The organism is Kitasatospora sp. NPDC057738 (assembly GCF_042798815.1).
Classification (GTDB): Bacteria; Actinomycetota; Actinomycetes; order Streptomycetales; family Streptomycetaceae; genus Kitasatospora; species Kitasatospora lactacystinica.
In genome coordinates, this window is record NZ_JBHVJT010000001.1 from 24,298 (window position 1) to 80,854 (window position 56,557).

Annotated in this window: 50 protein-coding genes (1 of these 50 cut by a window edge); 18 read left to right on the forward strand and 32 right to left on the reverse strand. The window is 75.2% G+C overall.

The window, feature by feature from the left end:
* Positions 1–122 precede the first annotated feature (122 nt).
* From ACFVGO_RS00050 to ACFVGO_RS00060, 3 genes are read right to left on the reverse strand one after another with little or no spacing between them, the layout of a single operon-like run.
* The gene (locus ACFVGO_RS00050) at positions 123–992 is read right to left on the reverse strand and encodes an NAD-dependent protein deacetylase (protein ID WP_380354774.1); all 870 of its coding nucleotides are present in this window, start codon (positions 990–992) and stop codon (positions 123–125) included.
* Positions 993–1,002: 10 nt separating this feature from the next.
* Complete coding sequence (locus ACFVGO_RS00055; protein ID WP_380630407.1) at positions 1,003–1,647, reverse strand: AAA family ATPase; 645 nt, start codon at positions 1,645–1,647, stop codon at positions 1,003–1,005.
* The gene (locus tag ACFVGO_RS00060) at positions 1,644–2,447 is read right to left on the reverse strand and encodes a methyltransferase domain-containing protein (protein WP_359898524.1); all 804 of its coding nucleotides are present in this window, start codon (positions 2,445–2,447) and stop codon (positions 1,644–1,646) included. Before ACFVGO_RS00060 ends, ACFVGO_RS00055 begins: the two co-directional genes overlap by 4 nt.
* 271 nt (positions 2,448–2,718) lie before the next feature.
* Here ACFVGO_RS00060 and ACFVGO_RS00065 point away from each other — a divergent pair, with 271 nt between their 5' ends.
* Positions 2,719–3,405: a Tat pathway signal sequence domain protein gene (locus ACFVGO_RS00065; protein ID WP_380630408.1), complete on the forward strand. Its 687-nt coding sequence runs from the start codon at positions 2,719–2,721 to the stop codon at positions 3,403–3,405.
* Between the two features lie 87 nt (positions 3,406–3,492).
* Here ACFVGO_RS00065 and ACFVGO_RS00070 read toward each other — a convergent pair whose 3' ends face one another.
* The 7 genes from ACFVGO_RS00070 to ACFVGO_RS00100 are packed head-to-tail and all read right to left on the reverse strand — an operon-like array spanning position 3,493 to position 13,163.
* Positions 3,493–4,266 (reverse strand): class I SAM-dependent methyltransferase, encoded by a 774-nt coding sequence (locus tag ACFVGO_RS00070; RefSeq protein ID WP_380630409.1) that lies wholly within the window; start codon positions 4,264–4,266, stop codon positions 3,493–3,495.
* 3 nt (positions 4,267–4,269) lie between these two features.
* Positions 4,270–5,055 (reverse strand): SDR family oxidoreductase, encoded by a 786-nt coding sequence (locus tag ACFVGO_RS00075; protein ID WP_359898521.1) that lies wholly within the window; start codon positions 5,053–5,055, stop codon positions 4,270–4,272.
* On the reverse strand, positions 5,052–5,915 hold the full coding sequence (locus ACFVGO_RS00080; protein ID WP_359898520.1) for a TauD/TfdA family dioxygenase: 864 nt from the start codon (positions 5,913–5,915) through the stop codon (positions 5,052–5,054). The genes ACFVGO_RS00075 and ACFVGO_RS00080 overlap by 4 nt, the downstream gene beginning before the upstream one ends.
* Positions 5,916–5,927: 12 nt before the next feature.
* Positions 5,928–7,202, reverse strand: a complete 1,275-nt coding sequence (locus ACFVGO_RS00085; protein ID WP_359898538.1) for an aminotransferase class III-fold pyridoxal phosphate-dependent enzyme — start codon at positions 7,200–7,202, stop codon at positions 5,928–5,930.
* Positions 7,203–7,213: 11 nt separating this feature from the next.
* Entirely contained in the window at positions 7,214–11,758 is a 4,545-nt protein-coding gene (locus tag ACFVGO_RS00090) for an AMP-binding protein (protein ID WP_380630410.1), read from the reverse strand.
* Positions 11,755–12,324 carry a DUF6309 family protein gene (locus tag ACFVGO_RS00095; protein ID WP_359898518.1) on the reverse strand — a complete coding sequence of 190 codons (570 nt, stop codon included), beginning with the start codon at positions 12,322–12,324 and terminating at the stop codon, positions 11,755–11,757. The genes ACFVGO_RS00090 and ACFVGO_RS00095 overlap by 4 nt, the downstream gene beginning before the upstream one ends.
* An 11-nt stretch (positions 12,325–12,335) precedes the next feature.
* Positions 12,336–13,163: a phytanoyl-CoA dioxygenase family protein gene (locus ACFVGO_RS00100; protein WP_380348925.1), complete on the reverse strand. Its 828-nt coding sequence runs from the start codon at positions 13,161–13,163 to the stop codon at positions 12,336–12,338.
* 375 nt (positions 13,164–13,538) lie between these two features.
* On the opposite strand from ACFVGO_RS00100, the gene ACFVGO_RS00105 reads away from it, so the two are divergent.
* From ACFVGO_RS00105 to ACFVGO_RS00115, 3 genes are all read left to right on the forward strand, one after another.
* The gene (locus tag ACFVGO_RS00105) at positions 13,539–14,201 is read left to right on the forward strand and encodes a TetR/AcrR family transcriptional regulator (protein WP_359898516.1); all 663 of its coding nucleotides are present in this window, start codon (positions 13,539–13,541) and stop codon (positions 14,199–14,201) included.
* Positions 14,202–14,328: 127 nt separating this feature from the next.
* Positions 14,329–14,523: a DUF1918 domain-containing protein gene (locus ACFVGO_RS00110; protein ID WP_359898515.1), complete on the forward strand. Its 195-nt coding sequence runs from the start codon at positions 14,329–14,331 to the stop codon at positions 14,521–14,523.
* A 44-nt stretch (positions 14,524–14,567) separates the two neighbouring features.
* Positions 14,568–15,272, forward strand: coding sequence for a DedA family protein (locus ACFVGO_RS00115; protein ID WP_380630411.1), 705 nt, complete (start codon positions 14,568–14,570; stop codon positions 15,270–15,272).
* A gap of 7 nt (positions 15,273–15,279) precedes the next feature.
* Here the strand turns inward: ACFVGO_RS00115 and ACFVGO_RS00120 are convergent, their stop codons facing one another.
* From ACFVGO_RS00120 to ACFVGO_RS00145, 6 genes are all read right to left on the reverse strand, one after another.
* The gene (locus ACFVGO_RS00120; RefSeq protein WP_359898513.1) at positions 15,280–16,020 is read right to left on the reverse strand and encodes a PIG-L deacetylase family protein; all 741 of its coding nucleotides are present in this window, start codon (positions 16,018–16,020) and stop codon (positions 15,280–15,282) included.
* A gap of 179 nt (positions 16,021–16,199) precedes the next feature.
* A complete protein-coding gene (locus ACFVGO_RS00125) occupies positions 16,200–17,405 on the reverse strand; it encodes an MFS transporter (protein WP_359898512.1) in 1,206 nt (401 codons plus the stop codon).
* 5 nt (positions 17,406–17,410) lie between these two features.
* Positions 17,411–17,983, reverse strand: a complete 573-nt coding sequence (locus tag ACFVGO_RS00130) for a GNAT family N-acetyltransferase (protein WP_359898511.1) — start codon at positions 17,981–17,983, stop codon at positions 17,411–17,413.
* A complete protein-coding gene (locus ACFVGO_RS00135; protein WP_380630507.1) occupies positions 17,980–19,149 on the reverse strand; it encodes a type III PLP-dependent enzyme in 1,170 nt (389 codons plus the stop codon). Before ACFVGO_RS00135 ends, ACFVGO_RS00130 begins: the two co-directional genes overlap by 4 nt.
* A gap of 204 nt (positions 19,150–19,353) precedes the next feature.
* Positions 19,354–20,667, reverse strand: coding sequence for a DUF6271 family protein (locus ACFVGO_RS00140; RefSeq protein WP_380630412.1), 1,314 nt, complete (start codon positions 20,665–20,667; stop codon positions 19,354–19,356).
* The gene (locus ACFVGO_RS00145; protein WP_380348933.1) at positions 20,649–21,743 is read right to left on the reverse strand and encodes a phytanoyl-CoA dioxygenase family protein; all 1,095 of its coding nucleotides are present in this window, start codon (positions 21,741–21,743) and stop codon (positions 20,649–20,651) included. Before ACFVGO_RS00145 ends, ACFVGO_RS00140 begins: the two co-directional genes overlap by 19 nt.
* A gap of 432 nt (positions 21,744–22,175) precedes the next feature.
* Between ACFVGO_RS00145 and ACFVGO_RS00150 the strand changes: the two genes are divergently transcribed.
* Positions 22,176–24,137 carry an FUSC family protein gene (locus ACFVGO_RS00150; RefSeq protein WP_380630413.1) on the forward strand — a complete coding sequence of 654 codons (1,962 nt, stop codon included), beginning with the start codon at positions 22,176–22,178 and terminating at the stop codon, positions 24,135–24,137.
* 124 nt (positions 24,138–24,261) lie between these two features.
* Here the strand turns inward: ACFVGO_RS00150 and ACFVGO_RS00155 are convergent, their stop codons facing one another.
* Positions 24,262–25,665: an amidase gene (locus tag ACFVGO_RS00155; protein ID WP_359898507.1), complete on the reverse strand. Its 1,404-nt coding sequence runs from the start codon at positions 25,663–25,665 to the stop codon at positions 24,262–24,264.
* 308 nt (positions 25,666–25,973) lie between these two features.
* Between ACFVGO_RS00155 and ACFVGO_RS00160 the strand changes: the two genes are divergently transcribed.
* Positions 25,974–27,323, forward strand: a complete 1,350-nt coding sequence (locus ACFVGO_RS00160) for a cytochrome P450 (RefSeq protein ID WP_359898506.1) — start codon at positions 25,974–25,976, stop codon at positions 27,321–27,323.
* 140 nt (positions 27,324–27,463) lie between these two features.
* A complete protein-coding gene (locus tag ACFVGO_RS00165) occupies positions 27,464–28,189 on the forward strand; it encodes a rhomboid-like protein (RefSeq protein WP_359898505.1) in 726 nt (241 codons plus the stop codon).
* A 120-nt stretch (positions 28,190–28,309) separates the two neighbouring features.
* On the opposite strand, the gene ACFVGO_RS00170 is transcribed toward ACFVGO_RS00165, so the two are convergent.
* Positions 28,310–28,891 carry a YetF domain-containing protein gene (locus ACFVGO_RS00170; RefSeq protein WP_359898504.1) on the reverse strand — a complete coding sequence of 194 codons (582 nt, stop codon included), beginning with the start codon at positions 28,889–28,891 and terminating at the stop codon, positions 28,310–28,312.
* Positions 28,892–28,945: 54 nt separating this feature from the next.
* Complete coding sequence (locus tag ACFVGO_RS00175; protein WP_380348938.1) at positions 28,946–29,773, reverse strand: LysR family substrate-binding domain-containing protein; 828 nt, start codon at positions 29,771–29,773, stop codon at positions 28,946–28,948.
* Between the two features lie 58 nt (positions 29,774–29,831).
* Here ACFVGO_RS00175 and ACFVGO_RS00180 point away from each other — a divergent pair, with 58 nt between their 5' ends.
* Entirely contained in the window at positions 29,832–30,269 is a 438-nt protein-coding gene (locus ACFVGO_RS00180; protein ID WP_359898503.1) for a DUF5997 family protein, read from the forward strand.
* 127 nt (positions 30,270–30,396) lie between these two features.
* Here ACFVGO_RS00180 and ACFVGO_RS00185 read toward each other — a convergent pair whose 3' ends face one another.
* A complete protein-coding gene (locus ACFVGO_RS00185; protein WP_380630414.1) occupies positions 30,397–31,527 on the reverse strand; it encodes a YncE family protein in 1,131 nt (376 codons plus the stop codon).
* A 355-nt stretch (positions 31,528–31,882) separates the two neighbouring features.
* Here ACFVGO_RS00185 and ACFVGO_RS00190 point away from each other — a divergent pair, with 355 nt between their 5' ends.
* Positions 31,883–32,587 carry a hypothetical protein gene (locus tag ACFVGO_RS00190; RefSeq protein ID WP_380630509.1) on the forward strand — a complete coding sequence of 235 codons (705 nt, stop codon included), beginning with the start codon at positions 31,883–31,885 and terminating at the stop codon, positions 32,585–32,587.
* Positions 32,588–32,611: 24 nt separating this feature from the next.
* On the opposite strand, the gene ACFVGO_RS00195 is transcribed toward ACFVGO_RS00190, so the two are convergent.
* A complete protein-coding gene (locus tag ACFVGO_RS00195) occupies positions 32,612–33,379 on the reverse strand; it encodes an SDR family oxidoreductase (RefSeq protein ID WP_359898500.1) in 768 nt (255 codons plus the stop codon).
* A gap of 193 nt (positions 33,380–33,572) precedes the next feature.
* Between ACFVGO_RS00195 and ACFVGO_RS00200 the strand changes: the two genes are divergently transcribed.
* Complete coding sequence (locus tag ACFVGO_RS00200; RefSeq protein WP_380630415.1) at positions 33,573–33,935, forward strand: hypothetical protein; 363 nt, start codon at positions 33,573–33,575, stop codon at positions 33,933–33,935.
* Positions 33,936–34,006: 71 nt separating this feature from the next.
* Here the strand turns inward: ACFVGO_RS00200 and ACFVGO_RS00205 are convergent, their stop codons facing one another.
* The 3 genes from ACFVGO_RS00205 to ftsH all read right to left on the reverse strand — a co-directional run bounded on the left by ACFVGO_RS00205 (position 34,007) and on the right by ftsH (position 38,177).
* The gene (locus ACFVGO_RS00205; protein WP_359898498.1) at positions 34,007–34,987 is read right to left on the reverse strand and encodes an ADP-ribosylglycohydrolase family protein; all 981 of its coding nucleotides are present in this window, start codon (positions 34,985–34,987) and stop codon (positions 34,007–34,009) included.
* On the reverse strand, positions 34,984–35,823 hold the full coding sequence (gene nadE / locus ACFVGO_RS00210) for an ammonia-dependent NAD(+) synthetase (protein WP_380348946.1): 840 nt from the start codon (positions 35,821–35,823) through the stop codon (positions 34,984–34,986). Before nadE ends, ACFVGO_RS00205 begins: the two co-directional genes overlap by 4 nt.
* A gap of 65 nt (positions 35,824–35,888) precedes the next feature.
* Positions 35,889–38,177 (reverse strand): ATP-dependent zinc metalloprotease FtsH, encoded by a 2,289-nt coding sequence (ftsH, locus tag ACFVGO_RS00215; RefSeq protein ID WP_380630416.1) that lies wholly within the window; start codon positions 38,175–38,177, stop codon positions 35,889–35,891.
* Between the two features lie 399 nt (positions 38,178–38,576).
* Between ftsH and ACFVGO_RS00220 the strand changes: the two genes are divergently transcribed.
* A complete protein-coding gene (locus ACFVGO_RS00220; RefSeq protein WP_380348949.1) occupies positions 38,577–39,170 on the forward strand; it encodes a DUF1707 domain-containing protein in 594 nt (197 codons plus the stop codon).
* A 98-nt stretch (positions 39,171–39,268) separates the two neighbouring features.
* Here the strand turns inward: ACFVGO_RS00220 and ACFVGO_RS00225 are convergent, their stop codons facing one another.
* The 5 genes from ACFVGO_RS00225 to ACFVGO_RS00245 all read right to left on the reverse strand — a co-directional run bounded on the left by ACFVGO_RS00225 (position 39,269) and on the right by ACFVGO_RS00245 (position 46,336).
* The gene (locus ACFVGO_RS00225) at positions 39,269–39,976 is read right to left on the reverse strand and encodes a DsbA family protein (RefSeq protein ID WP_359898494.1); all 708 of its coding nucleotides are present in this window, start codon (positions 39,974–39,976) and stop codon (positions 39,269–39,271) included.
* Positions 39,977–40,062: 86 nt separating this feature from the next.
* Positions 40,063–41,652: an alpha/beta hydrolase gene (locus ACFVGO_RS00230; RefSeq protein ID WP_359898493.1), complete on the reverse strand. Its 1,590-nt coding sequence runs from the start codon at positions 41,650–41,652 to the stop codon at positions 40,063–40,065.
* Positions 41,653–42,348: 696 nt separating this feature from the next.
* Positions 42,349–43,089 carry a DUF6461 domain-containing protein gene (locus ACFVGO_RS00235; RefSeq protein ID WP_359898492.1) on the reverse strand — a complete coding sequence of 247 codons (741 nt, stop codon included), beginning with the start codon at positions 43,087–43,089 and terminating at the stop codon, positions 42,349–42,351.
* Between the two features lie 263 nt (positions 43,090–43,352).
* Positions 43,353–44,594 (reverse strand): glycosyltransferase, encoded by a 1,242-nt coding sequence (locus ACFVGO_RS00240; RefSeq protein ID WP_380630417.1) that lies wholly within the window; start codon positions 44,592–44,594, stop codon positions 43,353–43,355.
* A 305-nt stretch (positions 44,595–44,899) separates the two neighbouring features.
* Positions 44,900–46,336 (reverse strand): purine-cytosine permease family protein, encoded by a 1,437-nt coding sequence (locus tag ACFVGO_RS00245; protein WP_380630418.1) that lies wholly within the window; start codon positions 46,334–46,336, stop codon positions 44,900–44,902.
* 71 nt (positions 46,337–46,407) lie between these two features.
* Between ACFVGO_RS00245 and ACFVGO_RS00250 the strand changes: the two genes are divergently transcribed.
* The 4 genes from ACFVGO_RS00250 (at position 46,408) to ACFVGO_RS00265 (ending at position 51,640) form a co-directional block, all read left to right on the forward strand.
* Positions 46,408–47,106, forward strand: a complete 699-nt coding sequence (locus tag ACFVGO_RS00250) for a TetR family transcriptional regulator C-terminal domain-containing protein (protein WP_359898489.1) — start codon at positions 46,408–46,410, stop codon at positions 47,104–47,106.
* Positions 47,107–47,163: 57 nt separating this feature from the next.
* On the forward strand, positions 47,164–48,813 hold the full coding sequence (locus ACFVGO_RS00255) for an amidohydrolase (protein WP_380630419.1): 1,650 nt from the start codon (positions 47,164–47,166) through the stop codon (positions 48,811–48,813).
* Between the two features lie 396 nt (positions 48,814–49,209).
* Positions 49,210–50,625 (forward strand): erythromycin esterase family protein, encoded by a 1,416-nt coding sequence (locus ACFVGO_RS00260; protein WP_380630421.1) that lies wholly within the window; start codon positions 49,210–49,212, stop codon positions 50,623–50,625.
* 109 nt (positions 50,626–50,734) lie between these two features.
* Positions 50,735–51,640 (forward strand): immunity 49 family protein, encoded by a 906-nt coding sequence (locus ACFVGO_RS00265; protein ID WP_380348961.1) that lies wholly within the window; start codon positions 50,735–50,737, stop codon positions 51,638–51,640.
* A 103-nt stretch (positions 51,641–51,743) separates the two neighbouring features.
* Here ACFVGO_RS00265 and ACFVGO_RS00270 read toward each other — a convergent pair whose 3' ends face one another.
* Entirely contained in the window at positions 51,744–52,847 is a 1,104-nt protein-coding gene (locus tag ACFVGO_RS00270) for an amidohydrolase (protein ID WP_380630422.1), read from the reverse strand.
* Between the two features lie 255 nt (positions 52,848–53,102).
* On the opposite strand from ACFVGO_RS00270, the gene ACFVGO_RS00275 reads away from it, so the two are divergent.
* Positions 53,103–53,594: an HPP family protein gene (locus tag ACFVGO_RS00275; protein ID WP_380348962.1), complete on the forward strand. Its 492-nt coding sequence runs from the start codon at positions 53,103–53,105 to the stop codon at positions 53,592–53,594.
* Positions 53,595–53,645: 51 nt separating this feature from the next.
* Here ACFVGO_RS00275 and ACFVGO_RS00280 read toward each other — a convergent pair whose 3' ends face one another.
* Together ACFVGO_RS00280 and ACFVGO_RS00285 are read right to left on the reverse strand one after the other, a co-directional pair.
* A complete protein-coding gene (locus ACFVGO_RS00280) occupies positions 53,646–54,299 on the reverse strand; it encodes a response regulator transcription factor (protein WP_359898483.1) in 654 nt (217 codons plus the stop codon).
* Complete coding sequence (locus ACFVGO_RS00285) at positions 54,281–55,612, reverse strand: sensor histidine kinase (RefSeq protein ID WP_380630424.1); 1,332 nt, start codon at positions 55,610–55,612, stop codon at positions 54,281–54,283. Before ACFVGO_RS00285 ends, ACFVGO_RS00280 begins: the two co-directional genes overlap by 19 nt.
* Positions 55,613–55,722: 110 nt before the next feature.
* On the opposite strand from ACFVGO_RS00285, the gene ACFVGO_RS00290 reads away from it, so the two are divergent.
* Together ACFVGO_RS00290 and ACFVGO_RS00295 are read left to right on the forward strand one after the other, a co-directional pair.
* The gene (locus ACFVGO_RS00290) at positions 55,723–56,469 is read left to right on the forward strand and encodes an ABC transporter ATP-binding protein (RefSeq protein WP_380630425.1); all 747 of its coding nucleotides are present in this window, start codon (positions 55,723–55,725) and stop codon (positions 56,467–56,469) included.
* Positions 56,463–56,557, forward strand: partial view of an FtsX-like permease family protein gene (locus ACFVGO_RS00295; protein ID WP_380630426.1) — the 5' portion only. Its footprint extends 2,377 nt past the window's final position; 95 of the gene's 2,472 nt are visible here — the first part of the coding sequence; the start codon lies at positions 56,463–56,465; its stop codon lies beyond the right edge, outside the window. Before ACFVGO_RS00290 ends, ACFVGO_RS00295 begins: the two co-directional genes overlap by 7 nt.

Sequence of the window (56,557 nt, forward strand, 5' to 3'; positions counted from 1 at the left end):
TTGTTTTTCTCGCGCGGGTGCCTCTCTCCCCTCCCTCCTCACCTTCCCCCCCCCCCCCTCCCGCCCCCCCCCCCCCCGCCCCCCGATCCCCCCTCCCCCCCCCAGGGCCGCGAACAGGCCCGTCAGGCCGCGTCGAGCAGCCGGGCGACCTCCGTCATGGCCGGCCCCAGCGGCAGGTCGAGCCGGAGCGCGGCGAGTTCGTCGCCGCGCGTCGGCCCCTGGTTGACGATCGCGACCGGCAGCCGCGACCGGGCGGCGCGGCGCACGAAGCGCAGCCCGGACAGCACCGCCAGCGAGGAGCCGAGGACCACCAGCGAACTGGCCGCGTCGACCAGTTCGAAGCAGTGCTCGACCCGGGGCGGCGGGACGTTCTCGCCGAAGAAGACCACGTCGGGCTTGAGCACTCCGCCGCAGTCCGTGCAGGCGGCGACCCGGAAGCCGTCCACCACGGGCTGCGGCAGCCGCGCGTCGCCGTCGGGCCGCAGCTCCGCCCCGGTCGGCCGGAAGCCGTGGTTGAGCTCCTCCAGCCGCCGGTCCAGCTCGGCCCGGGCGCTGGAGCGGCGACAGTCGAGACAGACCACCCGGCGGAGTCCGCCGTGCAGCTCGACGGCCTCCCGGGTGCCGGCCGCGTGGTGGAGACCGTCCACGTTCTGGGTGATGACCGCCGCGACGTGCCCGGCCCGGCGCAGCCGTTCCACCGCGTGGTGTCCGGCGTTGGGCCGGGCTCCGGCGATCGCGGGCCAGCCGCTGTGGCTGCGGGCCCAGTAGCGGCGCCGGGCGTCGGCGCTGCCGGTGAATTCCTGGTACGTCATCGGGGTGCCGCTGCGGCGGCGGCCGGTGGCGCCGCGGTAGTCGGGGATCCCGGACTCGGTGGACAGGCCCGCCCCGCTGAGCACCACCGTGCCACGCCGCTCCAGCAGCCCTACCAGGGCTTCCAGCCGCTCCCCCGGTGGCACGGCGGCCCGTCCGCCCGGGTGTTCGAACGCGTCCATACCGTCGAGGTTAGACCGACGACGGCCCCCGGTTCCCCTCCCGGCCGGAGGGATCCTCGGCGGCGCCGGTGGCGAAGGCCGCGATCCGCTCCAGGGGCGGGTTCCAGCCCCGGGTGGTGTCCACGGCCAGGCAGGGGGCGTCCAGCTCGATCGGTGTCCAGGACTCGATCGGCCGCTCGCCGCGCGCGATGCGGCGCAGCAGTTCGCCGTCCGCGTGGACGGCACGGCCGGGCGTCCCGGCGGCCCGGCGGGCGATCCGCTCGCGGGCGGCCTCCGGGTCCACGGTGCACCGCACGATGCGCAGTTCGGCGAGGTCGGCGAGCGGCGTCAGCCCGGGCCGCCACAGCCGGTCCTGGTAGGCCGCCTCGGCCACCAGGTCCGTTCCCGCGCGCAGGTGCCGCTCGGCGGTGCGGAAGAACTCGTGCAGCGTCCGCCGGTCCAGGTCCTCGGCCGGCGCCTCCCCGGCGGCGGCCATCCGCTCCTTGATCTCGTCCCGGCAGACCGCCGGCCGGCCGAGCGCGTCGGCGAGGGCGTGCGCCGGCGTCGTCTTGCCCGCCCCGGGCGGGCCGCTCACGACGAGCAGGCGCGGGCGGCGGTCCGCGGCCGGGCGGCGGTCCGCGGCCGGAGTCCGGTCCGCGGCCGGGCGGCGGTTCACGGCCGGCGCGCCCAGGCGGAGATCATCGGGGCGGTGGCCAGGTCGAGCCGGCCGCCGGCGACGTTGGCCAGGTGGCGGTCGATCTCCTCGTCCGTAGCGAGCCCTTCCCGCACCAGCAGCCCGCGGATCTGCCGGACCGTCGCGTCCTCCAGGACCGCGCAGGCCGGCGAGGTGATCGGGAAGTAGGCGTCGGCCCGGACGTCGACGAGGCCGGCCTCGCGCAGCGCCCGGGGCAGCGTCCGCCCGTACGCGAGGTCGGCGCCGCGCCCGGCCATCAGGGTGCGGAAGCCCGACCGCAGCCGGTTGGCGAGGCGCTCGTCGGGCCCGGACTCGTCCGGGCAGAGCAGCGGCTGGAGGGCCGGGTCGGCGTCCTCCAGGAGCAGCCGGCCGCCGGGGCGCAGCGCCTGGACCATCCGGCGCAGGGCCTCGGCGCGGTCGGCGACGTGCACCAGGACCAGCCGGGCGTGCACCAGGTCGAAGCCGCCGGGCGGCGGCGGGTCGGCGGCCACGTCGTGGCGCAGCACCTCGATCACGCCGCCGGCGGCGGGGGCGGTCCAGGAGACGTCGATGTCGGTGGCGACCACCGTGCCGGTCGGGCCTACGCGTTCGGCGAGCCCGAGCGGCACCGAGGGGCCGCCCGCGCCGACCTCCCAGCAGCGCATGCCGGGGCCGATCCCGAGGGCGTCGACGTGCCGGAAGGTCACCGGGTCGAACAGCTCGGCGAGGGCGCGGAAGCGGATGCCCGCCTCCGACTGGCGGTTGTCCAGGAGGTAGCCGTGGTCGCTGTCGTGCTCAGCCATGCCGGAATTCTCGCAGGCGGCGGGGCCGCCGGGTGCTCCGGCCCCTCGGGGTCGCGGGGCCGGGTCGGTGAGCCGGCGTTCAAGCCGCCTCCGGAGACGGCGAGTTGGGGTTTATTGACGAAAAGTCAGCAAGTTCGTCCCATCGCCTTGACGGCGCACGGTCACGGCTGGACCGTAGGGAAACCGGAAACGCCGCGCGCTCCCCGGTCCCCACCGCTCGGGAGCCGCGAGAGGACGTCTTCTCGCCCCTCACCGAGGAAGAGGTTTTCCCATGCGCTTCAGCCGTCACCTCGCCGTCACCGCCGCCGCCGTCTGCGCGGCCGGCGCACTGGCCGCCGCCCCCGCCTCCGCGTCGCCGCAGCCCCTCGCCGCCGGTCCGGTGCTCACCACCGGGAGCGCGGGCGGTACCGCCGTCGCCGTGGGCGACGCGCTCGCCGCGCCGCTCGCCACCGGCACCAAGGCCACCTTCTACTCGACCGCGACCAGCACCACCGGCGTCACCTGCGCCACGTCGCAGCTCTCGGCCTCGGTGCTGGGCAACCCGGCGGCGCCGGGCAGCGCGACCGCCTCGCTGACCGGGCTGACCTTCGGCTCGTGCACCGCCAACGTCACCGGGGTCACCTCGGTGCGCAGCCTGACGGTCGGCAACCTGCCGTACGGCGTCACCGTCTCCGACGCACCCGGCCTGCCGGTCACCCTCACCGGCGGGTCCGCCGGGACGATCCAGGCCACCGCCGTCCTGGACACCTGGTTCGGCACCATCACCTGTTCCTACCAGCTGAGCGGCGCCTTCACCGGCAACGCCGACAACGCCGCGCACAGCCTGGCGTTCCGCACCGAGCACTTCGCCAAGAGCGGCGGCTCGACGCTCTGCCCGGCCGACGGCTACTTCTCCGCGACGTACGGCCCGGTGGCCGACACCAGCCAGGCGGGCGGCCCGGCGGTCTTCGTCAACTGACCGCCCCGCGGGACCACCGGGGCGGGCGCGGCAAAGCCGCCGCGCCCACCCCGGTTCCCGTCGTCCGGCCCGCGACCGGCCGGCCGCTCAGGTCCCCGGCTCCCGGTGCCGCCACCGCACCGGGTCCACGGCCTCCGCCGCGCCCTCCGCGCCCGGTGCGCCCGCCGCGGCCGGTGCGGTCCGGGCCGACGGCCGGTGGGCGGCGGTGGAGAGCACCAGCAACTCGTTCCCCCCGGGCCGGTACTCGTAGGACACCTGCTCCACCCGGCTCGGGACGCCGAGTTCGGCCAGTTCCCCGCGCAGCCGGTCCAGCCCCTGGTAGCGGACTCCCGTGTCGTACACCACGAGCGGAAAGATCCGGACCTCCCGGCGCGCCACCCGGGCGAGTTCCAGCAGGGCCGCCCGGTGGAAGTCCTCGTCCAGCCGGTTGCCGTAGGAGAACAGCAGGTGCGAGCTGAGCACCAGGTCGAAGGAGTCGTCGGCGAAGGGGAGTTGGGGCAGCGAGCCGGCCACGTAGCGCTCGGGTCGGGCGGCGATGTCGGCGCGGAAGGTACGGGCGTTGGCGGTCCACTGGCGGATCATGTCGTCCGCGTCGGCGTACCAGGACCGGTCCCAGCCCTCGGTCTCCTTCACCAGCAGCTCGCGTTTGAACGCGGTCTCCCGCTCCACCAGCAGACCCAGTTCCTCGCGGTGCTCGGCGTACTGGAGGTCGACGGCGACGGCGTCGACACCGCGCCGCCCGGCCTCGGCGACGAAGCTCGCCGCGCCTGCCGGGCAGTCCAGGATGCGCTGCTCCAGGTCCCGCTCCCCCAGCGCGAACATCGCCCGGTACTCCGCGAAGGAGCGTGCACTGACCAGCACGGCTCAACCCCGTCCGACGAACGGCATGGTGGTCGGCAGCACCACCAGGGACTGGATGGTGGTGTCCGGCGGCTGCGAGGCCATCAGCACCAGCGCCTCGGTGAAGCGGTCCACCGGGATGGTCGCCTCGACGGCCATGGTCCGGTCGGCCTGCATCGCGGCCGGCTGCGGGCCGCCGTCCACCGGGGTGACGTTGCCGACGTCGATCTGCCCGCAGGAGATGCCGTACGGCCGGCCGTCCAGGGCGAGCACCTTGGTGAGGCCGAGGACGGCGTGCTTGGCGGCGGTGTACGCGATCGAGTTGGGGCGCGGCACGTAGGCCGAGGGCGCGCCGTTGTTGATGATCCGTCCGCCCTGCGGGGACTGGGTGCTCATCACCCGGAAGGCCTCGCGGGCGCAGAGGAATCCGCCGGTGACGATGGTGTCCAGCACCCGGTTCCAGTCCTCGAACGGGGTCTCGGCGATCGGCCGGCGCGGGGCGGCGGCGCCCGCGTTGTTGAACAGCAGGTCCAGCCGGCCGTACCGGTCGAGGACGGTGTCGAAGAGCCGGGCGACCTCCTCCGGGCTGCGGATGTCGGTCGGGACGGGCAGCACCCGGTCGGCGGCCGGGCCGGCCAGGGCCGCGGTCCCCTCCAGCGCGTCCTTGCGGCGCCCGGCGACGACCACGGTCCAGCCGGCCGCCAGTAGGGCCAGCGCCGAGGCCCGGCCCAGCCCGCTGCCCCCGCCGGTGACGATCGCCACCCGTCCGTGCGGTGCGGTCACCGCACCGGGCTCTCCTCCGGTGGTCACGGCGCCCACTCCTCCCCCTCGTTCACCCAGACCCGCAGCATCCGCCGGGAGTACGGCCCGGGCTCGTCGACGAACGGCGAACGCCCGTGCAGCACCCGGCTGTTGCGGATGATCAGCAGGTCCCCGGCGGCCATCGGCAGCCCGAAGGCGATCTCCGGCCGGTAGAGCACCTCGTCCAGCACGCCGAGCGCCTCCCACTGATGGTCCGTCAGTTCCGGCCCGCCGCGGTCGGGCGAGGAACGGACGGTGCGGGTCTGGTAGTAGCAGCCGACCGTCCCGTCCTTGCGGTCGTACAGGATGGGGGTGACCACCACCTGCGGGCCGGCCCGGCCGCTGCGCTCGAAGGTCCACTCCTCGCGGAGCGTGGCCAGCGCGTCGGGCCGCTCCCGCTGGATCAGGTCGTGCACGTGCCGGGCGCTCGCCAGCTTGGTCAGCCCGCCGCCGTCGAAGGCGGGCCGCAGGCAGAGCAGGACCAGCAGGTCGCAGGTGTCGCAGTGGAAGCCGAGTTCGGTGTTGCCGTCGCCGTCCTGGTCGTGCAGCACCGAGGTGAGGTCGCCGCGCCCGTTCTGCGGGACGATCCGGCCGAAGTCCCGCAGCAGGAAGGAGAGCACCTCGGTGATCTCCTGCTCCGGGAGGGCCGGATCCACCAGGCCGCTCACATGGGTGATGCCGACCGAGTCGGCGGCGTTCCGGACGAACTCCCGCAGCCGGGCCCGCACCTCCCCGGCCGCGTCCCACCGCCCGGCCCGCGCGTCGGCCCAGAGCAGCCGCCGCTCCTGCTCCCCCAGCGGGAGCGACCAGAGCTCCCGCCGGGCGTCCAACTCCAGGCTGCTCCAGCCGATTTCGGTCACCGCATCCATGTCCTCTCCTCCCTACCGGCCGCCGGCCGCGACGGCCTTCGCCCACAACTCCAGGCCCTCGTCGATCTGTTCGGCCGTGACGACCAGCGCGGGGATCATCCGGACCACATTGAGGTGGATCCCGCACAGCAACAGCAGCAGCCCGTGCTCGGCCGCGGCCTGCTGGGCGCGCCGGGCCGCCTCCGGGTCCGGCGTGCCGTCGGGACGGCAGAACTCGCTGGCGGCCATCAGCCCGAGCCCGCGGACGTCGGCGATCCCGGGCGTCCCGGCGGCCACCGCCCGCAGCCCGGCCAGCAGCCGGACGCCCTGCTCGGCCGCGTTCTCGACCAGCCGCTCCTCGCGCAGCACGTCCAGGGTCGCCAGCGCGGCGGCGCAGGCCACCGGGTTTCCGCCGTAGGTGCCGCCCTGCGAGCCCGGCCAGGCGCGCCCCATCAGCTCGGTGGAAGCGGCGATCGCGGACAGCGGGAAGCCGCTGGCCAGCCCCTTGGCGGTGATCAGGACGTCGGGACGGACGCCGGCCCCGTCCGGGTGGGCGCTCTCGTGCTCGTGGGCCCAGAACCGGCCGGTACGGCCGAAGCCGGTCTGCACCTCGTCCACCACCAGCAGGATGCCGTGCCGGTCGGCCCGCTCGCGCAGCCCGGCCAGGAAGCCGGGCGGGGCCGGGACGTAGCCGCCCTCGCCGAGCACCGGCTCGACGAACACGGCGGCCGTCTCGGCGGGCGCGGAGACGGTGGCGAGCACCTCGTCCAGTCCGCGCAGGGCGTGCGCGACCGCCTCGTCCTCGGACAGGCCCAGCCGGAACGCGGCCGGGAAGGGCGCCACCGCGACCCCGGGCATCAGCGGGCCGATACCGGCCCGGAACCGGGTGCCGGCCGTGGTGAGCGAGGCCGCGCCCATGGTCCGGCCGTGGAAGGAGCCCTCGAAGACGATCACGTTCTGCCGTCCGGTGGCGTGCCGGGCGAGCCGCAGCGCGGCCTCCACCGCCTCGGTGCCGGCGGTGGCGTAGAACAGCGAGTCCAGCCCGGGCGGCAGCACCTCGCCGAGCCGCTCCGTGAGCGTGAGGAGCTGGTCGTGCAGCACGGTGGTGTACTGCCCGTGGATCAGCCGGCCGGCCTGCTCCCGGACGGCCTCGACCACCTTCGGGTGACAGTGGCCGGTGCTGGTCACCCCCACTCCGGAGGTGAAGTCGAGGTAGCTGCGGCCGGCGGCGTCGTAGAGGTGGAGTCCTTCGCCGCGTACGGCGACGACCGGGGTGGCCTGCTTGAGCGCCGGGGAGAGCTGGGACACGGGGCCTGCCTTCACGGGTTGGTCCTGCCTTCACGGATGTCGTCACGACGTCGGTCGCGACGTTCGTCACGGATGTCGTCACGGATGTCGTCACGGGTGGGTGGGATCGGGCCGACGCCCGGCAGGTAGCCGGCCTCGGCGGCCCAGGTGAGCGCGGCCGACCACCACTGCGGGGTCGGCGCGGCGAAGCGCACGCCCAGCCGGTCGAGCACCGCGGTGGTGTACGCGCTGTCCACCAGCACCCTGCGTTCCTCCTGCGCCGCCCACGCGGCGGCCACCCGGGCGGCCGTCGGGTGGCGGCGCTCGGCCCGGGCCAGGGCGGCCGCGAAGCCCTCCTCGTCGGTGAGCCGCACGGGGTGGCCGTGCCCGGCCAGCCACCGCACCAGCTCGTCGTGCGGGACGGCGTGCGGCGTCTCCACGTGGTACGCGCCGGGCGCGGCGTACGGGTCGAGGGCGATCGCGGCGATCCCGGCGGCCACCGTGTCCACGTACGAGAACGCGAAGGCGGTGTCCGGCCGGCTCGGCGCGGCGCCGGCCAGCAGGTAGCCGCGGATCAGCTGGTAGATCCGGTTGTCGCCGGCGTTGGCCTGGAACGCGCCGGTCCGGCTGTGCGCCGCGATGTGGCCGCTGCGGTGCAGGTGGGCGGTGTGCCCGCGGGCGGCCCAGGCCCGGACGGCCTGCTCGGCCCGGTACTTGGTCCGCTCGTACGGGGTGCGGAAGTACTGGCCGATCTCCAGGTCCGCCTCGCTGAAGCGGCGCGGCGGGCCGTCGACGCCGCCGGAGACGGCGAGCGTGGAGACGTGGTGGAGCCGGGCGTCCGGCGCGTTCTCCCCGAGCCAGTCGAGCAGCCGCCGCACCGCCGTGTGGTTGGTGCGCTCCAGCTCGTCGGGCGAGGCCACCAGCCGGACGTCCGCCGCCGCGTGCACCACCAGGTGGGTGCCCCGGGCGAGTTCCAGCCCGGCCGGGGAGAGGCCGAGGCCGTCCCGGTCGATGTCCCCGGCGAGCGCGCGGACGGGGCCGGCCGCCCCGGCACCGAGCCGCTTCAGCGCCTCGGCGTCGTCCGCGGCCCGCACCAGGCAGGTGACCTCGGCGCCGCGGCGGAGGAAGGCCTCCAGCAGGTGCCGCCCGAGGTAGCCGGTGGCGCCGGTGAGCAGCACCCGGGCGGGTTCGCCCACCCTCGCCCGGGCCGCCGGGGCGACGCCGGGGTGCAGCAGCTGGCCGGAGGTGGACAGCGGCGCCCGGACGACCGGTGCGGCTTCCGGGGCCCGCGCCTCGGCCGCCACCGCCCGGGCGAACCGCCCGGTGATCCGATCGGCGGCGGAGTGCGGCAGGCCGGGCCGCCCGTACACCAGGTCGGCGACCAGCCGCTGCTCCACCACCCTTGCGGTGAGGCGCAGTTCGTACAGCGGGTCGCCCCCGGTACAGCGGGCCGTCCCGGCCTGTTCGGCGGCGACCGTCCAGTCCAGCGCGGGTTCCTCGGGCAGCCGGAAGGTGCCGAGGAAGTTGAAGCCGACGGCGGGCCGCCCGCCGGGCGCGTCCATCGGCCGGACGGGTGCCTCGCGCAGCCGCCGCGCCACGGCGTCCGGGGTGGCCCCGGCGTCCAGAGCGACATGCTTGACGGCGGTGAACCAGCCGACGGTGTCCAGGAATTCGCCCTCGTCGCCGACCGCGTCCCGGCCGTGGGTCTCGACCTCCACCGCGAGCCGGGGACGGCCGCTGTCGCCGGTGACGGCTGCGGCGAAGGCGGCCAGCAGCACGGCCTCCAGCCCGGACCCGGCGCCGTGCCGGGCGATCAGCCGGGCGGTGGCCGCCGGGTCGAGCGCCCAGCTGAGCGCCCCGGGCTCCTGGACCTCTCCGACGGCGGGCTCCCCTATGGCGAGTTCCCCGACGGCGGGCTCCCCGATCGCGACCTCCCCGACCGCGGGCTCCTCGGCCTCCCCGGCGACCGGCTCGACGGCGACCGGCTCGACGGCGACCGGCTCGACGGCGGGAGACGCGGCCGCCGCCCAGGCGTAGAAGTCCGCCGTCGGCGGCAGATCGGCCGGCTTCCGGTCGAGCACCGCCCGGTACGCGTGCGCCAGGTCGTCCAGCAGGATCCGCCAGGACAGCCCGTCGACCACCAGGTGGTGCGCGATCAGCGCGAGCCGGTCGTCGGTGCCGGGCGGACCGGTGAACAGGTGGGCGCGCAGCAGCCGGCCGGCCGCCGGGTCGAGGCTGCGGTGGAGTTCGGTGCAGACCCCGGCGACGGTGTCGGCGATCTCCCCGGCCGCGCTCGGGATCCGGGAACAGGAGACCGGGTCGAGCCCGGCCACCTCCCGGAGCTCGCCGCAGCCGTCGGGGGTGACCGGGCGGCGCAGCGCCGGGTGCCGCTCCAGGACGGCCGCGACGGCCGCCGAGAGCGCCTCCGGGTCGACGGCGGTGCGGCAGCGCAGCAGCACGGACTGGTTCCAGTGCCGCGGCTCCCGCAGCGACCGCTGCCGGTACAACCAGCGCTGCGCCGGGGCGAGTCGGTAGCCGCCGGCGTCACCGCGCGGGGCGGGGACGGACGGCGCGGCCGGGACGGCGACCGCCGCCAGGCCCTCGGCCGTCGGGTGCCGGTAGAAGTCCTCGTAGGCGACCCGCAGGCCGGAGCGCCGCAGGAAGGCGATGGTGCGCATGGCGAGGATGGAGTCCCCGCCGAGGGCGAGCACGTCGGCGCGCGGCCCGACCGCGGGCAGGCCGAGGGCGCCCGCCCAGAACCGGGCGATCTCCCCGGCCGGGCCGCTCCCGGCGGTGCCGCTGGACTCCGCCCGGGCCTCGACGAGTTCGGCCGCCAGCTCGGCCAGCCGCTGCCGGTCGAGCTTGCCGTTCGGCCCGACCGGGAACTGCGGCAGCACCAGGATCGGCTGCGGCACGGAGTAGCCGGGCAGCCGGTCCCGCAGGTGCGCGCGCAGGTCCTCCAGCGTCTCCTCCCCCGCCGACCCCACCGAATCCGCCGAATCCGCCGACCCCGTCGGCCCTGCCGCCCCCGTCGGCCCTGCTGTCCCCGTCGGCCCCTCCGAGCCGTCGGCGCCTCCCAACAGCCTTACCACGCCGATCAGTTGGTTGCCGAGTGCGGTCTCCCGCAGCAGCGCCGCCGAGCGGGCGACGCCGGGGTGGCCGTCCATCGCCCGCTCGACCTCGGCGAGGTCCACCCGGTAGCCGCGGACCTTCACCTGGCGGTCCACCCGGCCCAGGAAGACCAGGTCGCCGTCCGCCCGCCGGCGGCACAGGTCCCCGGTGCGGTAGACGAGTCGGCCGTCGTGCCGGACGAAGCCGCGTGCGGTCTCGGCCGGCCGGCCGTAGTAGCCGGCGGTCACGCCCCGGCCCCCGATGAGCAGTTCGCCGACCGTGCCGTCCGGTACCGCCCGGCCGGCGCCGTCCACCACGGTCAGCAGCACCTCGCCGATCCCGATGCCGATCGGCACGGTCGGCTCCTCGGCGGGCAGTTGGCCGGCGGAGGTGACGAGCAGGCAGGTGGCGCCGACGGTGGTCTCGGTCGGGCCGTAGTGGTTGGCCAGCCGCGCGGTGGTGCCACGGTCGAGCAGGGCGGCGGCCAGCGGACGGGGCAGCGGCTCGCCGCCGAGCAGCACGGTGTGCAGCGGCGGGGAGTCGGCCGGACGGCCCTCCAGCAGGGCGGTCAGGTGCGAGGGGGTGGTCTTCAGCACGTCCACCCGGGCCCGCCGCAGCGAGGCCCAGAAGGCCTCCGGGTCGCGCACCTCGCGGTCCGGCACGAGGTGCACCGAGCCGCCGGTGGCCAGGGCGAGCAGCCAGGCGGTGTGGCCGAGGTCGGCGGCCAGGGTGGTGACGTGCGCGGCGCACGGGGCGTCGGCCTCGGTGAGGCCGAGCCGCCCGGCCAGCGCCCGGGCGTAGTGCACGGCGTTGGCGTGGGTGACGGCCACCGCCTTGGGCTCGCCGCTCGACCCGGAGGTGAAGGAGAGGTAGGCGAGGTCCTCGCCCCGTACCTCGACGGTCGCCGACCGCGGCCCCGGCAGCGCCTCGACGGCCGGTGCGACCCCGACGCCGGTGCCCGGCGCCTGCCCGGTCCCGGTGCCCGGCGCCTCGGCGCCCTCGGTGCTCGGCGCCTCCGCGTCCTCGACGCCCGGCGTCCGTCCGGCCCCGACGTCCACCACCTCCCCGCCGAGCCCGCCCTCGGTGGCCAGCACCCGGGCCACCCGCACGGACGCCAGCCGCCGGGCCAGGTCGGCCGCCGACCAGTCCGGATCGGCCAGCACGGCCGCCGCGCCCGAGCGCAGCACCCCGTACAGCAGCACCAGCATCCGGGCGTCCCGGGGCCCGACCAGGGCGACCCGGTCGCCCCGGCCGGTGCCGGCGGCGGCCAGCCTTGCGGCGATCCGGCCGGCCGCGGCGTCGACCGTGCGGTAGTCGAAGCTGCGGACCCCGTCGCCCAGGGCGGGCCGGTCGGGGTGGGCCCGGGCGAGGTGCGCGAGCAGTTCGGGCAGCGAGCGGGCGCCGCGGACGGGGTCGGCCGCGTGGCCGCGGGACGCGGAGCGGAGGTGCTGCGTCGCGGGGGTCACGCCGACTCGCCCCCCGTCCGGCCCGCCCGGGCCGGCCCGGCGACCACCGCCGGGTCGCCCACCAGGTACCCGTCGAGCAGCGCCCGCTCGGGCAGCCGTCCGGCCAATTCCCAAGCCAGCATGCGGTGCAGGCCGTCGAGGTGGATCAGCCCGGACCGGACCGCGAGGTCCCCGTAGTCGGAGTGGTCGACCGGCGCGGTGCTGAGGAAGACGGGCGTGAACGGTGCCCACCGCAGCAGCCGCAGCTTGGCCGCGCAGACCGGGTTGGCGACGGCCCAGGCGGCTCCGCCGGCGCGGACCCGCTCGGCCGCCTCGGCCACCGTCAGCCCGGAGCGCGGCACCGTTTCGAGCTCCCCGCCCTCGCTGAGGTGCCAGGGCAGCACGACGCCCAGGACGTCCGCCCGGGAGAGCCGGATCCGCCACCAGCCGCCGGGGATGCGGTCGGCACGTTCGAGGTTCTCCTCGCCGTACATGTTGCTGTTCGCCTCGTGGGCCCGCTCCACCGGGTGGTCCCGCAGGTAGGCGTCGTGGACCTCGGGGAAGGCGACGGCGGTGACGATCTCCACGGCAGTGCTCCTCAGACGGTTCCGGTGTACTCGGTGCGGGCGTGTTCGCCGGCGGTGTACTCGGTGAAGTGCCGCTCGGCGAACAGCTCGGGCCACTGGCCGTCGGCCAGGTCCAGTTCGCGGGCCCGGGCGAGCATCTGTCGCCAATAGGGCTTCACCGGACGCCAGCGCGCCCCCACCTGGCAGTAGGAGGCGTCGACGAAGTACCGGGGGTGGCCCGGTCCTTCGGGCGCCGGTCTGCGGGTGTGGAACAGCGCCGAGTTGAGCAGCACCGTCGAGCCGGGCGGCAGCCGGTCGAGGACCACCTCGCCGGGCAGTTCCGCGGTGCCGTGGTGGGCGAAGGCGGACTTGCCGACGGTGCGCAGGTGCGAGCCGGGCAGCACGGCCAGGCTGCCGACCCGCTCGTCCAGTCCGCCGAGGTAGTGCAGCGCGTGGACCATCAGCAGCGACGGGTCGGAGCGGTCGTTGGGCTCGCAGTCGTGGTGCCAGGCCTTGCCCGGGATCCCCGGGTCCTGGCGGTCGCTGTGCAGGTGGTGGAAGACGAAGTCCGGCCCGAGCAGGCGGGTCAGGGTGCGCAGCAGCGGTGGGTGGGTGAGGAGTTCGCCGTGGGCGGGCAGTTCCAGTTCCAGCAGCGGGGGCGGTCCGTGGCGTAAGGGGTCGGCGCACGCGGCGATCGACCGGGCCCGCAGGCCCTCGTCCACCCACCGGTCGACCTCGGGGGCGAGCCGTTCGCGCAGCGCTTCCGGCAGCAGGCCGGGCAGGACCAGGTACCCGGACTCCAGGAACTGGCGGCGGTGCGCGGTGTCGAGGGCCTCACGCCCTCCGGAGTGCGGCGTCACCGAACCGATCCCCTCCTTCCGTCGGGCGGGCACACACAGGGTCGTGACGCCACAGGACGTGGCGCGGGAAGTGGAGGCACACGGTGTCGTCCAGACCTCGGGTGGCGGCGGTGCGTCCGTCACGGGCGTCTCGGCCGCCACAGCTGAATCGCGATCACCACGAAGAGGCATGCGTTGATCACGCAAAGTAGTCCGCCCCAGGAGTATGAACCTGTCATCGCGTCCACGACAAGGCCTATACCAGCTCGTGGACACCTTCCCGCCACCGTGCCGTTCAGCTCCGGCCACCAGTCGGCTCCCGTCCCACGGGGAACTCCGGGCCGTTCGCGCCCCGGTGATTCGCCGCCGTCACGGCGGATGCGGCACAGTGAGGTCATGAGCGACAGGAGTCACCCCGCCCCCGGACCGGTCAGGCGCCGCCCGGTCCAGCAGCGCAGCCTGGAGCGGTACGGCCGCATCCTGGACGCCTGCGCCGGGCTGCTGGACGAGGTCGGGGCGACCGCGCTCACCACCAAGGAAGTCGCCCAGCGCGCCCAGGTGCCGATCGGCACCCTCTACCAGTTCTTCGCCGGCAAGGAGGACCTGCTGGCCGCGCTCGCCACCCGCAACCTCGACCACTACCTCCAGCGCCTGGACGCCCGGCTGGCCGCCGCCGCGCCGGTCGGCCCCGCCCTCTTCACCGACCTGGCGGTGGAGGAGTTCGTGGCGATGAAGCGGGCGGTGCCGGGCTTCGGCCAGCTGGACTTCGGCCTGGCGGGCCCGGCCGTCCCCACCGGCGTCCAGGACGACCTGCACCTGCTGGACGCGGGCGTGGACAACAACACCGCCGTGGCGCTGCGGCTCCAGGCGCTCGGCGGCGAACTGTTCCGGGCGGGCGACCCGTCGGCCACCACGCTGGCCCTGCGGGTGGCCCTGGAAGCCGCCGACGCGGTGCTCAAGCTGGCCTTCCGGGAGGCCCCCGACGGCGATCCGGCGCTGATCGCCGAGTGCAAGCGGTTGGTCCGCGGCTACCTCGCGCAACAGTCCTCCGCCCGCTGAGGCAGGGCACCGCGCCCCTCGCGCGCCCCGTCCGCCCGAGGCGTTGCGCGCCCGCCGCACCCGCAGCACAGTGGATAGCGGGAACGGCCGTGGAGGCGGCCGGGCACACGACCCGAGGGAGCAGACCATGCAGGCAGCGGTAGGTGACCAGCTCCACATCCACAGCAGGTCGGTGGGCATGGTGGACCAGAAGGGCGAGATCGTCGAGGTGCGCGGCACCGACGGACAGCCGCCGTACATGGTCCGGTTCGAGGACGGCCACGAGGGTCTGATCTACCCGGGCCCCGACTGCAACATCGAGCGTCGCGAGGCGAACCTCTGACCGACACCCCCGTCACCCCGCCCCGCGCGAGGTGGTGAGGAGCGGTGTCCGCTCCCACGACCCCGCTGCCCGGGGCACTCGCCGGGCTCGCGCCACTGCTGGACCACTACGGGTACCTCGCGGTGGCGCTGCTCGTGCTGCTCGACAACTGCGGCATCCCGGTGCCCGGGCAGACCGTGCTGGTGCTGGCCTCGGTGTACGCCGGCGCCGGGCACCTCGACTTCGCCGCCGTCCTGCTGGTCGCGACCGGCGCCGCCGCGCTCGGCAACAGCCTCGGCTACCTGATCGGCCGCACCGGCGGCCGCGCCTTCGTCCACCGCTGGGGCCGCTACGTGCTGCTCACCCCGGCCCGGATGGACCGCGCCGAGGACTTCTTCGCCCGGCACGGCGGCAAGGTGGTCACGGTCGCCCGCTTCGTGGACGGGCTGCGCCAGTACAACGGGATCATCGCCGGGACCACGGAGATGCCCTGGCGCCGGTTCCTGCCGTTCAACCTGCTGGGCGCGGTGCTGTGGACGGCGGTCTGGGGCACCTTCGGCTACCTCGCCGGGGCCAACATCGGCGCGGTGTACCGCACGGCGCTGCGCTACCAGGTCTGGTTCGCGGTCGGGCTGGGCGTGCTGGTCGCGGCCGTCCTGCTGCGGCAGGTGCTGCGCCACCGGCGCCGGCGCCGCACGGGCGCAGGCACCGGCACGGGCACTGGCACAGGCACCGGCAAGGGCACCGACACCGGCGCCGGGCCCGAGTAGCCGCGGGTCAGCGCAGCGGGAACACCTCGAACGGCACCGCGAAGCGCGTCCCCAGCCGGCTGCCCGCGCCCCGGCCGAAGCCCTCCAGGAACTCCCGCGGCTCCGCCATCGCCCCGCCCAGCCCGGCCAGGTACGCCTTGTGCTCCTCCAGCGAGGCGACGCCCCGGTCGAAGTGCGCGGTGGTGTCCACCGCGTGCCCGGCGTCCGGCGAGGCCACCGCCCAGATCTGCCGCACGCCGTTCCACGGCTCGTGGCCCTCGGCCAGCAGCTCGCGGAACACCCAGCGGTTCCCGGCGTCCCGGACCCCGTCCAGGGTGGCCCGGCCGACCGCGATGTGGTCGGCCTGGTTGAGGAACTGCCCGCCGTAGGTGTCCCGGAAGTTGCTGGTGATCACGATGTCCGGCCGGTGCCTGCGCACCACCCGGGCGATGTCCCGGCGCAGCGGCAGCCCGTACTCCACGACCCCGTCCGGGTGTCCGAGGAACTCGACGGTGTCGACGCCGACCACGCGCGCCGAGGCGATCTGCTCGGCCTCGCGCAGCGGGCCGCACTCGGCCGGGTCCAGCGAGTCGATGCCCGCCTCGCCGCTGGTGACCATCGCATAGACGACCTTCTTGCCCTGCGAGGTCCAGCGGGCGACGGCCGCGGCCCCGCCGTACTCCATGTCGTCGGGGTGGGCGACGATCGCCAGCGCGGTCTGCCAGTCCTCGTCGACGGGCTCGAAGGGCTCGGGGGCCTGGTCGGTCATGCTGCTCGTTCCTCTCGGTGCGGCTCACGGTCGTACGGACGCACGACAGTCGCACGGCCGTACCACCCGTGACTCTAGAAGACCCGCTTCCCCCACGCCCCGTCAGACACCGTCGCCCCCGGTCGGCTTGCCCTGACGCGGGCGTCAGGGGTTGGCGTCCGGGCGTCCCGCGGGAGGGGTCAGCTCGGGTCGGCGGCGAGCAGCGGATCGGCGGGGGCGGCGGAGGTGTCCTGGCCGGGCCAGCGGATCCGGGTGGCGCAGAGGGAGACGACGGCCGCCGAGGCGGCGACGGCGGCCATGCCCCAGAGCAGGCTGGTGGCGCCGGCGATGAAACCGATCACGGCGGGGCCGGCCAGCAGGCCGGTGGTGCCCATGGCGGCGACCAGCGAGAGGGCGTCGGCGCCCTGCCGGGCGGCGGCGACGTAGACGCACGGGGTCACCGCGGCCACTCCGAGGCCGACGCAGGCGAAGCCGAGCAGGGTCGGGACCACGCCGCCGACCGCCAGGGCCAGGGCGAGTCCGAGGCCGGCCAGCAGGCTGCCGGTGCGCACGATCCGGCCGTCGCCGAAGCGGGTGCGCCAGCCGTCCGCGAAGATCCGGGCGCAGACCATCATCACCGAGACCACCGCGATGCCCATCGGGGCGAGCCCGGCGCCGGCGTGCACGTAGTCCTTGAGGTAGAGCGCCGACCAGTCGTTCATGGCGCCCTCGGTGACGGTGCCGAACACCATCGCCAGGCCCATCCAGAGGGTCGCGACGGTCGGCAGCACGAAGCCGCGGCGCCGCTTCCTCTCCTCCGGTTCGGCGGATTCGGCCGGCCGGTCCGCCAGCAGCCCCGGCCGGGCCGCCACGACCAGCACCGCGAGCAGCGCGGCGGCCACCCCGAAGTGCACCGCCAGGGTGCCGGTGACGGAGGTGACGCCCGAGGCCAGCAGGGCGGCGAGCAGCGAACCGGCGCTGAAGGTGGCGTGCAGCCGGGACATCGTGGCCCGCTCGAAGCGGGCCTCCAGCGCGGCACCCTGGGCGTTCATCGCGACGTTCAGGCAGCCGACCGCGACGCCGTCGAGGAACAGCACCAGCAGCATCACGGGGTAGTTCGGCACCACCGACAGGGCGAGCAGGATCACGCCGAGAGCGAGCGCGGACAGTACCGAGAGCAGGCGGGAGCCGAGCCGCCGGGTCAGCACCGCGACCAGGGGGAAGGACACCGCCGCGCCGATTCCGCAGGTCATCAGCAGCAGGCCGATCTGGGCCTCGCCCAGGTCGAGCCGGGCCTTGAGCGCGGGTACCCGGGAGACCCAGGTCGCGTACTGGAATCCGAGGACGAAGAACAGGGCGCCGATGGCCACTTGGGACCGGCGGAAGTCGTCGCGAACGGGGGACATCGGTATCAGCCCACTTCGGCTCTGGGGTACGGCCCGCGGATCGCGGTGGAGTGCGGCAGCGGCCGGACCGGGACGGCGTCCAGCGGCATCGCCATGTAGACCGCCCGGGTGCCGTAGCTCTCGGGCAGGTCGATCTCGGGCCGGGCGCGGTAGCCCAGCGGGGTCCACAGCACGTGCGAACCGCGGACGGCGACCAGCGAGGCGCTCCGGTAGCCGGCCGTCCGGGCGGTGTGCTCCAGGTGCCGCAGCAGCCGCAGGGACAGGCCCCGGCCGCGCAGGTCCTCGGAGATCACCAGGTCGTGGGCGTGCATGTTGGTCGGCCGCTCGCCCGCGTCGGCCCCGTCCTCGCCGCGGCCGAGGTCAGGGCAGCGGAACAGCGGGTACGGCAGGGCGAGCAGGTAGCCGCCGAGGCCGCCCGGGTGCTCCAGCACGAAGCAGGTGTCCGGCGAGGCCCGGTGCCGGGAGCGCAGCGCCTCGCGGCCCTCGGACAGGCCGCTGGCGGCGTAGGCGCGCTCCTCCAGCGCGACCACGGCGTCCCAGTCCTCCTCCCGGAGCAGCCGGATGCGGTACTCGCTCATCTCTCTCCTCCCTCGCGGCGCCCGCCGATGCAGCTGTACGGCAGTGGCGCGAAGCCGTTGAACCCCTGGGTGGCGTAGGCGGTGGCGTACGCGCCGCAGGAGTGGATCCAGACCGGTTCGCCGGAGCCGATCGCGCGCGGGACGCGCACCAGGCCGCCCTCCTGGGCGTACGCGTCGTCGCTGTCGCAGGTCGGGCCGGCCACCACGGCGTTGACGAACTGACCGCCGGGGTGGGTGGGGAACTCCAGCCGGTACTGGAGCTGGTCCATCTCGTACAGGCCGTTGAACTTGCCGCAGCTGAGGTAGAGCCAGTCCTCCCGGGTGCCGTCGGGGCGGTGGCGGGAGGTGAGCCGGGAGACGTGCGCGCGGATCGCGCCGTGGTCGGCGACCAGGTGCCGCCCGGGCTCCAGCAGGAACTCCAGCGGCCCGGCGTTGACGGCGCTCAGCCGCTCCATGCCCTCGCGGATCACCGCGAACATCTTGTCCAGCGGCGGGTCGAGCGGGCGTCCGCCGCGGTCGAGGACGCCGAGGGCGGGCAGGCCGCCGCCGAGGTTGATCCGGGTCGGGGTGATGCCACGCCAGTTGAGCGCCTCCAGTACGGCAGCCAGCGACTCGACGGCGGCGCTCCAGGCCTCGGCGGTCATCTGCTGGGAGCCGACGTGCACCGACAGTCCGGACGGCACGAGCCCGGCGGTGCGGGCGGCGTCGAGCACCCGCACGGCGTCCTCGGGCGAGCAGCCGAACTTGTGACTCAGGCCCCACAGCGCGCCCTCGCCGGTGGTCGCGATGCGGCAGAACACCCGTGCGCCGGGGGCGTGTTCGGCGATCGCCGCGACGTCCTCCAGGCTGTCGGTGGCGAAGTCCCGCACGCCCAGCCGGTGGGCCTCGGCGATGTTGCGGTCGGACTTGACGGTGTTGCCGTAGTGGATCAGTTCGGGCGGCACGCCGGTGCGCAGCGCCTGGGCGATCTCCTGCGGGCTCGCCGCGTCGAAGCCCGAGCCGAGGGCGGCGAGGTGGTCCAGCACCTCGTCCACCGGGCAGGCCTTCATCGCGAAGCGGACGGCCACGCCGGGCAGTTCGGCGCGGAGCGCGGCGTACTGGCGGCCGATGCCGTCGAGGTCGTAGATGATCCGGTCGTCGGTGGCGGCGGCGAGTGCGGCGCGCAGCGCGGTGCGGTCGTGCTCGTCGGCGCGGCGCGTCTCGGTGTGCACCGCGGAGACGGCCGGGGCACGGTGGGCGGGCGGGTGGGCGGCGCTGTGGCCGCCGGCGCGGCCGCCGGGGTGGCCGGCCGCATGGCTGGTGGCATGGCCGGTGGTGTGGCCGGTGGCATGGCTGGTGGTCTGGCGTATCACGTGGAGTTCCCCGTCCGGCTAGCGTGGCCGCCGGTCGACGGGGGTGGCCCTGCTCGCCCGCACCAGCGGGCCCCACGCGTCGATCAGCGCTGCGAAGTCCTCGATGTCCGTCTGCGCCTCGTCGAGCAGGCGTGCCCGCAGGGGCGCCAGGTGGTCCGCGAACTCGGCGTACTTTCCGCCGAGGCGTCGGTAGCAGCGGTCGAGTTCGGCGAGCCTGCGGTGGTTCTCCGCGCGGTCCGTCGCGGCGCTGCGACGGGCGGATTCGGCGATCGGTTCGGGGCGGACGCGGTGCTGTTCGTCCAGCAGGGCGCCGCCGGCCGCCTCCATCTCGGAGTAGACCGGGTAGAGGTAGAGCATGGAGAGCAGGAACTTGGCGTAGCGCAGCTGGTAGGCGGTGAAGCCGGGGCCGGTGCGCCGTTCCGGGGTGTGGTAGTTGACGATGTGGCGGTTGTGGGTGACGCCCGGCAGGGTCGCGTCGCGCACCAGGTGGTGCAGGAAGTAGTCGCTGCCGATGGTGTCGGTGGCGGGCGGCAGCGGCACCCGTTCGTAGACCTCGTGGTGGAGGCCGATGTTGCACATGTCGATGTGCCAGATGTCGGGCAGGTCGAGCACCGCGCGGTCGGCGGTGAAGGGCTCGGTGCCGCCTCCGGTGAAGGACTCGGCGACGAGTTCGCGCTTCTCCTCCTCGCTCGCGCCGGTGGGCGCCCAGAGCGCGACCACGTCGTGGTGGACCTCGGGGTCGAGTTCACGGATCTCGCCGACGTCGACGGAGAGTTCACCTACGAAGGAGGCGCCGACCAGTGCGACCGGCTTGTCCGCGTGCGCCGCGTCGAGGGTGTTCTCGGTGACGGCGGCGGCCGCGTCGGCGGCCTTCAGCCCGAGCGTGGCCAGCTCGTGCTCGATCGGGAACACCGCTTCGCCGTCGAGCAGTTGGTAGCGGCTGTCGGAGTCCCGGCGGTGCACCGACTCGCAGCCGAGCGCCGCGGCCAGCAGGAACGCCCGGTTGGTGCAGGCGCCGTAGGAGACGGCGTCGGGCAGCATCAGGCGCAGCAGCCGGTCCGGGTCGGCCGCGCCGGATGCGTCGATCACCTCGCGCAGGAAGGCGCGCTGGGCGTCCTCGTCCAGGTGGTGGACGACCACGCCGTCGACGGCCGGCAGGCCGGCGAGGGCCCCGGCGTGCCGGGCACGGTCCGCGGGCTCGGCGGAGTCCAGCACCAGCAGGTGCACCCGGACGCCGAACCGCCGTACGGCGTGGGCGGCTTCGGCGCCGATCGCGGTGATGGTGTCCGCGCAGGCGCGGTTGGTGGGCAGGGTCAGGCAGACGTCGCGCATTCCCGCTCCCCCGTGTCCCCGCATTCGTCGAACGGCTTGCCGCTCCAGGACCGCAGGCCGAGCAACTTCTCCCCCAGTTCGGTGAGTTCGGCGGTTCCGTAGCGCTTCGCCTCGGGCCGGTCGGCGTCGCCGACCAGCGTGCGGTTCCAGTCCGGCGTGCCGAGCGTGCGCCAGGACTCCACCCGGGAGCGGCGCAGCTTCTCGGACTCCTCCAGCGCGGGCATCATCGACAGGTACTGCACCGCGCGCACACCGCCCGCGGAGGTGTTGGGCGCCACGCCGTGGGCGAGCAGGCCGTTCCAGATCAGCAGGTCACCGGCCTCCAACTCGGGCCGTACGACCGGGAACTCGGCGCGGTCGACGTCCGGGCGGATCGGGTCGCGGTCGGCCGGCTGGGCGGCCCGCCACTCGTCGAAGCGGCGGAACAGCTCCGGGTCGCACTGGAAGCCGCCGTGGTCGGGGGCGGTGTCGTTGAGCGCGATGATGCCCTGGACGCGCTGCGGCAGCATGTCCCGGGTGGTGTCGACGTCCCAGTGCAGCTCGATGTCGAAGCCGCGGTCGGTGGGCTCGATCAGCGCGCGGTCGCGGTTGCGGACGTTCGGCGGGTTGAGGTTGAGCCGGTCGAGGGTGACCCAGAGCTCCTCGCAGTCCCACACGTCCACGAAGGCGTCGTAGACGCGCTGCGACTGGCGGCTGTCCCAGATGAGCTGGTGGTGGTAGGCCTCGACGAAGCCGTAGACGTGCAGGTGCCGGTCGAGTTCGTCGCGGTACTCGCGCTCGCGGTACCAGTCCTCGGGGCGGTCCGGCGACAGGCCCTGGAACTCCCAGGCGAAGTCGAGCAGTCGGCGCGCGGCCCCGGCCGGGATCGCCTGCTTCACCACCACGTAGCCGTAGGTCCGCCAGAACGCGTGGTCCTCCTCCGAGAGCACCCGCAGCGGGTGCTTCTTGCGGACCTCGCGCAGCGCGGTCGGGGCGAGGTAGCTCTCGGTGTCGGCACTGAAGTAGGGGCGCTGCGACGCGGCCCGGTACAGGTATTCCCCGTCGGGTCCGTCGGGGTGTTCGGCAGGGCTCGGCATGGGCAGTCACTCCATGGTTCGTAGTCGACGCAGCGCTTCCTCGCGGGCTCGATGCGGGCACGGCGAGTCGACGGCCGGCCACCGGCCGCAACAGGAATTCGAGTGCGGCCCGGAGGGCCGTCCGCATACGGTCCTTCTCGCCACGGCCCGCGGGCGCGGAACAGCGCCACGTCAGGGGGCCAACTCTCCCGTCCGGCAAGGCACCTAACCCCGCATCAGCCTTTGCCGAACCGCGCTCCCCATACGTTGGACTAGACCAACTAATGGTGTCAACCCTTTCCTGCGGGTTACCGATTGGGAAATCAACGCAGCTCACGACGCCTCTCGGGGTTCGCTTTATGTTTCGGAGACTGACATAAGAGCGGGTATGTTTCTGGAATTGACATATTCGCGCGCACGGTGAACCGGTCGGGCCGGCCGTACGTTGGGCTCATGGCACCCGCGCTGACGGCTCCCCCGTGGCTGACCGAGGGTCTGCGGCCCCGGGCCGCGCCCGTCCCCTGGGCCGCGGTCGCCCGCGCGTCCGTCGCCCTCGCCGCCCCGCTCGCGGTGAGCACCGCCACCGGGCGGCCCGCCTACGGCGCACTGGTGTCGATGGGCGCGCTGTCCGGAGTCATCGGGGACACCGCCGACGCGTACCGGATGCGGGTCTACAACATCGCCGTGCCCCAGCTGTTCGGCGCCCTGGGGATGCTGCTCGGCACCCTGGTGTTCGGCGCCGGCTGGACGGCCGTCGCGACGGTGACCGTCGTCGCGCTGGTCTCCGGCATGATCTCCTCGATCGGCGCCGTCGCCTCCGTCTCCGGACTGCTCCTGCTGCTCAACGCGGTCGTCGGGGCCGGGCTGCCACTGCCCTCCCCCTGGTGGCTGCCGCCCGCCCTGCTGCTGCTCGGCGGCCTGGTGGTGCTCGCCCTGACCCTGCTCGCCTGGCCGCTGCGCGTGGGCGTCCCCGAGCGGGCGGTGGTGGCCGGCACCTACCGGGCGGTCGCCGACCTGTTGGAGGCGGCCGGCACACCGGAGTACGACGGACGCCGCCGCGAACTCACCCGGTCGCTCAACCAGTCCTACGACCTGCTGCTCGCCCGCCGGGCCCGCCGGCACGGCCGCTCACCCACCCTGGTACGGCTGCTCGCCCAGCTCAACGCGGTGATCCCGGTGGTCGAGGCGGCCTCGGCGGCCCACCTGCGCCCGCCCGAGTTCGGCCCGCTGGCCGCCGGCTACCCGGCCGCCGTGCGCGCACTGGCCGACGCCGTCGAGCAGAACCGCACCGGCCCGCCCCCGCCGCTCGGCCTGCCGGTCCCGGCCGGCCCGTCCACCCGCGCGCTGGTCCAGGCGATCGGGCACGCCGCCGTGGTCGTGCACGAGGCCGCACCCGACCCGTACGCCACCGGCGACCGGCTGGGCCGCCCCGCCGGGATCGAGGTCCGGGCCCGGCGGGCGACCAGGGCACTGCTGCTGTCCGGCGCCTCCTGGCGGTACGGGCTGCGGCTGGCACTGTGCATCGGGCTGGCACAGGTGCTGGTCTCGGTGATCGAGGTGCCCCGCTCGTACTGGGTGACGCTGACCGTGACCTTCGTGATGAAGCCCGACTTCGGCTCGGTGTTCTCCCGCGCGGTGCTGCGCGCGCTCGGCACCGCCGCCGGGCTGCTGATCGCCGTCCCGGTCCTGGCCGAGGTGCCGCACGGCTGGTGGGACGTCCCGGTGATGGCGGCACTGGCGGCCCTGATCCCGGCCCTGTCCGCCAAGGGGTACGCCTTCCAGACCGCGGCCATCACCCCGGTGATCCTGCTGCTCTCCGACCTGCTCAACCACCAGGGCTTCCACCTGGTGCCGCCCCGGCTCTACGACTCGCTGATCGGCTGCGGCATCGCGCTGCTGGTCGGCTACCTGCTGTGGCCGGACTCCTGGCACACCCGGATCGGCGACCGGCTCGCCGACGCCGTCCAGGACACCGCCTCGTACATGTCGCTGGCCCTCGCCACCGCGCCCGGACGGGACGAACCGGCCCGCGCCCGCTACCGGCGCCGCCTCTACCGGGACCTGTCCACCGTGCGCAGCGAGTTCCAGCGGGCGCTCACCGAGCCGCCGCCGGTCGGCACCCGGGCGGAGGCCTGCTGGCCGGTGGTGATCGCGGTCGAGCGGATCGTGGACACCACCACCGCCACCCGGGTGCGGATCGAGCACGGCGCTCCGGTGCCGACCGCCGCCGAGGTCGCCACCGTCACCCGGGAGCTGACCGGCCTGGCCGAGGCGCTGCGCACCGGTGGGCCGCCGCCGGCGGCGGAGCCGGACGCGCTGGCGCCGGACTGCGCGCTGGCCCGGCTCCACCACGAGGTGCGCGCCGCCCGGTCGGTGGTGGCGCCGATGCCCCGAACCCCCGCGCCGGCGCCCTGAGCGCGGCCGGCCCCGGAGCCGCAGCATCCGGTCCCGGAGCCTCGGCGTTCGATCCCGGAGCCTCGGCATTCGATCCCCGACCCGCGGGTTCGGTCCCGGAGCCGCCGGGTGCGCCCCGCCGGGTTCAGTCCTGGATCCGCCGCCAGGGCCGGTCCGCCTCCAGCGCGAAGGCCAGCTCCAGCAGCAGCCGCTCCTGCCCGTGCGCCGCCGACAGGTGCACCCCGACCGGGAGCCCGCCGGGCTCGGAGCCCGCCGGCAGCGCGATGCCCGGGCCGCCGGTCACGTTGTTGACCGGGGTGAAGGCGACGTAGCGCATCAGCCGGTCCATCAGCTCGTCGAAGTCCACGTTCGGGCTCAGGTACCCGATCGGCGGGGCGGTGTGGGCGAGCACCGGGGAGAGGATCACGTCGTGGTCGCGGAAGATCCGCGCGTACACGCCCTCGGCCCGGCGCAGCCGCCGCAGCACGCCGGGGGTCTGCGGGAACTCCGCCCGGAACCGGCGGCGCAGTCCGGTGGTCAGCCCGTCCAGCTTCCCGGCCCGGAAGCTCGGGTCGATCAGCAGCCGGCCGGTGGCGGCGATGGCCCAGGCGATGTAGCCCCAGTAGCTGACGAAGTCGCGGGAGAACTCCTCGCCGAAGGGCAGTGCGGTCGGCTCGACCAGGTGGCCCATCGCCTCCAGCCGGGCGGCGGTCTCCTCGACCACCTGCCGGGTCGGCCCGTCGGTCTTGGCGATCGGCGAGTCCACCACCAGGCCGATCCGCAGCCGCCGGTCGCCCGGTCCCTCGACCAGGCCGAGCGGGGGCAGCCCGGGGTTGCCGCGGTGCCGCTCGGCGGCGGCGAAGAAGGCGGCGGTGTCGCGCACCGAGCGGGTCAGCACGCCGTCGGTGACCAGGTCGATCGGCAGTTTGCCGCTCTGGGCGTTGGTGACCAGCCGGCCCCGGGTGGGCTTGAGCCCGACCAGCCCGCAGCAGGCCGCCGGGATGCGGATCGAGCCGCCGCCGTCGTTGGCGTGCGCGATCGGCACCACGCCGGCGGCCACCAGGGCCGCCGCGCCGCCCGAGGAGGCGCCGGGCGAGTGCGAGGGCTTCCAGGGGTTGCGCACCGGCTGGGCGGTGGCGAACTCGGTGGAGGCGTTGAGGCCGAACTCGGGCAGTCTGGTCTTGCCGAGGACGGCCAGGCCGGTGGAGAGGAACTGGTCGGTGAAGCGCGCGTTGCGGCGGGCCGGGCGGGCGCGGTAGGCCTCGCTGCCCATCGCGGTCGGCAGGCCGCGCAGGTCCACGTTGTCCTTGAGGTAGGTCGGTACGCCCCAGAGCGGACCGCCGATCCCCTCCCGGCTGATCCGCGGTTTGTCGTACGAAGCATGGGCGACGGGCAGCAGCGCGCCGTCCACCCGCGCGGCCCGGTCGGCGGCCGCGCCGACCAGTTCCCTCGGGTTGACCGCGCCGGCCCGGACCAGCGCGGCGAGCGCCACCGCGTCGTGGGCGCCCAGGGCGTCGTCGGCGAACGCGTGGACCCGCTCGTCGGTCATCCGAACTCCCCACTCCCTGCCGGACGTTCCACCGTCCGACGATCGCACCGGTTGGTCGTACCTGCCCGGTTCTACTGACCGGTAATCTCGCAGGGCTTCGAGTGTAGGCACGGCCGGCGGCCGGCGCCCGACCGGGGTCGACCCCGACGGGTAAACGCTCCATCAAATCTTCGAGGGCGCACGACCGTTCGGCCCGCGCCCCCGCGTTCACCCCGTCCGCCCGTCCACGATCGTTTCGCCGCACGCCGCCGGGAAAGATCACGTTCGCGATTCGTCCCGGTCCTCCCGCCCCAACCAAGGTGACGCCCGTGCCGACCCCCTTCTTCCCGACCACCCGGTTCACCGCGGCCACCGCCCCCGGCGGCCTCCCGCTGCTCGGCCACGCCCCCGCCCTCCTCCACCACCCGCACGAGTTCGTCGCCGGCCTGCCCGCCCACGGCGACCTCGTCCGGCTGCGGCTCGGCCCGCTCCACGCGTACGTGGTCTGCCACCCCGAGCTGGTCCGCCGGCTGCTCGCCGACGACCGCACCTTCGACAAGGGCGGGCCCCTCCTCGACAAGGCCCGGGAGGTCCTCGGCAACGGCCTCGCCACCTGCCCCGCCGCCGCCCACCGGCGCCAGCGCCGCATGCTGCAGCCCGCGTTCCACCGCGACCGGCTGCCCGGCTACGCCGCGCTGATGGCCGAGGAGATCGACGGCGCCACCGCCCGCTGGCGCGACGGCGACGTGATCGACGTCCCCACCGCGATGCACCGCCTCTCCACCGCCGTCACCGCCCGCTGCCTGTTCGCCGCGCACGAACGGGCCGGCACGCTGCCGGTGCGCCGCTCCATCGACGCCGTCACCCGCGGCGTCGGCCGTCGGGTGATGCTGCCGCTGCCCGGCGCCGACCGCCTCCCCACCCCCGGCAACCACCGCTTCCGCCGCGCCCGGCAGGACCTGCGGGAGATCACCCGGCGGCTGATCGCCGACCACCGCGCCGCCGGCACCGACCGGCACGACCTGCTCTCCACGCTGCTCGACGCCACGGACGAGGACGGCCGGGGCCTGACCGACGCCGAGGTCCACGAGCAGGTGGTCACCTTCCTGCTGGCCGGCACGGAGACCACCGCCGCCACCCTCTCCTGGGCCTGGACGCTGCTCGCCGCCAACCCGGCCGTCCGGATGCGGCTGCACGCCGAACTCGACACCGTCCTGGACGGCCGGCCCGCCCGCCACGAGGACCTGCCGGCCCTGCCGCTCACCGCCCGGATCGTCAGCGAGACCCTGCGGCTCTACCCGCCGCCCTGGATCCTCAGCCGCACCGCCACCGCCGACACCGAACTCGGCGGCCACCGCATCCCGGCCGGCGCCACCCTGCTCTACAGCCCCTACCTGCTGCACCGCCGGGCCGACCTCTTCCCCCGCCCCGACCGCTTCGACCCCGACCGCTGGCTCACCACCGCCCGCCCCGCACCCGGCACCTACGCGCCCTTCGGCCTCGGCGCCCGCCGCTGCATCGGCGACGTCTTCGGCACCACCGAGGCCGTCCTCGCCATCGCCACCATCGCCGCCCGCTGGACCATCGCCCCCACCCCCGGCCGGCCCGTCCGCCCCACCCGCGGCTCCTCCCTCACGCCCCGGCCCTTCACCGCGACACTCACCCGCCGGGTCCGCTGACCGGACGGCGACCGGGCTCCGACGCCGTCCGCGCCGGGTCCGCCGACCGGATCCCGACCCGGCTTCGGTACTGTCCCGGCGTGGCCGGCCGCACGGGCGCCGGCCGGAACCACGCCGCTCGACCGGGACGCCACCAGACCATGAACGCTCGAACCCCCTCGGGGCTCCTGACCGGGCTGCTGCGCGCCGCCCGGACGTACCCGCGCCGCTCGCCGCTGACCTTCGGCTACGTCGTCCTGCTCCTGCTCGGGCACGTCTGGGTCGAGAACCTGCTCGCCGCGGACCGCGCGGACGCGCTGCGCGACCACATCAGCACCAACCTCGACAACCTGCACGACCACCCGGTCAGCGCCCTGCTCGGCAGCGCGCTGCTCTTCGACGGCACCCTCACCGAGATCCTCTCCACCGGCTTCGGCAGCACCCTGATCACCCTGGGCCTCGGCGTCTGCTGCTGCCTCGCCTGGACCGAGCGCCGCTTCGGCGGCCTGCGCGCCGCCGCCGTGTTCCTCGGCGGGCACATCGGCGCCACCCTGATCACCGCCGCGGTGATCCTGCTCGCCCTGCGCCACGGCTGGTACCCGGAGAGCGTCCGCGGGGCCTCGGACTACGGCATCAGCTACGGCGCCCAGACCGTCCTCGCCCTCGCCACCCTCGCCGCGCCCCGCCGGGCCCGGCTGCCCTGGGCCGCCTTCGTCGTCGCCTGGCCGCTCTCCGGCGGCGACTGGCCCGGCCCCCTCCCGGGCTTCACCACCGTCGGGCACCTCCTCGCCGCCGCCCTCGGCTTCGCCCTGGCCGCCGCCGTGGCCCTCGGCGCCTCGCGGCGCCGGCGTGCCGGGGCCGAACGGCCGGCGGACGCCCACCCGTGACCGTCCCCCGGCTCTCCAGGGCCTCCGGGTTCCACGGCCTGTCGGGGCCGGGGGCCCGTCGGTTCCAGCGCCTGTCGGTTCCAGCGCCTGTCGGGGCGGGGCCGGTGGCCCGGGCGGCGGTCAGCCGGGCGGGCGCCGGTCGGCGGCGATGGCGGTGAGCAGCCGCTCGATCTCCTCCAGCCGGCGCCGCAGGTCCTCGACGTCGCTCCGGGTGGCGCTCTGCTCGCCCGCCTTGAGGGAGACCAGCAGCTGTCCGTCCGGCTCCAGCCGGGCCCGGGCGACGTCGCCGACCTTGTCGCCGTTCTGGATCCGGATGGCGTGCTCCAGCTCGGACGGGCGCAGCGCCAGGCTGTGCAGCGCGCCGGCGACCAGCTTGCCGTCCTTCACCACGGTGGTGGGCCGGCCCTCCAGGATCCGGGCGGCCCTCGGATCGCGCGCGAGCCAGCGGGTGACGGCGGCGTTCACCGCGATCAGGGTCACCGCCCCGATCGCGCCGCCGAGCAGGCTGTTGTCATTGCCGATGATGGCGTTCTGCACCACGTTGGAGAGCAGGAAGACGACCACCATGTCGAAGGTGTTCAGCCCCGCCAGCCCGCGCTTCCCGGCGAGCCGGAACAGCACCAGGATCAGCACGTAGACGGCGATCGTGCGGAGGACCTTCTCCACGATCGGAATCTGGACGGCCATCAGGTCGTGCCACACTGCCCCGCTCCTCCCGCCTCGACGGCTGCGAACGGGGCAGACGCTACGCCACGGTCACCGCTTGGGCCTGCCGCGCCGGGCCGCCGCGCCCCGCCCGCCGGCCTTGGCTCCCCCGGCCTTCGGCGCCCCGGCCCGCTGCCCGCCGGACTTCTGGCCGCCCGCCTTCTGCGCACCGCCCTTCTGCCCGCCGGACCGCTGCGGCTGCGGCTTGCCCCGGCCCGCCGCCGCCTTCTTCGGCTGCGCCTCCGGAGCCGCCTGCCCGGCCCCGCGGCCGCGCGAGCTGTTGACCGTGCGGCCGCGGACGATCCCGATGAACTCCTCCACCAGGTCCGTCGTCCGCTCCTGCGGCCAGGACAGCGCCACCTGGGACTGCGGCACGTCCGCCACCGGCCGGAAGGTGAGGTCCCGGCGGTGGTGCAGCCGGGCCAGGGACTGCGGCACCAGGAGTACGCCGACGTTCGCCGCGACCAGCTCGACCGCGTCCGCGGTGCTGTCCGGACGGGCGACGGCGGGGCGCCCGGGCAGGGTGTCGGCGGTGAGGCCCAGGGTGTCGTCGAGCGGGTGGAAGACCACCTCATCGGCCAGGTCCGCCACCGAGGCCTCCTCGGCGGCGGCGAGCCAGTGGTCCTTGGGGAAGACCACGACGGTGGTCTCGGTGTAGAGCGGGATCGCGCTCAGCACGTCCTTGTCGACCGGCAGCCGGACCAGCCCGGCGTCCGCGCCGCCCTCGCGGAGGGTCCGCTCGGCGTCGCCGGACTCGACCGCGAGGAGGTCCAGCGGCACGTCCGGGAGCCGCTCCTCCCAGACCCGGACCCATTTGCCGGGGGTCACGCCCGGGACGTACACGAGCCGGAAGGTCGGGTTCACCTGCATGTCTGTCACAGGGCAAGGCTACCGACCGTGACCGGGAGCGCCCGCGCACTCCCTTACCCTTGTCACCATGACATCGCTCAAGCAGAAGACCAGCCAGACCATGAAGCCGGCCACGGCGGCCAAGAAGCTGGGGATCTACCTCGACGCCGCGCCGACCGACTTCCAGGAGGGCGTGGTCTCCCGCGAGGAGCTGAACGCGCTGCAGGCCGAGCCGCCGCAGTGGCTCCAGGACCTGCGCAAGAACGGCCCGCACCCCCGCCCGGTGGTCGCCGCCCGGCTCGGCATCTCGATCTCCGGCCTGGCCCGCGGCGGCGTGACCGAGGCGCTGACCACCGAGCAGATCGAGGCCCTCCGGGCCGAGAACCCGCTCTGGCTCCAGCACGAGCGCGCCAACCAGGTGGACCTCCGCAAGGAGACCGCCCGGATCAAGGAGAAGCACGAGAAGGAGGCCGCCGAGGCCGCCGCCAAGGCCGCCAAGGAGGCGAAGGCCGCCCAGGCCCGCTGACCCGCCCTCCCCGGGCCCGGCACGGCGGCGCTCCGGCGCCGGCTGCCGGGCCCGTTCTCGTCGGGCCCGTTCTCGTCGGGCCCGTTCTCGTCGGGCCCGTTCTCGCCGGGCTCCGCTCGGCGAACCCCTAGAAGCGGACGGTCCGCAGAACGGAGTCCCCGCCCTTGAGCCCGGCCAGGTAGAGGGTGCGGCCGTCCGCGCCGAGCTGGACCTGGACGACGGAGTCCAGGCCGAAGCCGGTGACGGTCTCGCCGGGAACGGCCGCGCCGGTCGCGGGGTCGTACGACAGCAGTGCGGACTGCGGGGTCCTCGCGCCGGTGAACACGTGGACCCGGCCGGAGTCCGGGCTCGTCCCGAGCAGCCGGGGGCCGTCGGCGAAGGCCCCGAGGCCGAAGGCGGACCGGAAGGTGTTCGTCTCCGGGTCCAGGATGTCGGCGGTGACGGTGCCGTAGTCGCGGTAGCCGCTCGCGTAGACGGTGCGGCCGTCGGCGGCGAGCACGATCTCCTCGGCGGAGCCGAAGTCCGCCACCGGGTCGACGACCTCCGGGGCGGCGCCCTCGACGTCCAGGTGGTAGAGGTTGTCCGCGGTGCCGACCCAGGCGTCGGTGGCGTCGGGGCCGAGCACCACCCGGCCGACGGTGTAGCCGGTGAGGGTCACGCCGCCGGTGAAGGTCCGGGTGGCGGGGTCGTAGGCGAGGACGCGGCCGGCCCGGCTGCCCAGGCGCACGCCCCAGGGGCCGTACTGGGACAGGTACACCCGGGTTCCGTCCGGGCTGACGGTCACCCCGTTCAGTGCGCCCTTGGTCATGGCCCCGGGGCGGGGCTGGTCGGGCGTGGCGACCCGGGCGAGCTGCTGTCCGGTCGCGGCGTCGAAGGTCAGCAGGTCCCAGTCGACGGTCACGTAGACCCGGCTGCCGTCCGGGCTGACGGTCGGACGGCCGACGCTGTCGAAGCCGGTGACGGTGAGCAGGTCGGTGCTCGCCCCGGTACGGGTGTCGATGCTGCGGACGACCCGGGCCGAGTGGCCGGGGTCGACGGCGTGGCCGACCACCGCGTAGACGCGGGTGCCGTCCGGGACGACGGCGAACGACTCGGCCGTGCCGCCGAACGCCAGGGTGTCCGCCGTCGGGACGGCCCGGGCCGCGCTGACCGGCGGGCTCTCGGGCGCCGCGGCCGCGGTCTCCGTCCCGGTCAGCAGCAGTGCCCCTGCCGCCGCCACCGCTCCAAGCCAACGCGCTTTGCGCACAAGCCTGTTCATGCTTCCCCTCCCGCCGGTCGGATCGCGGCCCTGCCGCGTCCGCGTCAGGCTACGACACGGCCCGCGGACGGCGGAGCGGTTCGGTCGTACTCGGCCCGGCTCCGTCCGAACACAGCCCCTTCACGGCATCGACAGAACCGGAACCGGCCATGGACGGCGGCCGGATCCGCCTCCGCCGCGGAAACGGTTCCGCACGCCCGGCGAAGGCTTCCCGCGCCGCACGTGGCGTCACCCCGACGGCCCCGCGGACACGGTAGGGTCCGCTGGCGCGGCACCGGCCCGTCCGGCGGCCGCCGCCCACGCCCACCCCCGAGGGAGGAACCCCGTGCCGGCTCCCGCCCGCCGCGCCCCGGCCATGGCCGCGGCCGTCCTGCTCGCCGCCGCAGCCGCAGGCTGCTCGCCCGGCGGCGACCACGCCGCCAAGGGGGCCAGGTCCGCCTCCGCCTCCGCCCCGGCCGCTGCGGGTGACGCTGCGGCGGCCGCCCCGCCGCTGGCCGCCGCGATCGTCACCGGCCCCGGCCCGAAGGCGAGTTACGACGTCCAGCCGCAGCCCGCGCCGGGCAGCTGCCACTACCGCTACACCGCGGACAAGCAGCCGCTGCCCGACGCCTCCTGCACCCCGGGCGCGATCAGTCCGGCGGTGAACCAGGGCAACCTCAAGGACACCATCTGCAAGCAGGGCGGCTACACCTCGACCATCCGCCCGCCGTCGAACATCACGGGCAAGGAGAAGACCGAGAACGCCAAGTCCTACGGCTACGACGGCCCGATGGGCGACGCCGAGTACGACCACCTGATCAGCCTCCAACTCGGCGGCGACCCCAACGACCCGCGCAACCTGTGGGTCCAGCCGCCCTCCCCCGGCCACGTCCCCGGCAAGGGCCCGAACAACCCCAAGGACTCGGTGGAGACCCACCTCCACACCGCGATCTGCAAGGGCCAGGTCACCCTGGCCGCCGCCCAGCAGGCCATCGCCACCGACTGGACGACCGCCGAGGCCAAGCTCGCCCTCCGCGCCGCGTCCAGCCCGACCTCCGAGCCCGACGCCGACGGGGACTGACCGGCCGCTCCCCGAAGCTCGGACTCAACGACCGAGCACCGCACCGCCGTTGAGTCCGATCACCTGACCGGTCAGGTACCCGGCGGCCGGGGAGGCGAGGTAGGCGACCGCCTCGGCCACATCGGCCGGGGTGCCCGCCCGACCGACCAGGGTGTCCGCGACCTTCCGGGCGTGGAACTCCTCGCTCCAGCCGGCCCCGAAGATCTCGGTGTCCTCGATGTAACCGGGCGCGAGCACGTTCACCGTGATCCCGTCCGGCCCCAACTGCCGGGCCAGACCGAACGCCCAGCCGTGCAGCGCGGCCTTGGCGGCGGCGTACGAGCCCGCCGAGTGCGGGCCCGCGCCACCGCGCTGGGCCGCGGCCGAACTGACCACCACCAGCCGGCCGCCGGGACGGCGCAGCCCGTCCTGGAGCGCGGTGGTCAGCAGCACGGCGGTGAGCAGGTTGCCGTCCAGGTCCCGCCGCCAGGACGCGGCCAGCGCGCCCAGACTGCCGTCGGCCGGCGGCGTGACGATCGCACCCGCGTTGTTCACCAGCACGTCCACCGGCCCGAGTCCGGTGATCCGGGCCGCCGCCGCCTCGACCGCCGCCGGGTCGGTCAGATCGGCCGCGACCGGCACGACCCGCCCCGGACCGGCGGTCCGCTCGATCTCCTCCCGGGCCTGCTCCAGCACGGCCGGCCTGCGGCCCAGGATCACCACCCGGTGCCCGTCCCCGGCCAGCCGCGCCGCGATCGCCCGGCCGATCCCGGTACCGCCACCGGACACCACTGCGAGCCGATCCACCGTCATCACTTCGTCCCCCGTTCGTCAACCGGCCGCACGCCGGTCGCGCCGACCCCGGATCGGGCCGCACACCCCCATCGTGGCAGCCCCGCGCCTTGGCCCCCACGCCGCACCCCGGTACCGTGACCGGGCACGTGGGGGGACGTGGGCGGGCGCATGGGCGGGCGCATGGGCGGGACGGCACCGGGGGACGGTCGCAGTGGCACGGACGCGGACCAGGGGCATCAGGGGCCGGGGCGAGGAGGTGCCCGACACGGTGCTCGCCGCACTGATGGGCGGCCTGACGGCGGTGAGCGACGGGTGGCTGCTGGTGCACCTCCGGCGCGACGCCCGCACCGGGTGGGTGGAGCGCGAACTGCCGCAGGCAACCCTGGCCCTGATCGGCTTCACCGCCCTCACGGCCCTGCTCGGCGCGACCCTCGCCGGCCGAAGGTCGACCCCGCACCGCCGCTGGCGCTGGGCGATGCTCAGCGCGCTCCTCGGTCATCTGCTGGCACTGGGGGCCCTGATCGGCTACCTCCTGTTCCACCCGCGGGGATTCGTCGTCTTCCTCCTCCCCTGAGACCCGTTCCCGACGGCCCCTCAACCCCTCGAACGCCCGCCCTGCCGATGCCGCCGGCCCTGGGCACCGCGCTACTGGTCGTGCCGGCGGGCACCCCCGTTGCCCCGATCCGCGCCACCGGCCTCCCAGGCCGTCAACCTCCCTGCCAGGTCGAGCAGTTCGGGTGCGCGGAGCACCCGCCCGCCGAACCCGGGCAGCTCGACGTGCAGCGGCCCGGTCCAGCGCTCCGGGATCGCCGCCAGGCCGTACCTGGCACCGGCCAGGCCGCCGGTGACGGCGGCCACCGTGTCGGTGTCCCCGCCGAGGTCGATCGCGGCGCGCAGCGCCTGCTCGAAGCCCTCGGTGGTGCGCAGCGCCCAGACCGCCGAGCCGAGGCAGGGCCATACCGCGCCGTTGGCCTCGGTGGCGCGCTCCGGGTGCCAGTCGGGGGCGAGGACGGTGGCGTAGCGCTCCCGGTGGTCGGGGTCGACGTGGGCGAGGACGGCGGGGAGCTCGGCCAGCGGGTCGGCGCCGTGGAGCGCGAGCCGGACGAGCTCGTGGAAGATCGCCGAGCCCTCCCAGGCGGCCCCGTCCCCGTGGGTCAGCGCCGCGATGCGCCGGGCCGCGTCCATGGTGGCCCGCCGCCCGGCGCGGGCGAACGCGACGGCGGAGGTCGAGGCCCGCATCAGGGCGCCGTTGCCGGCGGCGCGCAGCGTGGTGTTGAAGTGGACGGCGGCGGCGAGGTCCCAGGGCAGGCCGCTGGTCAGGACGACTTCCGTCTGGATGCCGATGTCCCGGGGGTCGGCGGCGGCCCAGCGGCGGAACCGGTCGAAGACGTCCGGGAGGTCCAGGCTTCCCCGCTCGATCAGGGACTCGGCGACCAGGACGGCCATCTGGGTGTCGTCGGTGGCCTCGCCGAGCCCCCAGCCGCCGCCCGCCACCAGGTCACCGGGGGTGTCCGGGAAGCGGGCGGAGAAGGCGCCGGCCGGGCCGAACTCGTAGGGGGCGCCGAGGGCGTCGCCGACGGCGGCTCCGAGGACGGCCCCGGCGGCGCGCTCGTCGGGGCCGGTCATGCCACGGGCGGGACGACCGGCAGGTTGCGCTTGTGCTCGGTGCGGCGGTAGTGGCCGAGGACGGTGCGGAAGACGTCCTCGCTGACCGGCAGGCCCTCCAGGAAGTCGTCCAGTTCGTCGTAGCCGACCCCGAGGGCGTCCTCGTCGGGGCGGCCGGGGGCGAGGTTCTCCAGGTCCGCGGTCGGGACCTTCTTGACCAGCTCGGCCGGTGCGCCCAGCGCCTCGGCGATCGCCCGCACCTGCCTCTTGGTCAGGCCGGACAGCGGCATCACGTCGGCCGCGCCGTCGCCGAACTTGGTGAAGAAGCCGACGGCGGCCTCGGCGGCGTGGTCGGTGCCGACGACCAGCCCGCCCTTGGCGCCCGCCGCCGCGTACTGGACCACCATCCGCTGGCGGGCCTTGACGTTGCCGCCGACGAAGTCCTCGTGGCCGTGGTCGCTGTAGGTCAGGCCGGCGGCCTTCAGGGCGGCGAGCGCGCCGTCGGTGGCGGGCTTGACGTCGACGGTCAGCACCTCGTCGGCGCGGATGAAGCCGAGCGCGAGCTGGGCGTCCGCCTCGTCCGCCTGGACACCGTACGGCAGCCGCATCGCGGTGAAGGTCACCTCGCGGCCCTCGGCCCGCAGCCGCTCGACGGCGAGCTGGCACAGCCGTCCGGCGGTGGTGGAGTCGACGCCGCCGCTGATGCCCAGCACCAGGCTGCGCGCGCCGCTGGTCCGCACCTGGTCGGCCAGGAACTCCACCCGGCGCTCGGCCTCCGTCGCGGGGTCCGGCACGGGCGCGACCCCGAGGGCACGGGCGATCTCCCGCTGGACGTCGGCGGGCAGGGGCTCGGTCATTCCGACTCCTCGGGACGGTGGTGGGTGGCGCGGTCACGAGGATACGACCACCGGCGATGCGGCCGTCACGGGCGGGGGGTCTCCCGCGGGCCGGGGGACTCCTCCGGGCTGGGGGACTCCTCCGGGCTGGGGGGCTCGCCCGGGCCGTCCGCGTTCGTGGGCCCGGGCGCATCCGTGGGCCCGGTCGCGGCCGCAGGCCCGTCGACGTCCGCCGGCCCGTCCGGCTTCCGCAGCGAGACCGGCCGCTCGGGGCCCGGCGCCGGGTGCGTCAGGATGTCGAGCACCACCGCGCCGTCCACCGTCTCCTGGGCCACCAGCTGCGCCGCCAGCTCGTCCAGGTGGTGCCGGTGCTCGGTGAGCAGGCCGAGGGCCCGCCGCTCGGCCTGGCGCAGCAGGCCGGCCACCGCCTCGTCCACGGCGCGCTGGGTCTGCTCGGAGTACGGGCGGCGCAGCAGGTCCTCGGGGTTGTCGCCGAGGTAGTGCGGGGTGCCGCTGGAGTAGCCGACCGGTCCGAGCTCCGGGGAGAGGCCGAATTCCCGGACCATCCGGGTGGCGACGGAGGTGGCGTTGGCGAGGTCGTTGGCGGCGCCCGTGGAGCCTTCGCCGAAGACCACCAGTTCCGCCGCGCGGCCGCCGAGCTGGACGGTGAGCAGGTCGGTCAGGTAGCCCTCGCTGTACAGGTGCCGCTCGGCCTCGGGCAGCTGCTCGGTGGCGCCGAGGGCGACGCCGGCCGGGAGGATGGTCACCTTGGCGACCGGGTCGGCGCGCTCGCACAGCGCGGCCATCAGCGCGTGGCCGGACTCGTGCACCGCGACGGCGTGCCGCTCCTCGGGCAGCAGCGCGTTGGAGGACTCCCGGCGGCCGAGCAGCACCCGGTCGCGGGCGGTGTCGAGGTCGTCGGCGGTGAGGGTGGCCCGGTCGGCGCGCACGGCGTTGATGGCGGCCTCGTTGACCAGGTTGGCGAGGTCGGCGCCGGAGAAGCCGGGGGTGCCGCGGGCGAGCCGTCCGAGGTCGACGTCCGGGGACAGGGTCTTGCCGCGGGAGTGCACGGCGAGGATGGCGGCCCGCTCGGCCTGGTTGGGCAGCGGGACGGTGACCTGCCGGTCGAAGCGGCCGGGGCGTGTCAGGGCCGGGTCGAGGGCGTCCGGGCGGTTGGTGGCGGCGATGACGACGATGCCGGTGCTCTGGTCGAAGCCGTCCATCTCGGCGAGCAGCTGGTTCAGGGTCTGCTCGCGCTCGTCGTTGCCGCCGAACCGGGTGCCGCCCGCGCGCCGGCCGCCGACGGCGTCGATCTCGTCGATGAAGATGATCGACGGTGCGCGTTTGCGGGCCTCGTCGAAGAGGTCGCGGACCCGGGAGGCGCCGACGCCGACGAACATCTCGACGAAGCCGGAGCCGGTCACCGAGAGGAAGGGCACCGAGGCCTCGCCGGCGACCGCCCGGGCGAGCAGGGTCTTGCCGGTGCCCGGCGGCCCGACCATGATCACCCCACGTGGCCCCTTGGCCCCGGCGGCGGCGTACCGCTCCGGGCTGCGCAGGAAGTCGACCACCTCGCTGACCTCCTGCTTCACCCCCTCGTACCCGGCCACGTCGGCGAACCCGGTGTCCGGCCGCTCGGCCTCGATGATCTTGGCCCGGGACCGCCCGATGGCGCTCAGGCCGCCGCCCAGCGAGCGGGCGGCCATCCGGCCGGACCAGAGGAAGAGCGCACCGAAGATCAGCAGCGGCAGGAACAGCAGCAGGGTCGACCAGATCGAGCCGCTGCTGCTCCGGCTGCCGGTGACCGCCACGTGGTGGTCGGCGAGCGCGCCGCTGAGCTGGGAGGTGTCCAGGGCGGTGGGGATCTGGCTGGTGAAGTGGGTGCCGTCCTTGAGCGTGCCGCTCACCCCGCCGGTGTCGCTGACGTTCACGGTCTGCACCTGGCCGGAGTCCACCCGGCTCACGAAGTCGGAGTAGCCGTAGCGCGTGCCGGGCTTGCCGGAACTGGAGAAGAGCACCAGCAGGAGCAGCGTGACCAGCACCGCGACGGGCAGCAGCCAGCGGCGCCACGACGGCGGAGGCGGAACTTTGGCCGGACCGCCGGGGCCCTGGTTCCGGCCCTGACCGGGACCCTGACCGGGGCCCTGGTTCCGGCCCTGGCCGGGGCTCGGGCCTCGCGGCTGGCCCCAGCTCTGCCTCGGGCGCGGGCCCGGGTCGGAGCCGCGGTCGGCGCCGGGGCCCGAGTCGGAGCCGCGGTGGACGCCGGGGCCCGGGTCGGAGCCGCGGTGGACGCCGGGGCCGGGGCCGGGGCTGGACCCGGGACCAGGTGGAGTCGCGGAGTGACGGACAGCGCGCAGCCGGATTCGTACGATCATCCACGCTCACCGCCTCTCGGGGGGGCCGAACAGCCTCCGCCCCTCCATGGTCGGACGGTCCGGGCCCGGACGGGAGCCCGAAGGGGGTGGCAACGGTCCACTCGGGGGAGAACGACCCGCTCGGCGCCACGGCCCGCAGCGCCGGATCGGGCTCGGGCGTCGGGCTCGGCGTCGGGCACGGGAGGCGGAATCGGGCACGCCGAAGGCCGGTCCGGTACGTGGGGGCGGGCCGTCGCGAACGGTTTGCGGAAGCCTGCCCGGCGCTTCCACCGCACCCGGCGAAGCCTTCGCCCGGCCGCTTTCTCGGCCGCTCCTCCGGGCGCGCTCAAAGATCCTCGGGCCGTGCGGAGTTGGCGATCGAGCCGCCCACCAGGACGATTCGTGACCTAGAGTAGCCGCATGGTCAACGAGGAACTGCCAGCCCTGCACAAGACGCCCGAGGCCGCCGTGGAACCCCGGGCCGGGGACAGCGACCGGGAGGCGGTGGCCGAGCAGTTGCGGGTCGCCGCCGGTGACGGCCGCATCGACCTCGGGGAATTGGAGGAGCGGCTCGACCGCACCTACGCCGCGCGGACGTACGGCGAACTCGACATCCTGGTGGCCGACCTCGGCGGCCGGGTGGAGGCCCGGGAGGTGTCCGCGGCGGAGGAGGTCCTCACGCTCCGGCCCCGGATGAACAACATGGTGCAGAGCGGCCGCTGGTCCGTGCCCCGCCGGATCGTCGCGGAGACCAAGATCTCGCTGCTCACGGTCGACTTCACCGAGGCCGTGTGCCCCCACAAGGAGATCACGGTCGAGGCGTCGACCGGCATGGGCCACATCCGGCTGATCGTCCCGCGCGGCTGGGGCGTACGGATCGACCCGTCGAGCACCAACACCGGAAACATCGTCAACAAGGCCGCCGAGCAGGCGGAGCCGGGCGCCCCGGTGCTGACCGTGATCGGCCACCCCCGGTCGGGGCCGATCAGGATCAAGCAGCGCCGCCGGGGCTGACGGGCCGGAGGCCGGGCCCGCGGCAGTCCTCCGTGCGGGCACCGAGGGGGCTCGGTGCGGGCACGGCGAGGGCGCGGCGCGGCCTCCGCCGGGGTGGCTCAGGAGAAGTCGAGCCCGCCCGTCCGGGTCCGCTTGAGCTCGAAGAACTTCGGGTACCCGGCCAGCAGCCGCACGCCCTCGAAGACCCGCAGGGCGTCCTCGCCGCGCGGGATGGCGCTCAGCACCGGGCCGAAGAAGGCGACTCCGTCCACGTGGATGGTCGGCGTGCCGACCTCCTCGCCGACCGGGTCCATGCCCTCGTGGTGGCTCTTGCGCAGGGCCTCGTCGTACGCGGTGCTGTTCGCCGCCTCGGCCAGCTCCTCCGGCAGCCCCGCTGCCACGAGCGCCTCGCGGATGACGGCGTCGTCGGCCTCGCGGTCCTGGTCGTGCAGTCGGGTGCCGAGCTCGGTGTACAGCGCGCGCAGCACCTGCGGACCGTGCTGTTCGGCGGCGGCGATGCAGACCCGCACGGGGCCCCAGCCGGTGGTCATCAGGCGCTGGTAGCGCTCGGGCAGGTCGGTGCGGCCCTCGTTGAGGACGGACAGGCTCATCACCCGGAAGTTCAGGTCGAGTTCGCGCTGCCGATCGACCTCCAGGATCCACCGGGAGGTTATCCAGGCGAAGGGGCAGACGGGGTCGAAGTAGAAGTCGACCTTGACGGTGTCGCTGTCGGCCCGGTGGCCGTTGTCGAGGTGCTGGTCGAGCTGCTGGGCAAGCTGCTGGGCGGGCGCGCCGGTCGTCATATCGTTCGTCACATCGTTCGTCACACCGGAGAGGCTAGTGGACCGAGTGGACCACTCTCCAGAGCCAATCGACAGCTGCCACAGTGGGCCACTTCTCGCCGCCCGGCCGCTCAGCCGCACGTCGTCCCGTTCGCCGGCACCGTGCCGTCCAGGAGGTAGGCGTCCACGGTCTGCTTCAGGCACGGGTTGCCGGTGTTGTAGCCGCCGTGCCCCTCGCCCTGCAGGGTGACGGTGACGCCGACGCCCGCGCCGAGCTGCTCCGCCATCGTGCGGGCGCCCTCCACCGGGGTCGCCGGGTCGCCGGTGGTGCCGACCACCAGGACCGGGGCGGCGCCCGGCGCGGAGACGTCCGGGTGGGCGGCCCTGCCCGGGACGGGCCAGCCGGTGCAGGCGGTCAGGCCCCAGGCGGTGAAGGACCCGAACACCGGGGAGACGGCACGGAACTGCGGCAGCTGCTGCTGCACGTCCTGGTCGGAGTAGCGCTGCCGGGCGTCCACGCAGTTGATCGCCCGGTTCGCGGCGTTCAGGTTGGTGTAGTGCCCCTGCGCGTCTCGCCCGTTCAGCCCGTCGGCGAGCTGGAGCAGCGTGTCGCCGGTCCCCAGCTCCATCGCCTCGGTGAGCCCGGTGGCCAGCGCGGGCCAGGTCTCCTGGCTGTACAGGGCGGCCGCGATGCCGGTGACGGCCAGGCTCTCGGTGAGCTGCCGCCCCTGCTTGGTGGGCAGCGGCGACTGCGCCAGCTTCTGCATCAGTGCTTCGACCTTCGCGGTGCCGTCGTCGCCGCCCGCACCGGTCGGGCAGGCGGTCCCGGCCTGGGCGGCGCAGGCCTTCATGAAGTCGCCGAGGGCGAGCTGGAAGCCCTGGGCCTGGCCGAGCGCGGACTGCTGCGGGTCCTTGGTCGGGTCGACCACCGAGTCCAGCACCATCCGTCCGACCTGCTGCGGGAACAGGTGCGCGTAGACGCCGCCGAGCTGGGTGCCGTAGCTGATGCCGAAGTAGGAGAGCTTCTGGTCGCCCAGCACCTGCCGCATCAGGTCCAGGTCGCGCGCTGCGCTCTCGGTGTCCACGTACGGCAGCACCGCGCCGGAGTTGTGCTCGCAGGCGGCGGCGAAGCCGGCGTTGTCGGCGTCCAGGGCCTTCACCGCTTCGGGGGTTTCGGGGGTGCTGTCGGTGGCGGTGGCGGCGTCCATCGCCCGGTCGTCCAGGCATGTCACCCCGGCGCTGGCGCCGACTCCGCGCGGGTCGAAACTCACCAGGTCGTAGCGGGAGTTGAGGGAGCTGTAGCTCGCGGCGAGGGCGGGCAGGGTGGCCACGCCGGAGGCGCCGGGGCCACCGAAGTTGAACAGCAGCGAGCCGATCCGGTGCTCCTCGTCCTTGGCCCGGCTGCGGATCAGCGCGAGGTCGATCGTCGTACCGTCCGGCTTGCCGTGGTCCAGCGGGGTCTTGAGGGTGGCGCACTGCCAGTCCTCGGCGGCGGGCGCGGTGCCGCTGCCCTGGGCGCTGATGGGGGCGGAGCAGGCGTGCCAGTCCAGCTGTTGGGCGGCCGCTCCGGTGGCGGCGCCGGTCCCCGTCCCCGCGCCGCCGGCCGCGGAGGTGGGCGCGGGCTCGGCGGCGGAGGAGCCGTCGCCCCGGCAGCCGGTGGCGGCGGTGAGCAGCAGGGCGGCCAGGCCGAACGCTCCGGCGCCGCGGACGACGGTGTGCATGGGGTGGGTCCACCTCTCGGGTCGGCCGGGCACCCGGCACGCGGCCTCGGGCCGGCCGGACGCCCCGGCGCTCGGCGGGACGGCGTACGCCCGGCGCTCGGTTCGTCGACGCACCACAGACCCTAGGGGCCGGATCCCGCGGATGCCTGGTGGAACCGCCTGGACGGGGGCGTGCGCCGAACCGGATTCCACCGGCCGACCGGGTGAAGGACGGGGCCGCACGGCCCGGTTGCGGAGGCTCGCGACGACGGTGGGGGCGCGTCTTCCCCGGCCCCGTCCTGCCCTGGCCCTGCCGATCGGCAGGGCCAGGGCAGGGCGGGGCCTCACGACGAGGGGGGAGCCCCCCCTCCCCCCCCCCCTCCCCCCCCTGCCCCCCCCGCCCGACGGGCCCAGGGCAGGGATCGCGCCTCGGGAACCTCCCGATCGGCACATGTGCGACGAGCAGCCGGCGCGCAAGGATGACGGCCATCGGGGCCCCGCCGGTGGGGCCCGGAAAGGAACCCTGCCGTGACCGCCCTGTTCCCGTCGCTTCCGCGCCTGCCGCTCCCGTTCCTGTCCCTCCCGCGTCTGCCGTTCCTGCCGCTGCCGCTCCCGCGTCCGCCGTTCGCCCTGCCCTCCGCCTGCCGGGCCCTCCTCCGCGCCCGCGTCAACGCTTCGCGGGCCATCGGCGCCGCGGGTCGCCGGCGCGGCACCCCCTCAGCGCAGCGCCATGCCCGGGGTTCCCCGCACCGCGTACGCCGGCAGGCGCAACCCGCCGAGGGCGGCCCGGGGCAGGCTCAGCCCGAAGCGCCGCTCGACGGCACCGAGGGCGCGGCGGCGGGCGGCCCCTTCGGGCTCGCGCCCGGGGTCGCGGGGGGTCACGCCGTCGGCCTCCAGGACTCCGGCGGCGACCAGGTCCGGCACCAGCAGGTCCGGCTCCTGGCCCCAGCGCCAACGTTCCTCGCCCAGGCCGAAGCCGCACAGCACGGCGCCGTCCCGGGCGTAGTCGAGCAGGGCCGGCCGCTGCTCCGGCATCGGGCGGAAGTGCACCACCTCGACGCCGTCGCGCGCTATCTCGATGAGCAGTTCGCCGCCCGTGGAGTCGCCGTACTCGATCGCGAACGACCAGCCGGCGCACTCGCCGACCCGGATCACGCCGTCGCCGTCGTCACCGGGGCGGTAGACCTCGATGTCCAGGTCCCGGATCTCGGTGTCGCTGATCGGCTCGGTCGCGGTGGCCGGGTCGGCGCCCATCCGGCGGGCGAGCTCCTGGGGCGTGATCCCCCGGGCGAAGACGACGCCGCCGACCTCACCGTCCGGGTCGGGTCCGGCCGTTGACGGTCGGCCGGTCGACCGGCGTCCTGTTGACGGTCGACCCGTGGCCGGCCGGCCGATCTCGGCGAGCCATTGGATGCCGTCCCCGTCCTGTCCCACTCCCCCGTGCGTGCCGTCGGTCATGCCGCCCTCCCCTCGCGCATGGCCTGCGGTGACCGGGCGCGCAAGTGGGCACCCTAACCGACCCTGCCGACACCCGGCCGCCGGTCGCCGGATCAATGCCGGAACCGGCCGTGCGCGGGCCGACAACCACCCCTGTTCGATCGGAAGGAGGCCGATCCGGAATCGAACCCACCTGGCCCGCACCGCCGTTCACGGGGCGCCGCCGTTCACCCGGCCCGCACCGCTGTTCGCCCGGCACCTGCGCGGCCCGGCTCCCCGGACACTCACCCGGACCCGGCGGGCACCTTCCGGCCCACGGCTTCGAACAGCAGCTTCGCGGCCACCGTCGCCCCGTCGGTGCGGATGCCGCCGGCCACGGCCCCCGCCCCCGCCCGCGCCCGGGTCCCGGGCGCCAGGGCCGTACCGAGCGCGGCGGAGAGCGAGTCCACGGTCGGCGTCCGGTCGAGGTGGGCCGCGCCGATGCCCAACTCGGCGACCCGGCCGGCCCAGTACGGCTGGTCGGCGATCCGGGGGACGACCACCTGCGGCACGCCCGCCACGGCCGCGGTCGTCGTGGTGCCGGCGCCGCCGTGGTGGACGACGGCGGCCACCCTGCGGAACAGGGCCTGCTGATTCACCTCGCCGACGACGTGACAGTCCTCGCCGTCGTCGATCGGGGCGAGCCCGGCCCAACCGCGGGCGAGCAGCACCCGGCGGCCGTGCGCACGGCTCGCTTCGACGGCCACCCGCGCGATGCCCTCCGGGGCGTGCGCGGCCATGCTGCCGAAGCCGACGTACACGGGTGGTTCACCGGCGTCCAGGAACGCCTCCAGGTCGGCCGGGAGCGGGCGGTCGTCGGGGAGGATCCACGCCCCGGTCGGCACCACGTCGAGTTCCGTCATGCCCTCCGACGGGCACAGGGTCGGATCCGCCGCCAGCCACGGCCGCTCGGTGAAGACGTGGTCGCGGACGTTCTCCACCGGCGGCAGACCGATGGCCGCCCGGTGGTCGTTGAGCGCCTCCCGGTACAGCCCGTTGACCCGCTGGGCGTCCTGCTCCCAGAGTTTCCGGTAGTCGGTCTCGTCCTGCGGGGACGGCGTGCCCGGCCGCCGGCCGGGCCGGAAGTGCCGCGAGGGCAGTCCGAAGATGTGGAAGCAGGCCAGCACGTAGTGGAGGCCGAGCTTCTCCGCGACGTCCCGCGCCCCGGCCGGCATCAGGCCGGTCGCCAGCAGCACGTCGCAGCCCTCGGCCGCCGCGGTCAGCGTCTCGAACCTCGCGGCGACCAGCTCGCGGGCCAGCCGGAACGCGTCCTCCGCCGTCGGTGCCCCAGGACCGGCGACGATCGAGCGCACCGACGGGCCGAGCGGCACCAGCGGCACCCCGACCCTCGCCAGCAGGGCCGCGAACTCCTCGTCCGGCGGCGCGCACACCCGTACGTCCGCGCCGAGCCCCCGCAGCGCCGCCGCCAGCCCCGCCAGCGGCTCGACATCCCCGCGCGATCCCCATGTCGTCATCAACACGCGCATTTCACGACTCCCGTTTCCGCAGGTCATGGCCTTACGGTCGGGATTCTGCGCCACAACGGGGGCCTTGCCGCAAGCCCCGGGTCACGCTGTAGCTTGATAGTGGTAGGGGGATCGGCTCTCCTCGCCGTTTCCTTTGGCCGCCCGGTCCCACCCGCTCCCCCGAACCGGCCGAACCGGCAGCACCGGCCGGCCACCCGCCATGAGCGGCGGCCAGACGGGCAAGCAGGCGGGCAGGCGGCCAGACGGGCAAGCAGGCAGGAAAGCGGGCAGGCAGGGCGACCGGCAGCCCGGCACACCACCACGCGCTACACGCCACGCCGACGCATCAGCACCCCGTACAGCACCGCGGCCACCACCACACCCAGCGGCAAGGCCAGATCCACCCCGGCCAAGGCCGCCAACGGACCCGTGTAGAGCGTGTCCACACCGAGCGCCGCTGCCGTGACGCCGCCCGCGAGGGCGACGGCGCCGGCCGGGTTGACACCGGCGCGGTACCAGAAGGGACTGCCGGGGCTCTCGTCGCCGAGGGCGCGGCCGTCGTAGCGGTTGCGGCGCAGCAGGATGTCGGTGGCGTAGACGGCGGTGCTGGGGCCGAGGAGGACGACGGTCAGCTGGAGGACGTTGCTGACGGTGTCGAGGAAGTTGGAGACCAGCAGGGCGTACAGCGTCAGCGAGACCGCGACCGCGCCGTCCACCAGCACGCTGAGGGTGCGGCGGATGCGGATGCCGACGGCCTGGAGGGCGAGGCCGGCGCTGTAGGCGGTGAGGGCGTTGACCGCGATGGTGCCGACCACGAGGGAGAGCAGGAAGACGGGGTTGAACCACCCGGGCAGGATCTGCCGGAGGGCGGCCTGCGGGTCGGTCATGTCGACGGCGGTGGCACCGAGCACGCCGAGGCCGCCGACCACCACGCTGGGCAGGAAGCCGCCGAGGGCCGTCCAGCCGAGGACCGCGCGCGGGGCGGTGGTCGCGGGCAGGTAGCGGGAGAAGTCCGCGCTGGTGGTGTACGAGAGCGGGCCGGAGGCGATCAGGGTGACGCCGGCCAGGGCGGCCGCCCAGAGCCGTCCGCCGGTGAGCGGTTCGGGCTGGCTCCAGGCGAGGTCGGCGTGGGTGACGATCGCGTAGCCGACCACCGCGAACGCCGCCGTGAGGCCGAGGGTGATCGGCAGGTAGAGCCGGAGGATCACGGCGTGCCCGTACACGCTGATGGTGAGGGTCAGCACGACGATCGCGATCACGATGGTGATCTTGATCGGGGTGGTCGGGGTGATTCCCGCCTCCTCGGCGAGCGAGAAGGCGGCGACGGCGGCCGCGGCGAGGTTCAGCGCGAAGTAGCAGACCGAGATCATCCAGCCGGTGACGGCGTTGTTCACCCGGTTGCCCCGGATGCCGTACATGGCGCGGGTGATCACCTCGCTGGGCGCGCCGGCGGCCGGTCCGGAGACCGCGAGCAGGCCGGTGCCCAGCCAGAACAGGTTGCCGAGGACGACCACCGCGAAGGCCTGCCAGAGGTCGAGGCCGCTCAGGACGAGGGCGCCGCCGACCACCAGGTTGAGGTAGTTGACGCTGGCCGCGGCCCAGACCGGGAACAGTTCGCGGGCGCGCCCGCGCCGCTCGGTCTCGGGGATGTGGTCGATGCCGTGGACCTCGACCCGGCCGCCCCGTTCCTGCTGGGGCGGGGCGGCCGGGCGCGGGGGCAGGTCCGGGGAAGTGTGGGGGTGGTCCGGGAGCGTGGACGCCATTGGGGGCCCTCCGTGGGGGTGTCGTGCCCACCTGCTTGCTTATTGGTCGCACACTCAATAGCATCCGGAACATGACGTCAAGCGTTCAGCGCAAACGGGTTCGCAAGTCCCCCGAGGACCGCCGGGCGGAGATCGTCGGCGCCGCGGCCGAGGTCGCCCTCACCGAGGGACTGGAGTGCATCACCCTGCGCCGGATCGCCGAGCAACTCGACGTCCGGCCCGGCCTGATCAGCCACTACTTCCCCGCCGTCGAGGACCTCGTCGCCGAGGCCTTCGGCAGCGCCGCCACCGCGGAGCTGGAGGCACTGCTGCCCACCGAGCCGCCGGACGGGTCCGCGCTGCGACACCTGGCCCGCTTCTTCGCCCGCACCACCGGCCCGTCCTACGACGACATGAGCCGGCTCTGGCTCAACGCCCGCCACCTCAGCCGCTACCGCCCCGTCCTGCGCGAGCGCGTGCTCGACCAGGAGAACGGCTGGCGCGGCCGGCTCGGCGGTGTCATCGCCGCCGGGGTCGAACAGGGCGAATTCCGCACCGACGACCCGGTGCTGACGGCTGTTCGGATCCTCGTCGTGATCGACGGCCTGGCCGTCCACGCCAACACCGGGCTGCGCGACCACCCGTCCTCCGTCACCCGGCTCGCCGCCGCCACCGCCGAACGCGAACTGGGCCTGTCCGACGGCACGCTGAACCCCGCGGACACCACGAGCCCGACGGACGCGCCCGCCCCCACGCCCCCCGCTCCTGCCCCGGTCGCCGAGCAGTCCTGACCGAAGCCCCCGCACCCCCGCAACCCCACCCCCACCCGCAGCACCGCTGGAGCCGAAGTGCGCACCTCCCTGGTCCTCCTCTCCGCCCGTCTGCTCGACCCCGCCTCGGGCGGCTTCCTCCCGCAGACCGCCCTCGCCGTCGTGGACGGCCGGATCGCCGCCCTCGGCGACGACCGCACCGTCCGCGAACTCACCGACCCCACGACGACGGTGATCGACCTCAAGGGCGCCGTGGTCACCCCCGGCCTGGTGGACGGCCACCTGCATCCGGTCACCGGCGCCGAGCTCACCCACGGCCTGGACCTCTCCGCCTGCACCGACCTGGCCGGCGTCCGCGCCGCCCTCGCCGCCGAGGCCGCGCGCCTCGCCCCCGGAGCCTGGCTGCACGCCTGGGGTCTGGACCCGAACGTCTTCGGCGACCGTCCGGTGGAGTCCGCCGCCCTCGCGTCCGTCCTGGACGGCGTCCCGGCGCTGCTCCAGCTCTTCGACGCCCACTCGATGCTCGCCAGCCCGCGCGCCCTGGAGCTGGCCGGCGTGGACGGACCGCGCAGCTTCGACCAGGCCGCCGAGGTGGTCTGCGACGCCGAGGGCCGCCCCACCGGCCTGCTGCTGGAGGACGCCGCCTGCGAGCTGGTCGAGCGCGCCGCCCCCCGGCCCACCCGCGCCGAGCGCCGCGACCGCCTCGCCGTCGCGCTGCGCGCCATGGCCGCCACCGGCCTCACCGGCGGCCACGCGATGGACGCCAACGGCGACAGCCTCGACCTCTACGCCGACCTGGACGAGGCGGGCGAGCTGCCGCTGCGGCTGCGCGTCGCCCCCTGGTGCCAGCCCGGCGTGGACGCGGACGGGCTGCGCGCGCTGATCGCGCAGCAGGACCGGGGCGGTCGGCTCTGGCGGGTGGACGGCGTCAAGCTGTTCATGGACGGCACGATCGACAACGGGACGGCCTGGCTGGAGCGCCCGGACTGCCACGGCGAGTCCACCCACGCCTTCTGGCCGGACCCGGCGCACTACACCCACGTCGTCGGGGAGCTGCACCGCGCCGGGGTCCCGACCGCCACCCACGCGATCGGCGACGCCGCGGTCCGGCACGCGCTCGACTCGATCGAGAAGGCGACGACGAGCGGGCCGGCGAACGGGGGCACGACGCCCGGGACCTCCCCCGTGCGGCACCGGATCGAGCACATCGAGACCGTTCCGGACGCGGTGGTCCGGCGGTTCGCCGAGCTGGGCGTGGTCGCCTCCATGCAACCCACCCACTGCTGCGACTTCACCCGCGCCGACCACACCGACAACTGGTCCCGCCGCCTCGGCGAGGAGCGGGCCGACCGCGCGTGGCGCTGCCGCGACCTCTGGGACGCGGGCGCCACCGTCGTCCTCGGCTCGGACTGGCCGATCGCCCCCTACCCGCCGCTGGGCGTCATGGCGGGCGCCCGCCACCGCCGCCCCACCCGCGACCTGAGCCAGGCCCCGCACAACCCCGGCCAGGCGCTCACCGCTCTGGAGTCGCTGCTGGCGATGACCGCCAACGCCGCCCGCGCCGCCGGTGAGGAGCAGCTGGCGGGCCGGATCGCCGTCGGCCACCGCGCCGACCTCACCGTGTTCGCCGCCGACCCGCTCACCACCCCGGCCACCGAACTGGCGGACCTCCCCGTCCTGCTGACCGTCCTGGACGGCCGTCCCACCCACCGGTCCGCCTCGCTCTGAACCGGCCGTAGCCGGCGAACGCCCGGCGGCCCCGCCGTGCACCCCCGGGCGGGGGGCACGCGGGGCCGCCCGGGCCCGCGTCCGTGTCCGTGTCCGTGTCCATTCGTGCTGAACCGCGCAGCCCCCGCACTCCGTTGTCTTCCGCTTCCGTTGTCCGTACGGTGGTCCCGCGCTCCGACCCGCCCCGCCGGGAGCGCCGGACCTCCCGGGGGTTGTCCCCCCGCCGGATCCGGTGGTGTTCCCCAGCGCGTCGCCGCCCCTCGGTGATCGACGATTCGTTGGCCGGCATTCGTCGGCGAACCGTTCGCACCCATCGAACCGGCTGCCCGAACCGTCGAATTGACGGATCGGCGTACCGGCGGATCGATGGTTCGAGGAACCGAGGAGCAGCCCGACATGACCGCACGCAGCGAGGAGCGCGGCAAGCGCATCGACCGACGCGCCCTGCTGACCGCCACCGCGGCCGCCGTGACCGCCACCCTGCTCGCCCCCGCGGCCCGCGCGGACCAGTCGACGAGCGCCGACCAGCCGGAGACGGCGAACCGGACGGACCGTCAGACCTCCACCGTGGTCCGCGAACTGGCTGCTCTCGCCCACCCGTTGCGGTCCACCGAACCCGCCGGCCGGACCACCGACCTGCGGCCGCTGGGCACGATGATCGGTGACGCCACGGTGGTGGGGCTCGGCGAGGCCACGCACGGCGCGCACGAGTTCTTCACCTTGAAGCAGCGGGTGCTGCGCCACCTGGTCGAGGAGAAGGGGTTCACCACCTTCGCCCTGGAGACGAGCTGGTCCAGCGGCCTGCGGATCGACGACTACGTCCAGGGCCGCACCGGCGGTGACGCCCGGCAGCTGGTGAAGGACACGATGGGCACCTCGCCCTGGGAGCGCCAGGAGTTCGCCGACCTGATCGACTGGATGCGCGACCACAACCGTGAAAACCCGCTGCGCCCGGTCCACTTCCTCGGCGACGACCTGAACTTCCCCGCGATCGGCGACCAGCTCTTCGACCGGGTGACCGCCTACGTGCGCGAGGCCGCCCCCGGGTCGCTGCCGCGGCTGGAGCAGCTGTACGCCGGCCTGCGCCCCTTCGACGACGCCATCGGCTACGTCACCACGCGGCCGCTCGCCGAGCGGCGGCAGAACGCCGTCGTGGCGCAGCGGACGCTGGAGCTGGTCACCGCCGCCGGGCGCGCGGCCGGGGCCGGGGGCAAGGAGGACGAGGCGTACGCGTGGGCGCTGCAGCACGCCCGGAGCATCGCCCTGACCTTCGCCTTCAGCGCGGTGAACCTGGAGGACACCGCCGACGTGGCCGCGATGCAGCAGCTCCGCGACCGGGCGATGACCGACAACACCCTCTGGTGGCAGCGCCGCACCGGCGGGAAGGTGCTGCTGTCCGCGCACAACGGCCATGTCGGGTACCGGAGCAGCGACCCCGAGCTCTACCCCAGGACCCAGGGCGAGTACCTGCGCGACGCCCTCGGCACGGGCTACGTCGCCATCGGTCTCACCTTCGGCCGCGGCTCGTTCCTCACCAAGGACTCCCCGTTCGCCCCCGTCTGGAAGAAGGTCACCGTTCCCCCGGCCACCGCCGGAATGAACGAGTACGTCCTCGACCGGGTGCGCCCCCGCGACTACTACGTCGACCTGCGCTCCGCCCCGCCGGCCACTCGTTCCTGGCTGGACACCGCCCGCCCGACCTACGACGCCGGGACGGTGTTCCACAGCGACCCGCTGCCGCGGCTGGCGATCGGCCCGGCCTACGACGCGCTGGTCCACCTCCACGAGACCGGCGCGGCCCGCCTCCTCTGAGCGCCGGCTCCCGGTGTCGGTGGTCGCTGCTAGCGTGCCTCTCCGTCAGCACGGGTACGCGGGACGACGGACCGCACCATCGACGGGGAGGCACCAGCACGTGCGGGAAGTGACGCGTCACATTGTGGTCCAGCAGCGGATCCGCGACGCCCTGGGGGACGTCCGCGGCCGGGCGCTCGGCCACTGGTACGACCTTGAGGACAAGTTGACCATCGGGTCGGTCCGCGCGATGGGCGAGGAGCTGCTCGACCACGTCGCCGCCCTCTCCCTGGAGGACGGGGACCTCACCGGAGCCGACGCCCGCGCGGCCCTGTGGACGGCGGCCGAGTGCGCCCTCGGCGTGCTCCAGCTCGGCTGCTTCCCCCGGGGCGACTTCGACGTCCCCTTCCCGTACATCGGCAGGACGCTGGACAGCGAGGACGTCCGCTTCGGTCCGGTCGTGGACTTCGCGCCCACGGCCGCGACCTGGGTGGAGGCCTTCGCGATGTGCCTGATCGGCGGTCTGCTGCCGCACCGCGACCGCATGCTCGGCCCGCTGCTCGTCGAGGACTACGCGCCCGCGGTCCGGGACGGCCTGCCCCACTCGGACCTGACGTCCGTCTCCGAGCCCGCGGACCTGGCCGGGATGACGGCCCTCTGCTCGTACCTCTTCGTCGTGGAGACGGAGCGGCCGCCGTGGATCGCCCCCGGTCCCGTCCCGCTGCGCAAGCCGGACGCCGACGAGCGCGCGGCCGCCGCCCGGGGCCTGGACGCCGCGGCCGGGGCGGCGCCCGGCGGGCTGAGCCCGGACCAGCGGCTGCTGCGGGTCCTGCTGGACGACGACCGGGCCGCCTTCGAGGAGGCACTCGCCGCCCGCCTCGCCCTCCACCGCGACAGCACGCCCGCGACGGCCCGGCCCCGCACCCTGCTCCCGGTCGTCCCGATCGCCCTCGCCGCCCTCGCGGTCCAGGCGCACGGGTGGGAGCTGGGCATATCCTCCGGCTACCTCCCGGCGACGCTGGTCGGCGCGGGCTGACCGCTCCTCGGATCGACCGGCCCGCACCGGCCCGCACCGGCCCCGCCGACCCCGACAACCCGCACCGGCCCGCACCGGCCCCGGACCGGCCCCGCGGCGCCGCTCAGCCCGCGAACCGCCCGTCCCGTGCCACCGCCCGGCCCGCGCGGACCACCAGTTCGGGCCTCGGCAGGTCGATCACCACCTGCGGCAGGCACTCGCCCGTCACCAGCATGAAGTCGGCGGGCGAGCCGGCCGCCAGGGTGGCGGCCGGCAGGTCCAGCAGTTCGGCGCCGCCGTCGGCCGCCAGCGCGAAGCAGTCGGCCAGCTGCTCGTCGGTGCGGGCGTCGGTGGTCCAGCCGAGCAGGTGGGCGCGGTGCAGCATGTCGGCGTTGCCGTACGGGCTCCACGAGTCGCGCACGCCGTCCGAGCCGAGCCCGACCCGCACCCCGTGCGCCCGCAGCTCGCGGAACGGCAGCACCTGGTGGGCCGAGGGCGCCACGGTGGTGAGGCCGACGCCGGATTCGGCCAGCTCGGCGGCGAGGTCGGCGAGCGGGGCGCCGGTCAGTTCGGGGACGCAGAAGGCGTGGCTGACGACCACCCGTCCGGCCAGTCCGGCCGCCCTGGTCCGCGCGGCGATGTCGCGCAGCGGGCCGAGGCCGCGCTCGCCCCGGTCGTGCAGGTGGATGTCGAGGCGCAGTCCGTGCTGTTCGGCCAGGCCGAACAGCAGCTCCAGCTGGGCGGGCCCCTCACCGTCGCCGCCCTCGGCCGGGGTGGCGTCGAAGCCCGCCGGGTCGATGCCGCCGACGACGTCGACCAGTCCGCTCGCCGCCGCCTCCGCGAGCAGCGCGCCCGCGCCGGGCGTCCGCCGGACGCCGTGCTGCGGGAAGGCCACCAGCTGGACGTCCAGCGCGCCGGCCAGCCGCTCGCGCACCTCGGCGAGCCCGGTCACCCCGGCCAGGCCGTACGCGGGCGCCACGTCCACGTGGGCCCGCACGGCGCGGGTGCCGCGCGCCACGGCGTGGCTCAGCAGCCGGTGGGCGCGGTCGGCGAGCGGGGTGCGCTGGTGCCGGTGGAGGTCGACGTCGCCCCGGACGTACTCGGGCAGCGAGCCCGCCGGGCGCCGGCTGTACCAGGGCTCGCCCCAGGCGGTCTTGTCGGGGTGGATGTGCGCGTCCACCAGGGTGGGCAGCGCGATCCGGCCACCGCCCTCGACCACCTCCGGCACCGCCCCGTCCGGGACCCGCTCGGCCAGCAGCCGTCCACGGCGACCAGGTCGACGGCCCGGTCGGCGCCGTACGGGCGGACGTCCCGGAAGACGGTGACGGAAGGCGTGGTCATGGGCTGCTCGCTCTCGCTCTGGTTCCCGAGGTGGTCCGGCGCCGTGGACGGATCCTGTCCGACAGGCAAAACGTCCTACCTTTCATTCAACAGTCTGTTTATCATCTCCGGGTCCCTGTCCCCCGTCCGGAGTCGCTCACGCATGTCCACGCCACCGCCCGCCGCCACACCCAGGCCGCACCCGCTGCACGTCCTGCGGGCCACCGTCTTCGCCATCGGCGCCCTGCTCCTCCTGGTCGGGGTGGGCGTACTGCTCCACCAACCGCTGCTGATCCCGCCATTGGCCGCCAGCGCCGCGCTGGTGCACGGAGCGCCCGCGCTGCCGATCTCGCAGCCGCGCAACCTGATCGGCGGCCAGCTGATGTCGGCCCTGATCGGCTTCGCCACCCTGGCCGTCACCGGCAGCACCACCTGGGGCGCGGCCGTGGCCGCCGGGCTCTCGCTGGGCGCGATGATGCTCACCCACCTCTCGCACTCCCCGGCCGCGGCCACCGCCGTGATCGTGGTCCTGCAGGCCCCGCACCCCGTGCCCTTCCTCCCGCTGCTCGTCCTGGCCACCGTGCTGCTGGTCGTCATCGGCCTGCTGCCCGGCAGGATCGGCAGGCACCCGGTCCGCTACCCGGTGTCCTGGTGACGGCCACGCCGAACCGACGGCCGCGACCGCGGCCACGGCCGCGGCGGGCCCTCACGACCCCAGGTACCTCAGCACCGCCAGCACCCGGCGGTGGTCGTCCGGCGCCTGCGGCAGGTCGAGCTTGGTGAAGATGCTCGCGATCCGCTTGGCCACCGTGGCCTCGGTGACCACCAGCCGGCGGGCGACGGCCGCGTTGGAACGGCCCTCCGCGATCAGCGCCAGCACCTCGCGCTCCTTGGGGCTCAGGCGCTGCAGCGGGTCGTGCCGGCGGGTCAGCAGCTGGCGGACCACCTCCGGGTCCACCACCGTCCCGCCCCCGGCCACGTCGGTGAGGGCGGCGACGAACTCCCGCACCTCGCCGATCCGGTCCTTGAGCAGGTAGCCGGTGCCCGCACCCCGGTCGCCGGCGGAGATCAGCTCGGCGGTGTACCCCTGCGAGACGTACTGGCTGAGCACCAGGACGGGCAGCCGCGGATCCTCCTCGCGCAGCCGGCGGGCCGCGCGCAGTCCGTCGTCGGTGTTGTCCGGGGGCATCCGGACGTCGACGACCACCACGTCCGGCCGGTGCTCCCGGACCGCCTCGACCAGTGCCGGGGCGTCGCCGACGGCGGCCGCCACGGTGTGCCCGAACCGCTCCAGCAGGGAGACCAGGCCCTCCCGCAGGAGCACCGAGTCCTCCGCGACGACTAACCGAAGTGCAGGCACGGGATCTCCACTCGCAGGACGGTCGGCCCACCGGCCGGGGAACGCAGGCACAGGGTGCCGTCGATGACGGCGAGCCGGTCGCTGATGCCCAGCAGGCCCGTGCCGGCGGCCGGGTCGGCGCCGCCGGCCCCGTCGTCCCGGATCTCCAGCACCAGCCCGTCCGCCGCCGCACGGCCGTGCACCGAGGCGCGCCGGGCGCCGCTGTGCCGGACCACGTTCGCCAGCGCCTCGCAGACCACGAAGTAGGCGGCGGCCTCGACCGGGGCGGGCGGCCGCCCGGGCAGTGCGACGTCGACGTCCACCGGCACCGCCGAGCGGCCCGCGAGGTCCCGCACCGCCGGTTCCAGTCCCCGGTCGGTGAGGACCTGCGGATGGATGCCGTGGATCAGTTCGCGCAGTTCCCGCAGCGCCGTCCGCACCTCCTCCCGGGCCTCCCGGACCTGCCGGGCAGCGGCCGAGTCCTCGGGCAGGTCGAGACCGGCCAGGCCGAGCCTGACGGAGAGCGAGACCAGCCGCTGCTGGGCGCCGTCGTGCAGGTCGCGCTCGATCCGGCGCCGTTCCACCTCGTACGCGTCCACCAGTCGGGCCCGCGAGGCCACCACCCGGGTCAGCTCGTTCTCGGCGGGCTCCAGCACGGCCCGGGCGGTCACCGCCCGTACCCCCGCCCAGGCCGCCAGCGGGTAGGCCGCCACCGGGAGCAGCACGAGTCCGGCGAGCGGTCCGAGCCAGGAGGCGGTGGGGTTCGCGGTGGGCTGGAACGGGGCGGCCAGCAGGAACAGCGGGGTGCCGAGGCCCACCGCGACCAGTCCGAGGTCGATCCACCAGAGCAGCAGCAGGGAGACCAGCCCGTAGCCGAGGTCGCGCCGGGCCGCCGGCCCCCGGAACAGTTCGCGGGCACGTCCGCGCCGCCCCTCCGCCCCGCCCCGCGGCCCCGGCCCCGGCCCCGGACCCGGACCCGGACCCGACGGTACCGACCCTGACGGTACCGACCCCGGCACCACCCGCCCCGACCGCACCCGCCCCGACCGCACCCGCCCCGACGGCCCCGCCCCGGGCAGCACCAGCCGCAGCCGCCACCGCTCGTACCCGGTCACCGCCCGCCCCGCCAGGGCCAGCGGCGGCAGCACGACCGCCACCGCCAGGGGTCCCAGCCCGCCCCACAGCAGCACCGGCAGCGCCGCCAGCCCGGCGGCCGTCGCCCCCACCGCGGCTCCCGCGAGCAGGAAGCCCAGCGCGCGCCACGGCCACACGGAGCCGAGGAACGCCGACGGCCGCTGGGCCAGCGCCTCCAGGGTGTTGCGGACAGCGATCACCCTGCCGACCCTAGCCGCCGCCCACCGCCCGCCGCAGGGGTGCTGGCACTACCTCCGCTCTCGCCCCAACACCCCTGCGCTCCGCCACCGTTGACGGGTTGCCTGGGACCATGACGAACTCGACCGACACGGTCCTCCTGCGGGCCGTGACCAAGCAGTACGGCACCGGCGACCGCGCCGTCACCGCACTGGACGATGTGACCGTCGCCTTCCCGCGCGGCAGCTTCACCGCGGTGATGGGCCCCTCCGGCTCCGGAAAGTCGACGCTGCTGCACTGCGCGGCCGGCCTGGACCGGGTCTCCGACGGCACCGTGGTGATCGACGGCACCGAACTCGGCGGCCTGGACGAGACCCGGCTGACCCTGCTGCGCCGCGAGCGCCTCGGCTTCGTCTTCCAGTCCTTCAACCTGGTCTCCGCGCTGACCGCCGAACAGAACGTGGCCCTGCCGCTGCGGCTGGCCGGGCGCCGCCCGGACCGGGCCGAACTCGCCACGGCACTCGCCGAGGTGGGGCTCGGCCACCGCGGCGGGCACCGGCCGGGCGAGCTGTCCGGCGGCGAGCAGCAGCGCGTCGCGATCGCCCGGGCGCTGATCACCCGGCCCGCCGTGCTGTTCGCCGACGAGCCGACCGGCGCCCTGGACACCCGTACCTCGCGCGAGGTCCTCACCCTGCTGCGCGGCATCGTCGACCGCCACCGGCAGACCGTGATCATGGTGACCCACGACCCGACCGCCGCCGGCTACGCCGACCGCGTCCTGCTGCTCGCCGACGGACGGATCGTGGAAGAGCTGCACGGCCGCAGCGGGGCCGCGGTCATCGCCGGCCGGATGGCCGCCCTGGAGGCCCCGGCATGCTGAGCCTCGCCACCGTCCGCGCCCGCTGGACGTCCCTCCTCGGCACCTTCGTCGCGCTCGGCCTGGGCGTGACGGTCCTGGCCATGACCGC

Coding starts and splice junctions, on each gene's coding strand:
- ACFVGO_RS00290 (WP_380630425.1), top strand. CDS start 55,723: ATGACGAACTCGACCGACACGGTCCTCCTGCGGGCCGTGACCAAGCAG.
- ACFVGO_RS00110 (WP_359898515.1), top strand. CDS start 14,329: ATGCAGGCAGCGGTAGGTGACCAGCTCCACATCCACAGCAGGTCGGTG.
- ACFVGO_RS00165 (WP_359898505.1), top strand. CDS start 27,464: ATGAACGCTCGAACCCCCTCGGGGCTCCTGACCGGGCTGCTGCGCGCC.
- ACFVGO_RS00065 (WP_380630408.1), top strand. CDS start 2,719: ATGCGCTTCAGCCGTCACCTCGCCGTCACCGCCGCCGCCGTCTGCGCG.
- ACFVGO_RS00120 (WP_359898513.1), bottom strand. CDS start 16,020: ATGACCGACCAGGCCCCCGAGCCCTTCGAGCCCGTCGACGAGGACTGG.
- ACFVGO_RS00220 (WP_380348949.1), top strand. CDS start 38,577: ATGGTCAACGAGGAACTGCCAGCCCTGCACAAGACGCCCGAGGCCGCC.
- ACFVGO_RS00105 (WP_359898516.1), top strand. CDS start 13,539: ATGAGCGACAGGAGTCACCCCGCCCCCGGACCGGTCAGGCGCCGCCCG.
- ACFVGO_RS00145 (WP_380348933.1), bottom strand. CDS start 21,743: ATGCCGAGCCCTGCCGAACACCCCGACGGACCCGACGGGGAATACCTG.
- ACFVGO_RS00155 (WP_359898507.1), bottom strand. CDS start 25,665: ATGACCGACGAGCGGGTCCACGCGTTCGCCGACGACGCCCTGGGCGCC.
- ACFVGO_RS00190 (WP_380630509.1), top strand. CDS start 31,883: ATGGCCGCGGCCGTCCTGCTCGCCGCCGCAGCCGCAGGCTGCTCGCCC.
- ACFVGO_RS00130 (WP_359898511.1), bottom strand. CDS start 17,983: ATGAGCGAGTACCGCATCCGGCTGCTCCGGGAGGAGGACTGGGACGCC.
- ACFVGO_RS00240 (WP_380630417.1), bottom strand. CDS start 44,594: ATGCGCGTGTTGATGACGACATGGGGATCGCGCGGGGATGTCGAGCCG.
- ACFVGO_RS00230 (WP_359898493.1), bottom strand. CDS start 41,652: ATGCACACCGTCGTCCGCGGCGCCGGAGCGTTCGGCCTGGCCGCCCTG.
- ACFVGO_RS00275 (WP_380348962.1), top strand. CDS start 53,103: ATGTCCACGCCACCGCCCGCCGCCACACCCAGGCCGCACCCGCTGCAC.
- ACFVGO_RS00180 (WP_359898503.1), top strand. CDS start 29,832: ATGACATCGCTCAAGCAGAAGACCAGCCAGACCATGAAGCCGGCCACG.
- ACFVGO_RS00260 (WP_380630421.1), top strand. CDS start 49,210: ATGACCGCACGCAGCGAGGAGCGCGGCAAGCGCATCGACCGACGCGCC.
- ACFVGO_RS00235 (WP_359898492.1), bottom strand. CDS start 43,089: ATGACCGACGGCACGCACGGGGGAGTGGGACAGGACGGGGACGGCATC.
- ACFVGO_RS00250 (WP_359898489.1), top strand. CDS start 46,408: ATGACGTCAAGCGTTCAGCGCAAACGGGTTCGCAAGTCCCCCGAGGAC.
- ACFVGO_RS00205 (WP_359898498.1), bottom strand. CDS start 34,987: ATGACCGGCCCCGACGAGCGCGCCGCCGGGGCCGTCCTCGGAGCCGCC.
- ACFVGO_RS00150 (WP_380630413.1), top strand. CDS start 22,176: ATGGCACCCGCGCTGACGGCTCCCCCGTGGCTGACCGAGGGTCTGCGG.
- ftsH (WP_380630416.1), bottom strand. CDS start 38,177: ATGATCGTACGAATCCGGCTGCGCGCTGTCCGTCACTCCGCGACTCCA.
- ACFVGO_RS00140 (WP_380630412.1), bottom strand. CDS start 20,667: ATGCGCGACGTCTGCCTGACCCTGCCCACCAACCGCGCCTGCGCGGAC.
- ACFVGO_RS00185 (WP_380630414.1), bottom strand. CDS start 31,527: ATGAACAGGCTTGTGCGCAAAGCGCGTTGGCTTGGAGCGGTGGCGGCG.
- ACFVGO_RS00195 (WP_359898500.1), bottom strand. CDS start 33,379: ATGACGGTGGATCGGCTCGCAGTGGTGTCCGGTGGCGGTACCGGGATC.
- nadE (WP_380348946.1), bottom strand. CDS start 35,823: ATGACCGAGCCCCTGCCCGCCGACGTCCAGCGGGAGATCGCCCGTGCC.
- ACFVGO_RS00125 (WP_359898512.1), bottom strand. CDS start 17,405: ATGTCCCCCGTTCGCGACGACTTCCGCCGGTCCCAAGTGGCCATCGGC.
- ACFVGO_RS00060 (WP_359898524.1), bottom strand. CDS start 2,447: ATGGCTGAGCACGACAGCGACCACGGCTACCTCCTGGACAACCGCCAG.
- ACFVGO_RS00050 (WP_380354774.1), bottom strand. CDS start 992: ATGGACGCGTTCGAACACCCGGGCGGACGGGCCGCCGTGCCACCGGGG.
- ACFVGO_RS00245 (WP_380630418.1), bottom strand. CDS start 46,336: ATGGCGTCCACGCTCCCGGACCACCCCCACACTTCCCCGGACCTGCCC.
- ACFVGO_RS00080 (WP_359898520.1), bottom strand. CDS start 5,915: ATGGATGCGGTGACCGAAATCGGCTGGAGCAGCCTGGAGTTGGACGCC.